Below are 57,671 nucleotides of genomic sequence, written 5' to 3'. Positions count from 1 at the left end.
TATTATCGGCGTTATTACTGAAGTCGCTAAACATTACAGTGCGATAGGCGGCTTTATTGCTGCCCTTCCACTCGTTAGTTTACTAAGCCTATTTTGGATTTCTTTTGAAGGTGGGAACAAACAAGAATTAAGTCAATTTGCGATAGGCGTATTATATGGATTTCCTGCATCCGCACTACTATTATTTATCGTCTATATTGGTCTAAAAAATTCTTTTTCACTTAGTACATCTGTCCTGTTTGGTATAGGTGTTTGGTGCACTGTTTTTGCTTGTCAAAAATTATTTCAAGCTTAGTTAGGAGGGTTTATTATTTATAAACTTGTAGAGGTATTAGGGCAAACTATAGAAGTATATATAAAAGGAAGTAGTAAACAAACGGTAGTCATTCAAACCGGAATGACTTGCTCATTTTATGATTGGCTTCCTATGATAGAAAAGCTTTCACAGCACTTTACAGTCGTTTCATACCATCGCCCAGGTTACGGAAAAAGTGAGCTAGGGAATTATTCACGTACTACGTTACAAGTAACAAAAGAACTTCATTTGTTGCTACAAAAACTGGATATTCACAAGCCAATCATTCTAATCGGTCATTCCTATGGCGGCTTATGCGCACAACATTTTGCGATGCTACATGAAGATAAGCTGGAGGCACTTATTTTAGTTGATTCTACTTCCATGAACTTACACCGACTAGATGAACTTCATTTACCAATTTCTGATCAGACTGACTCGGATGATATGTGGCTTCAAAAATATAATACGTACTCCAAAATGAATGTAGACATGCTTTATAATGAACTAAAATCTATACTCGTTAATCAATCAAGACATTACATTGAATTTTCTATCTCGCCTCTATTATATAAAGCGACAGCTTCTGAACTATGCGAGTAGAAAAATTGTACCCACTCAATAAAAGAGCTACATAAAAAATTAGAAACACCTTTAATCGTTATCGGTAGAGACCCTCAATATTCTATTACTCAGTTGACTGAAGGCGGCATGTCAAAAGAGGAAGCGACGCAACTTGAATCAATGTGGCAAGAACTGATTCATGAACAATTACAGCTCTCAATACATAGCCAATATATACTTGCCGAACATGCTGGTCACGGAATCGAAATTGATCGACCAGATATTATTATTGAGGCTGTTCAATCTCTATAAATAAAAAAAGGAAGCAACTAAAGCTGCTTCCTTACTTATCTATTCATAATCTTCTTCATCATCGATTTCTTCGTAATACGAATTCCCATTACTTACATAAATAGGACCATTCGCAACATCAATACGTAATACCCATGCCCATGGCACAGCTAAACGCTTATGTATTGCTCGCCAAAAGCTCATTGATTTTCTTTCGTACTCCTGGAACTCCTGAAGTAACTCTTTGTAGGAGGAACCGTCTAACTGAATATTTGCTTCTAGCAAACGAGAATGGGCATAGTACTGCAGCTCTAGTTCAGCAGCAATTTCCATTTCTTCTTCCGTTGCCATACCAATAATTGTTCCATCTTCTGGTACAATTTCATATACGTTGTGAACTTCAATAAGCCCTTCTTTCTCTTTCTCAAACATGTAAACAGCCTCCTTTAACACATATTTTTTATGTTACAAAGTCATACTTCTACAATAACTTCTCTCTTTCCTCTTTTTTTGATAAACTTTTACAAATTATTTATCTGATAATCTGTAGACTGTATTCTTTCAGCAAAACTGAAACAATTATTATCAAAAGTTATTTTATACACATCAGGCATATGAAGGGTTTTCCAAAACTGAAAATCATATTTCGAATCAAAATAATTCATTAGTAATACCATAATATTTCCATGGGTGCCTATTACAATATTCTTACCTTTATATTTTCTTAATATACTTTGCATACATATTACAGCACGTCTTTGTGCTACATCATTTGATTCTCCGCCTTCGTATGCATAATTCCAATCTCCCCACACTTTCTCCATAGCATCATTAAAATCCTGTACCGGCTCTGTACTTAATAACCTTTCACGTAAATCTTCTTCTATTTGTATCGATACATGATATGCATTCGCAATTCCTTGCACAGTTTGAATTGCTCTTTTATACGGGCTAGAGATCACAACATCAATATGTTTATCTTTTAACAAGCGTGTTATATTCTCTGCATCACAATGCCCTTTTTCAGATAACGGCCGTTCCCGTTCTTCTTTTGTATATGTAGAGTGGGCATGGCGAACGAAATATATTGTCGTCATTTTTCAACTTCCTTTCTTATTTTCAATCTATATTCAATAATAAGATTGGAAAATCCTGTATTAAAAAAAGAGCACTTTTCATAAGTACCCCTTTGTTTACATAATAAAATTATTTCATTATAATTTATTTCTAAACTCTTCATCTGTTATAGCCTCTTGAATAAAATAATCTATATTATTTCTCAGCTTTTGGTATGCAACTTGATCTTGTATATCGTTAAACATAATGACAGCTTCTACCTTATTCCCCTTCTTATCTGTCGTATACAAACTTTTTGTCAATACGAATGCGGTAGACCCACCTTTTTGACCAGCGTATTCTAACTTACTATTATTAACTGTTCCTTTGAAAATATTCTCGATTTCTTCTTGTATTGATTTTGGAAAATAATTCCTACCATTTATCTTCTCCATTATACTCATATAATCTTTAGCATTCGCACCCACTAATCGATCTGACCAAATTCGTTGAAATTCCATATCTACTTTTAATGGGATATCCCGCTTTTTCCATTCTGCTTCATCTTTCATCCATTCATGAATTTGTAACACATGTTTATTATACTCATCCTTTGACATGTTACGTAACATTTCTAACGATTGACTTTCTGGCTCATGAAGCTCTTTTTCTACATACCCTCTCATATATAGTGAAGCAGTATACGAAGAGAACTTGTCATGACTAGTAAGCTCTAACTCTGTTAAACTATCATTTACTCTTTCTATTCCAAGCCTATCTAACAAATATGTTGTAAAAGAAAGAGTTACTCTATTTCACATGATGTTATTTGTCCATTTAACGTAACGACTATATTTGAGTCGTCACTTTCTTTAACACCTTTGAGTCGATTGGAGTTAGGAGGACCAATTACAACTGACTCCTTAATTGGCGAAAGGTCCTTTCCTAATTTTTCTGCACTTACACCGTATGCAGCTTGAAATACTTCTGGCGGTGTTAATCTAAGTATGTCTGATCCTTCTGCTGTTTCAAACTGATCGTTATTGAAGAACAAATGTAATTGTACTTCTTCTGTTACCGCTGTGATCCAATGCCACCATCCCATTGGAATAAAGACAGTTTGCCCCGCTTTTACATGATAATTTTGTAATTGATTCGTTTCGGGATTTAAAATGGATGTAACTGCTTCTCCTGATACTACAACATCCAACTCCCACGCATTCGGATGCCAATGCGGTTCTCGCATATGCCCTTTCGTCATAAATAAATCAACAAATGCTCCACCTATCATCGCTGGTAACTGCGTTGACGTAACTTCATATGCAACGTTTTTCTCATCCCTTTTAAAAAAGATATTTTTTCTCGAATCAAAGAAAAGGTTTGGAGTTCCTGAGCTTTTCTTTAAGTTTTTATTATCTGGAACATAACCTGAACTACTCATTTTATCCCTCTTTTCCACTCCGAACATTTCTACTTTCACACTGTATCGTATGGAAAAAATGTATGAATGTGCCTAAGCATTGACATAACAAAAAAACATGCCTTCATAAGGAGAGCATGCTTTGTGATATTCTTCACATTGTTTAGTTAAAAAATAAACTTTTTACTTACCATGATGTAACATTAAATCACTCAGTTCTTCTTCAATGTGATTTAATTTCGCAACGCCTTCTTTCCATTTATGAATATAACGTGATACCCCGACAATAAATAAACCAATAATTGTAGAAAGAATAATACCATATACGATTGTTACAGTACTCATAGTTACACTTCCTTATAATTAGTAATGTTGTTATTAGTTATGTTTTTATTATAAACCTTTTTCTTTTAAAATACTTCGATTTCAACTTTTTGTAACAAAATTGATTTTTCTAACATTTTGTTCATGAAAATGGCATATTTTTCACAAATTATACAAAACTTCACCATATGTACTATTACCATATGAGTTATATTATTTAATAGAATAAAGGGGATGATATACTATGACGACTTGGTTTATTGTTATGTTAGTTGTATTTGGGGCATTTAAAATTATCGTTTCTAGTCTTCCTAACTCTGTTATTGAATCCATCATTAGCAAGTACGAAACACATCCACAACTTGAAGAAGAGAATGCGACTGTTACAATCAATGGAAATAACTTAGAAGGCGAACAGAAATCCAAAATTATTCATGATTTTAACGAAGGATTATTTTTGGATCGCTATTATGCACCACCATACAATGAGGGCACACCTTTAATTATCAATGCAAAACGTGGTAAAAAAGATTTTGTCTTTTACATTTATAGTCATGAAGAACATGTTGATGTTGTAAAGCAATATAAAAAGAAGGTAGTTGCTTATAGTTTACGCTCTAAAAACCTTCAAAATAATGCTATGTTCGTGTCAGCTGACTTAGCTTAATACTCGTATATAGGAAAAAGGAATCCATAGCATATGGATTCCTTTTTTATTATTTACTGAAAAATAAGCTCTGTCTTCAAACTATCTTTCGGTAACAACCATCCTTTTTGTTCTACACTCTTCATTAATAATTCTCTTTGTTTTGTTGCAATACTTTCCTCACTCGTTTTAAACGACACTTCTATTACAAAATCATCTTCTATATTCCCTGTATTACTTAGTGGCCAAACTTCAATATTCGTTTTTATATTTTCAAACTCCCCTGTATACCGTTTCATTAATACAGGACCGTAAATACGAGAGTTCTTGAGCATTTCTTCTCCCCAATTCGTATACAGCCATTTGTTCATTTTCCCTGGTAACTTTTCTATTAACATGTTTTGAGCGGCTCGTTCGTTTGGTAAATCAAGTACTCCATATCCTTTAGCGCTGTAACTTTTTTTATTTGAAATACTTAACGTTTTCTTCTCAAATCCCCAATCTACTTCTGCCTCATAACTATCAGTTTTACTATCAAATCCATCTTTTTTAGCTACTTCTAGTGCATCTTGAATTACACCATTTTGAATAGGGTATCTTTTTTTATATGTTAGTTCAAAATCTTTACTAAATTCTTTCTTTCGAATTCTCGCAAACCAACCTTCACTACTTAAATTTTTATTCGCTGTATCTAAAAATTGCACTTGTATTCTTTCATAATTTGTACCAGCCTGGAAATATTCTAGTACCTCTTCGTTCATCTCTTTGTTATAACCTAATACTTGTTCTGGCTTTAATAATAATTTCACTTCAAAACTAGGTTTCATCGGACTGGCGGCAAAGCCTTCCTTAACGTTATACAGGAAACAACAAAAGAAAATGCTTGCGAATACAAATACCTTTTTCATATACCGATCCCCTTTACATTTTAAATAACTTCTACACATTCCATTGCAAGTGAATACACATTTTCATACCCTGCCATGCTAAGCTTTTCCTGCAATCGATCCGTATCCTCTTTCAAAGCGTGTACTAACACCGTATGTTCTGGTAATAATGTATTTAACATCTCTTTCACATCTCTTATACTTTGGTGAACTTTATATGGAACTCGTTTCACCCTACATTCTTTACCTACACGTTCTTTCAAAACTTTTTCTGCAAAACTCCCTTTAGCAATATGTCCAGTAAAGATAATAGAATTTCGTTCTTCATGCCGGAGTTCTTCATAATATAACTGGGCCCGTTTCGTTTGCATATTCGCATCACTCATGACAACTATTCCATAACTATTTTGCGTACCGATGTCATGATCCATAACGATTATGTTTCTTTTTAAACTCTCCATAAGCCCTTCAAGTTCTTCATTATTTTTGAGCCAATCTTTATATACGAACATCTCTTGGAATCCATCCAAAATTTCTTGATCTACTATAATGGGAAGTTCCTTATATTTTTCATACAAATACAATACGATATCTTGCGCCCTACCAAGCGGTGGCAATGGTAGTAATGCTATTCCTTTATTTTGAGCAACTCGTTCAATTTCTGCACACAGTTCGTTTACTCGTTCATGTTGCGAAACATCGTCAGTATGATAAGCGGCATCTACGATTGCAACTTTTATCCCCCCACGCAATTTCTCAGGTAAATTAGCTCGTAGTATGTTAGACTCTGCTGAATAGTCGCCAGAATAAAATACATATGTATGACTCATATCCACTAAAAACCAAACAGCCCCTAATACATGCCCACTATATCCCCACTGAAAACGCAATGTAGGAGTAACCTGTATCCATTCATTCGGATTACTAATCTCATCAATACAAACATAGTTTAAATCTTTAACATTTTGGTCGTTATAAGGTACATTCCATCCTTGCGCCAAATTGTAGTTTCTCCATTTTTCATAATAAGCGGGAAGTTGCTCTTTCGTATAACGAGTCGTCCAAATTTTTTTCTTATATCCATACTTCGCTAATAAAGGTAAACCCATTGTATGATCTTCGTGAATATGTGATAAGAATACTGCATCTAAAAATGGTACAACTTCCCTCTCCATTTTTGGATAACTATCCTCATATGACCGATTAATACCACAGTCAAATACTATTTTCGTCTCTTTATTTTTTACGAAGTAGCAGGAACGACCATATTCTCCCGCTCCTCCCCATACTTCTACCCTCATCCTGCTACCCCTTTTCGCTTTTGCTCCATATGTTGCAGAAGTAATAAACATACTGTTGTAAGTCCAACTGAAACGACAGCCATCGCCATCCCAATAGATACTTCTCCTTGCTCAAATTGAGCGAAAATAAATGTTGCTGACGTTTCTACTGATGGAGGTAGTACGAGAAGCGATGCTACTAACTCTCTTATCGAGATTGTAAATGTCATCGCCCATCCAGCCAGAATGCCCGGGATAATAAGGGGTAATATTACCTTTCTAAAAATGTAAATATAATTTCCAGAAAAAATACTTCCAGCCTGTACTAGAGAATCATCAATATGTCCAAGCGATGCTTTTACATACTGCACCGTATAAGGTAAAAAAAGAACGACGTATGTTACGATAACCATGACTGGTGTATTGTAAATCGACAGGGGCATATAGGGTGAATTCCAGAACAAAATAAGCCCTACAACCATCACGATTCCTGGTACCATATTTGGTAACATACCGCACATATCAAGCCATTTTTCAGAGGACTTTTTCCCCTTTCGAATCATAAGCGCCAAAAAGACTCCAATAGTAGCAGCAATAATTGCTGTTATAAGTGAAAATAGAAAACTGTTCCATAAAGCCTCTAATCCTGGAGATCCAATTGTAAACAATGCTTCATAATGGCTCGTTGTAAAGTTGTTTACATGCAAGCCGCCACCTCTTAATTTTGATAATGAAGCAATCAGTATAGAAAAATACGGGATTCCAATTGATACGATTAATAAACCAATTACATAAACCCATGCTACAACCCGTGTAAATATAGACAATGTATACCTTTTAGATTTCACACCTTTTCCACTAACCATTGCATATGAGTACTTTCGATTCAATACATTTTGCATATACCAAATGAGCATACATGCACTAAGTAATAAAGAAGATAATGCTGTTGCGCTACTAAAATCAATTGGCCAACTTGAAATAAATTTATGAATCTCTGATGTTAACACATGAAATCCTATTCTACGTCCGAATGTAGCCGGTGTTCCAAATTCAGCAATCGTCTTTACGAAAATAAGTAAAGCACCCATTACATAACTTGATACTAATAACGGCAATATGATTTTTCGTAAACGATAGAAAAATCTTCCACCATGAACTGCTGCCGCTTCTTCTTTACTACTTCCGATTTGAAGTAAAGTATTCTTCAACATGAAGTAAAGGAATGGGAATAAATGCAGACTCATTATTAAAACCATACCTCCTAAACTAAAAAACGAAGATGAAATCGTCTTTAGCATCGGAAAAAACTGCTCGAAATAGCCGTTCGGCTGCATGAACAAAATCCAGCCCATCGATCCAATATACGGTGGAGTCATAAATGGAATCATAAAAATAATATCCAATTTACTATACTTTCCAACATCTGTTTTACTCATAATAAACGCTAGTGGAAATGCAAATATGGTCGCTCCTATTACTACGAGTACACCTAAAAGCATCGAGTTTAGAAAAATCCCAGCTAATCCACCACTCTGCATCACTTCAAAAGACTTTAAAAAATTCCAACTACTATTTTCATATACACTAGAAAATAAAATGAGGAAAAGCGGAATGACGATTAACATCGCCACAAGTAACAACGCTACCGTCATTCCAACTTGTCTTACTGACATGAATCGATTTACCATGTAATCACCATCTTATTGAAATACTTTCTTAAATTGTTTTCCTATTTCATCTTGTTCTTTCTCAACTGTTTTCCAATCAATATTTAATACCGGAATTTCTTCTACATTCGGTCTATTTTCAGCTTTTATATCTGTTCTACCTGGCAATAAATACGCTTTAGCAACTTGTTTTTGCACATCATCTGATAATAAATAATCAATAAACTCTTTTGCACCTTCTACATTTTTACTATCCTTCATAATTCCTGCTACTCGTGGGCTAATAACTGTTCCGCTTTTTGGATAAACAATATCAACCGGTTCACCTTTTGCTTTTGAACTGTACGTCATATAATCAACACCAGCAATGACCATGTCTTTCGCACCTGTTACTACTGGATCTAACGCTTCTTGATTTGCCCCCGCTACTGTAACTTCATTTTTCTTAAGCTGTTCAAATAAATTCCATCCATCTTTTCCACTCTTTTTCACATATCCTGTTACAAAGTCTAAAGCTGAACCTGAAAGTGCTGGATCTGGAAGATTCACTTTTCCTTTCCATTCCGCTTTCGTTATATCACTCCAATCTTCAGGCGCTGTCTTCACATTTTTTGTGTTATACACAATTCCTAACGCTGAAGCACTATATCCGAAATAATGTCCTTTATCGTCCGACCATTCAGAACGAAGCTTATCAGCTTGTTTCGCTTCTTTATAAGCTAACGTTTGCCCATCCTTTTTTAATCCTTCCATCGCTGGTAATGATGCAAGTACTACTACATCAACGACTGGATTTTTCTTTTCAGCTTCCATTCGTGCTAAAATCTTACCTGTTGTTCCTTGAAACATTTCTACTTTTATACCTGTTTTCTTTTCAAAGTCCTTTTGAATCTTTTCTGCTAATCCTTTCGGTCCTGCACTATATACAACAATTTTCTTTTCATTCGTAGCTTTACTCTTTGCATCTGCATTGCCTGTCTTTGAACTACACCCTGTTACTACAGCCGAAAATAATAAAGTACATACAAATAAAGACTTAAGCGAACTGAATTTCTTCATACGATTCTCCCCCTATATGATGAATACATTTTTTGGGCACATATAACGATACTGGTTTACCGATGCTTAATTTACTATCGTGATAAGCTGTCCATATTCCAAGTGCCCCCATGTTTACTTTCATTTCATACCGTTCTCCTACATATGTAACGTGCTGAATTTCACCTGTATACATTTCACTCACTTCATTTTTCGTCCAGCTTACATGTTCTGGACGAACCATTTGTTTCCCCTCTACAAGCCAATTTGCTTTGCCAACAAATTTTGCAACAAATTCATGAGATGGCTTCACATAAATGTCTTCTGGTGTTCCTTTTTGTAATACTTCTCCTTGTTTCATGACAATAATTTGGTCTGACATTGACATCGCTTCTGTTTGATCGTGGGTGACATACAATGCCGTTAATCCGATCGAATGAACGATATCCATAAGCTCTAATCGCATTTCTTCTCGCAAAATTGCATCGAGTGCACTCAGCGGTTCATCAAACAAAATAAAATGCGGTTTTGTTACAATCGCTCTTGCAAATGCGACACGTTGCTGCTGTCCACCAGAGAGTTCATGTGGATATCTTTTCTCCATCCCTTGCAGGCGAACTCTCTTTATTGCATCTTCTACTTTTTCCCGTAATTGATTCGTTTGCTTTGTAGCCCTTAAACCAAATGCAACATTTTCAAATACAGTCATATGCGGCCATAAAGCAAAGTCTTGAAATACCATCCCGATATTACGTTCATGAGGAGATGTTTTTATTTTTTTGGTTGAAGAATACATGCACGTATCTCCAAAATAGATTTCACCTTGATCTGGCTCTTCAAGTCCTGCAATCATTCTAAGTAAAGTCGTTTTTCCGCATCCAGAAGGTCCTAACAGTGTGGTGAATTCACCTTGTTTCATGACAATTTGTAACGGTTTTAACGCCTGCGTTTTTCCAAACGTCTTTTCTAATCCATGAATTTTAATATCCATCGTTTCACCTCTCTCCCCTCACTCTTAACCTGCTTTCATTCTATCTGGAAGATTTATACTGAATGTTAATGTACTGTAAAGATTAAATTAAAAAACTTCTAATAAACTATTTATTTCTATAGATTTTTTCTATAGTTAAAATAAAAAAGGCGGCAACTCATAATGAATCTCTTAAAATTAGAAATTGTAGTGCTTATTAAGAAATATAAAAAACTTACGATTGTTGCAGAAAAACTTGGTGTTAAACAACCTACTATTACATTCCATATAAAAAGCTTAGAAGAGGAACTCGGTGTGCCTTTATTTGAATTACGTTCTGGAAGATATTTCTTAACAGAGGCTGGTGAGGCATTGCATCATTATGCTTGTAAAATAGATGCACTTATGAAAGAAGCTAGGCGGGTCACGCAAGAGTTTAAAGATTTTCATAAAGGTGCTATAACAATTGGCGCTAGTTATGTACCAGCAACTTATCTTTTACCAGAAATTATTCACCAATTTCAATGCGAATTCCCAAATATAAAAATAACAATCATGGTAAAAACAGCTCCTGAAATTCGAACGATGCTACAAAATCATGAAATTGATCTCGGGGTAATTTCCGCGGCACCGTTTGATGAATCACTTTTACAAGAAACAAAAATAATACCTGATACACTTGTTCTTGCTTTTTCAAAAGAACATCATTTTTCAAAAAAAGAAAATGTATCATTACAAGATATCGAAAAAGAACGTATACTATTGCATCGTAATCCATCTACAACGAGAGATTTACTTACGCAATGGATGTTAGAACATAACATTACGTTCCAATCTGAAATTGAGTTAGATTCATTAGAAACGATGAAACAAATTTTAAAATATGGGAATGGAGTTGCTTTTATTTCTAAACTCGCTATTGAACAAGAAGTAAACCGAAATGAACTATGCTACATACCCATCCCTGGATTTGAATTTCAACGTAACATTTATACGATTCATCATGAGGACAGATGGAATTCTAAAATTATTTCTTTTTTACTACATAACATCACTTCTTATGCAGCAAAAAATTAAAAGGCTGTCGTTATACACGACAGCCTTTTAAACTATAACTCTATTTATTTTTCTTCGCTTCAATTTTTGCTTGTGCTTCTTCAGCCTTATCTAATGCTTCTGAAACTTTTTTCTCTTTTTCTTTCACGTCATCTATACTATCGACAGCTTTAATGAGTTTATCGATTCCTTCTTCTTCTACTTTTCTCCGCTTTGCTACTCTTTCATTCACTTTCTCTTCTACATCTTTTGCTTTTTGAAGCATATTCTCTGCATTTGATGTTACAGCTGTTTCAAGTGCATCGTCTTTTTTCATTTGCAACACTTCATTTGCAATGTCTTTCGCTTCTAAATACTTACCATCTTTTAATGCAGTTGCTCCGTGATCCATTTTCTCGGCCATTTCTTTATATGATTTCGCTTCATTTCCTGATTTTTCTTTTTCCGCTTTATCAAACCACATCGTTGCATCACTATATTTTTCATCTTTCAATGATTGCATACCTGTATCAATATACGTGTCATAATTACTACATCCAGCCATTACGACTACCAGAAAAAGCATAACAAAACTTAATTTTTTCATGATGTTTTCTCCTTTTCTTTGCCTGCTCACTTTACTGTAACACACATGAAAAAGAGTTTCAAAAACTAAAATACTAATTCGGTCATTTTTATTATGATAAGTCAAATTTTTATTATTTTCTTATTTTTAAGCGGACACATCCACTTGCTTTTTCGCCATATGTTGCTTTACCCCAACTAATACAACTAACAATAAACCTCCGCCTAATGTCATCATAACAATGCTAGTAGGCAACATATCTAATAATAATCCATATACAATCATACCGAGTGGTGCGATTGCAGTAGCAATTGTTTCAAGTAGGCCAAACACACGCCCTAAATAGCTCGGATCTGTCGTTTTTTGCATATGTACTTGCATCGGAATATTTACAATCATAATTGAAATACCCGTTAACATCATAAAAGCAATATAGTAAATAAAACTTGCCACTTTTGGAATCGTAACTAACAATGGGAAGACTGTACATAAACTTAAACCTGCAAACAAAAACAGTCCCGTATAAATAGAACGAAACGGATTATTCACTTCTTTACGCACTGATAAAGCAATCGCACCCATTAGCATCCCGACCGCTAACATTCCCTCTACAGTACCGAGTTGCTTTGAAGATAGATGCAATGTATGGACGATAATATATGGAAGTGCTACAGTTAGCCCACACGCAAAAAAGTTTACCCAAAGCGCTATTTTCATTAAACCATATATTTCATGCTGCCGTTTTACATATGAAAACCCTTCTTTTATACTCGTCAAGAAACGCTCTTTACTCTCAGCCACTTCTTTTTTGTATAAATCAAATACGATAAATAATTGCACAATCACTGCTAAAAAGAATGTAATGCTATTTAACAAAAAGAACGATTTAATGGAAATGAAACCAAATACAACTCCGCCAATAATCGGCCCTAATATATTTGATAAAGAAGCTGCTGTTTGATTTAAAGCACTCGCTTTTTGAATACGCCCCTCATCTACTAAATTAGGAATAGACGAAGTTAATGCAACAGAATAAAAACTGGCACAAATTGATAATAATGCTGCTGAAACATAAATAAAAAGAAGTGATGGTCCAAATATAGTAGCAAGAATAAACATAATAAGCATCGTTAAGCTACTTAATAAATCAGTGCCAATGACAAGCCATTTTCGATTCACACGGTCAGCTACAGCACCCGCAATCGGACCACAGATCATCCTTGGAAGTGATCCGCAAACGAGCGTAGTTGCAAAACCCATTCCTGAACCAGTTGTCTTTAAAACGTATAATCCCATGGCAAATGTATAAATTCCTGCCCCTAATAAAGACGTCATCTTTCCAATCATCATTAAAATAATATTTCTCGTTGCAATCTTCATTCTTGTATCATGTTGTCCTATACTTACATCTCCCATAATGACTCTCTCCCCTTGAAAGTTAAATTGTGTTAAACTTATTATATAATCGACTTTCCAATTTTTACAACAAAAAGTTAAATTGTATTTAACTTTTAACGATAAAGGAGCAATAATATGGCAACTCTCGGTGAAAAAATTAAAGCGCTACGTAAAGAAAAAAAACTTACACAAACAGAGCTGGCAGGTTCGGAACTTACAAAAAGTATGCTTAGTCAAATTGAAAATGGAAAAGCTACACCTTCCATGAAAACATTACAATATATCGCTGAAAAACTAGAATGTGAAGCGAGTTTTTTATTAGAAGATGATGATGGAGAAACTGTAGAACTCATTACAAAAATGGAGCAACTCATAAAGGAAAACAAATGTGATGAAGTGTATGAGTCCCTACTACCTATCGTTCAAAAAGAGCTCCCTTCTACTTTAAATACGGCTCATATATACAAACAATTCGTAACTGCCGCAGTGATTATAAAAGATTACAACATTGAATCTTACGTAGAAAAAGCTGTTTCTATTTTTGAAAAATATAAGTTATACCGCGACAGTACGGAAACAAAATTAAAATTATCTTTTGCAATATTCACACGTAAAAAGTATGCAGAATGTTTACAACTTATATCTAATATTAGAAATGATTATGAAGAGAAACATTTAGAAATGGATCTTATTATACATATTGATTTATGTTTATATGAAGCCATCATATTACTAGCATGTGGCGATTATGAAAAATGTGAAGAAACGATATTAGAGACACTCGCATTTTCAAAAAAACATCAAGTGTATTATAAAACAGATGTATTTTACCGGATTTTATCTTATCAAAAAGCCATTACAGTTGATAAAGAACAATATTTATATTACATAAAAAAATCTGAGCAATTTGCCATTTTTACAGAAGACACTCTATCCATTGCGATGATCGATATTTTAAAAGCTTACTACTACAACACGATTATTAATGAATATACAATAGCATTAAAACATGTAGAACAATTTCGAGAAAAACTAAAAGATCAGCCCATTTTTCAAGACGACGGATTGTATTATCTTGAAAAAGGAAAAGCTTTATACGGATTAAAACGTTACGAAGAAGCTTTACAAGCATTGCAACGTGCTATTATACCAGATTATATGAACCATCCGCTTGATCAATCGTGGCTTACAACAGCAGGTGCATATCGTGCACTTTGTTACGTCAAACTAAATGATAAAAAAAGAGCTCTTGAAGAAGCAACAAAAGCAAATGAAATGATACAATCGTATCCAGATTCTATTTTCTCTGCATTTATTAAAGAAACATTACAAATAATACAAAAACTTTAAGAATGTCTCGAAATGGTATATTATTCCTCTTTTTTAGCAAAGATAATAATGATGGGAGGAATATAAATGAATATTCAACGTGCAAAAGAGCTTTCTGTATCATCAGAACAAGCGAATGTCAGTTTTCAAGGCATGCCTGTTACCATTCAACACGTCGATGAAAACAACGAAACCGCCCGCATATATGAAGTAAAAAATCCAGGACGCGAATTAACTGTTCCAGTTAATAGCTTAGAGGAAATATAAAAAATGCCACTTCATTTTTGAAGTGGCATTTTTCTTACTTTCATATAAATTCTCTATACCTCTTGTTTTACAACAACTTAAAAAATAAGAATCTTCTACTTCTTTTCTTTTTTTAACCTGCTAAAATACAAACTATGAATGAATTATTCGCACTATATATTAAGGAGGAAAGATAATGAAATTTGATTTAGAAAAAAACAAGCATTATTATGCAGTTATATTCACTTCTCATTTATCAAATGATACGACAGATTATAGTAGCGTTGCAGACAAAATGGAGGAACTTGCAAAACAGCAACCTGGATTTTTAGGTGTAGAAAGTGCACGTGATCATGCGGGACTCGGAATTACCATTTCTTATTGGGAATCACTTGAAGCAATTGACAATTGGAAACAAAACGCCTTACATAAAGAAGCGAAAAAAAGAGGCCGTGAGCAATGGTATGAAAACTTCCACCTACGCATTTGCCGTGTTGAGAAAGAATTCAAGTTTCATAGAGGTACATTGTAACGGTGAAGAAACAATTAGCTCTCGTTGCTGTTCATGAAATATATGGTGTGAACGACCATATGCATCACGTTACCCAACACTTCACTTCATCTCATATCGATGTATTCTGTCCGAATCTTCTACAATCGCAGCATGCATTTCATTACAGTGATGAAGAAATAGCATATCATTTTTTTATGAATCATATTGGATTTGATGATGGAAAAAAGCAAATTGAAGAATTTATTACTCGTCTTTCTAGTCGTTACACACATATTGGACTTATCGGCTTTAGTGTTGGTGCTACCATCTCATGGCTATGCAGTAACAATCCGAAAATAGATTTTATTATCGGATGTTATAGTTCCCGTATACGTGACTATATTCATATGAAACCAACATGTGCTACCCTACTTATTTTCCCTGAAAAAGAAGCTAGTTTTTCAGTATCCACTTTAATTCAAACATTGCAGGAACAAAATAATCCTTTACTAGAAATACAAAAACTACACGGTGAACATGGATTTCTGAATCCGTACACTGAAAAATATAACGAGAACTCTACAAAACAGGCATACAATATAATAGATTCATTCCTTGCAAGAATAATCTTATAAAGTGAAACTTTAATCAGTGGTGGTTTTCTTCATCCCCCACTGATTATTAGCCCTCACCAATCGGACTTTTATGGGCAGTTGATCCCCCGCCTAACTTCTTTACTTTCGCTGAATTTGGAGGTGGGGGTCTTACTGCCCATTAAAGTGGGATAAAGGGGCTCTAAATGACACTTACCTTACTCTTACTTCTTTTCATATTCATTGCCTTTTTCGCAGCGCTAACTATCATTTTTATAACCGTAAAAAAAGGGGAGTTTTTTAAACGCCCCCACTTACAATCTATTATCGTTTGCATTTTATTTTTTACAAATTTGATCTTATATGTAACAACTTTTTATACGTTACTCCCGGAGAAAGTTAGCGAGTTCATATTCTTATCCATTTGGTTTTTCCTTTGTATTTTAGGTTCTATCGTTTTCTGGCGCGAATGGAGAAATAATCGTGTATTCTCAATATGTATCGGTTTTCTTTCTTTTATTAGTTTTCTATTTGGGTTATTGTTGTTAGTTCTTTCGGGGATGTAATAGAAAAGGAAGAAAAGCCAACTTTCAGCTTTTCTTCCTTCTATGTTTACCTTTAGTTTTCACTGTCACTGATTCACAAGGTGTGTAATATATTTGAGGTGTCGCCCTATCAACAAACATCATAAACGTAATAAAGCCGATAACAAAGAAAATAAACAACGTTAACAAAATTGCTCCTATCGTTAAAAGTACCATAACACCACCCCTATATCGTTCATGTTATTACACTTTTCGCTATTATATGAGCGTAATCCTTTTTAGAAAAAGAAACGTAACAAAATAATCACAATCACTCCCGTTAATACTGTACCTAATAAACTACGAGTATATATTGCAACAAGAAATGTCGGGATTGCTGCGATAAGGTAATCCCACTGCATCGTCTCATGCATAAATAAAACTTGGGCTAAAAGTGCTGCTAATATCGCAATTGGTATGTAATTTAACCATTTTAAACCCCAGTCTGGAATTTGAAGTTTGCTAAATACGAGTAGAGGTAAAATACGTGGCACGAGTGTGACAGCTCCTGCCGCTAGTAAAAGTAATAGTACTTCCAATCTCATTTCCATTTTTCAATCACAACTCCAATCGTCGCAGCTAGTAACGTTGCGATAATAACCGCTATACTATCTGGCATAAATAAGTGTGAAACGTATGCGATTATAATCGCTACAATTGCAACAGTAAGATGAATTGCTAGTTTTGGTTTACTACTTATGAGCTGAAGGACAAATAATCCGATAAACATTGCTGGTAATGCATAATCCATCCCGTACGTATGCGGATCCGGTATCCACTCACCAAATAACCCACCAATAATGGTAGCAAGAATCCAATTTAAATATGCTGTTACATTTAACCCCATCATCCATCTGTCGCCTACATATCCTTTTTGCGCTGCGTGTTGCACTGCAACGCCGAACGTTTCATCTGTAATTTGAGAACCGATCATTACGTTTTTTAATAGAGGAAGTTTCGTAAAGTATGGTGCAAGGGCCGCACTCATTAGAAGGTGGCGTAAATTAACAAAAAAGACGGTGAAAATGATTGCTGAAGCAGGAGCACCCGCTGCATACATACCAGCTAATATAAATTGAGCAGAACCTGCATAAATTAAAGTGGACATAAACGCAATTTCAATGATAGAGAAACCTGCTGTTTTTGCAATTACACCAGCTGCTATACCGATGCTCAAATAACCAAATACAGTCGGTAAACAATCTTTTACTCCTTGCTGAAATGTATCATCGCTCTGCAAAGCTACATGTGCCTGAGCTTTACCCATCCATATCATCCTCCATTCCTTTCATCATTCGTTTTCCTGTTACGACATGAACTAAATCAATATTTTCACGCCATAACGTATCTAGCTTATCAGCTCCAAATTCCTTTGTGATTTCTTCAATCATAATATCGTGCCGCACATACTCTGTAGCAACGAGAACTAGTGCTGGATCATATGTTGTAACGGCCCATGAAGTGCTATCATTTGAGAAGTTCGCAATTAATACTTCCTCTCCATCCCGAGCAATAACAGTTAAATGACCACCCATTCTCTTTTCAACAACGTGGGGCCTCATATAATTATGGTGAAACGTCGCACCTATTTTTGTATGGGGAGCGCCAAATAAGATTGAAAATATATGTACGCCTTCCTCTTCTTTTTGATGAATATATGGTTCAATTTCATGCACTTGATCTTCCCATACAGAAATCCATAACTCTTCCTTCGCCCTATTAATTATATTGCATATTTCTTTTACAACACGATCATTTGAGCGAATATGCGAAATTACATCTATTTTTCGCTCTTGTTCTAAACCATTTAATTTCTGGTCTAAAAATTCAAAGGACTTTTCAAAATCTTTTCGCATTCGATTCATTAACTCCGTAGCTGGTACTGGTACATATTTCACTGGTTCAGTAGGAACGATATGCACTGCTCCTTTATCCATTAATTTACCAAGTACTTCATAAATCATCGAACGAGGTACCCCTGTTTGCTTACTCACTTCATATCCTGTTACTGGGGAATGTTTTAGTAGTCCAATATACGCTTTACATTCATACTGGGAAAAACCTAACTTTTGTAATTCCTTTATAATCTCATCCATCGGTAACCCCTCACATTATATATAACTCTCATCTCAAAACGATACATATACATTAGTAGTTATTGGTATACCTACTAATATAAAAAAACAGACCCACAAAGTCAATTGATAATTCTGAAATTTAACCCAAAAATAAAAAGCCTTCTAATTAAAAGGCTTTTTCTACATACTATTCCACTTATTTTAGCTGCAGCGTATTTAATAGATTCTCCTCCAAATACTCCCGTAAAGTAGAACCTGCATACTCTTTCCTAAATACACCGGCCTTCACGAATAAAGGAATAACTTCACTAAAGAATAGATCTAGTGACTTTGGAGGTCCTCCTGGGATAGCAATAAATCCATCTAACGCTCCCGCCTCAAACCTATCCATAATTTGTTTCGCAACGTCTTGCGCTGTACCAACCGCAACCCAATGAGCCGAACCAACAACTTCTGGTCGTTCTAGTATTTGTTCAACAGTTGGTTCATTTTTAATAATGTAGTTCCGTAATAATTCTGCGTGTGTTTTACTGCGAACAGTTTGATCCCGACTTGGTAGCATCTCTTCCGTAATCTTACTTTCTAGCGGAATCCCTCTCGCATCTAGCCCGAGAACCATTTCGAGTAACGAGTATCTCTTCTCTTTTGTGAGATGTTGATGTGCTTGCCTATGCATTTCTAACGCTTCTTCATATGTATCATCGATAAAGAAATATAGTCCAGGCAATACGCGTATATCATCTTGGTTACGGCCATGCTGTTCTGCTCTTCTTCTTAAATCTTGACGCAGTTCCATTCCGGACTCTACATCTGGCGTTGCAGCAAAAATTGCATCTGCAACAGAAGCAGCAAAATCCCGCCCTGATTCTGAAGCACCAGCTTGAAATAATGGCATTTCCCCTGCAATATGCTGCGGAATATTAAGTGGACCTTTCACCTTAAAGTATTCGCCATTATGCTCAATAGGTTTTACCATCTCTCTAATAACATCCGGATTATCTACTTTCAAAACTTCATTGGGATGACTTCCCCAAAGTTTTCTTACTAACGCTGTACATTCTGCCGCTTTCGCGTATCGTTCCTCAGATGATGGCATTCCTTTCTCGCCAAAGTTTTCAGCACCATCAATGGAAGTAACAATATTCCACCCTACTCGCCCATTACTAATCCAGTGTAAAGATTGTAATTGCCTCGCTAATATATATGGTGGATAAAACGACGTTGAAGCAGTCGTAACGACTCCAATTTTTTCTGTTGCATACGCAATAGCAGTAAACAGTAAAGTCGGATCTAAAATGACATTCCCTTTATTACGAGCAATTAAATCCGGATGCGCCACTAAATAATCCGCTTTAAAAACAAAATCTAACTTCGATTTTTCTGCCTGTTTTGCTAACTCTACTTGCTCGTTAATTCCTGAATCAAATATACTATCTTCTTCTTTCTTTCTAGAAATTAAACATAATCCAATGCAAAGTTGTTTTTTTATAGACATACACACCATCCCCTTATTTTTAATTTACCTAGTTAAGCAATGTTGCTGTCATTATGAAATTCCATTCTTATGAAAAAAGATAAAATGATATTGATAATCATTATCATTTTATGGTGTAACCGAAATAAAAGCAATAATAAAAAAAGACTTCCGCTATGGGAAGTCAGTCTCTTATCTCAATATTTCATTCGCTTCTTTTTCATAAATTTTATCAAATGAAGTCATAACGCGTTGTGATGCTGAAATCATTTTTTGATCTGTCATAAGATCAGCCATCTCTTTCGTCAAATCTACATTTGAATTTTCTAGCATATGATTTTTCACTGCCCCTGTTCCGTTCGGTAAATCAGCAATGTTTCCTTCTGCTAGTGTAAAACTTTTGTTCTCTCTTTGCATTAGACGTGCATTTGCTTCTGCATCTACTGTTTTTGTTTGCAACTGTGCTATTACTATTCTCTTAATATCTGGGTTTTGTAAAGTTCCATCATTAACTTCTCTATAAATTTCTCCATTATTAGATACGAAGAAATTAACATTTTCCGGAATTTTAATACGTTCATTATTTACATCCATAACATAAGCACCAGATGATGTTTGCAGATCACGATCACTATTTACTGTAAAACTACCATCTCTCGTTAAAAACGTTTCATCGTTTTTAGATGTCACGAAAAATGATGATGTGCCGGCCGCACCGTCATCTAAAAAGAAGTCTGTAGCACTATTTGTCATTTGTATATTTCCTTGTACTAAGTTCACATGCGTTGCAGCTGGTACAACTGCATAATCAACTTTACCAATATTCGTGTTCATGCCATCACCACGGCGATATGTGTCTTGTACATCAAATACTTTAGAAGTCATATTTTCTGCTTTAAATCCTGTCGTTTGAGCATTTGCAACGTTATTCGAATGAACATTAATACGCTGCATGTAATTCATCATACCCATAGAACCTATATAAAGACCGTTCATACTTATTTGAATAAGGCGGTTGCCTTATCCTTCACCTCTTTTCTAGGATGTTTGCAACATTTGTTTCGCTAAATGTTCAGCTGTAGCGATATGTATATGTTGCTTCACGTCTTGTCCATCTGTCATTAATACAATTGGAGCCGATGATACTGCTGGAATTTTCAACAATTCACCACTACTAGCTGTTTCATCAAATTTCGTAAATACGATACCATCAATATGAATATCTTTAAAATTCGTAATGATTTCAATCATGTCTTTACTTTTCATCGATGCTGATAACGTTAAACAAATATAATCTGGCTCTACTTGTCCCATCGTTTCAATCATTTCTTCCACTGTTTCAGACGCACGATAATTTTTTCCAGCTGTATCAATTAAAATATAATCGACGCACGCTTCTTCTTTAAAATACGTTAGCGCCCTTGTCATTGCAGCTTCATCACGTACAGCGATTACTTCAAATCCCATTGTTTTTACGTAATCTTGCAGTTGCTGCACTGTTCCAATGCGTGAATGGTCTGTCGTAATAAAACCAACCGTTTTTTTCTTACCGTGAAACTGCCATGCCATTTTCGCAAGTGTCGTCGTTTTTCCAACTCCAGTTGGACCGATTAATGCAATTGTTTGTACTTCTTTTTCAAATACGTTTTCTGTGTTGAAATGAGATCTCATATCTTCTAATATATATCCGATCACTTCTTCTTCTGTAATCATCGTCGCATTCTCAAACTTCACTTTTAACTTTTCAGCATATGCATGAATGAAGTATTGTTCTACATCGTTTTGCTCTAGCATGCGAATTACTTTTTGAATAATAAACGGTACAGATTCTTGCTTTTCTTTTTTTACAACCACTTCTTCTTTCTTGACAGGAACGACTTTTTTCACAGTTTTTTTCTTTTTCGTTACTTTCGTTTCTTCCGTCTGTTTCACAACGACGATACCTTTTTCAAACATCTTTAATAGTTTCTCTTTCTTTCTTGTCCATTCTTCACTATTTCCTGTTTGCATCGCCGCATATGACATAGAAGTCGTCACGTTTTCTAAATTGTGCAGTACCGATTGAATTCCGTTCGCCTTCACAATTTGTTCTGAAGGATCGTTCACAACATCCATTAATTGTTCATGAAATTGAGCTGTACCTTCGTTCACGTCTTCTTGTTTATCCTCTGGAAAAGCAACTAACATTTCATAATTCTTTTTCCAAAAAAACGGGATATTTCGTTTTACACTTTCATCGACAACGTAATAATAATCTGTACCATATTGGTCAAATAACTTTCGATACAATTCATTTTTCGAAGCTGCTTTTATTCGCATTAACGCTTCTTTCTTTTCTGTATTTTCCATTACTTCACCCCCTACTATTCAATGTAAGCAATTTGATCTACAACAATTTCTGGAGCTAATTCACTAATACAAAGTACTTGCGCTTCTATTTGATAACGCTCTAGCAGTCTTACAATCGCAAACCTGAAATCTTTTCTACGCGTTAATAATACTGGTTCTCTTCCCATTAAGCGGGCTTGTTTAAATACGCGTTGTACTTGCTCAACGACTCGCGATTCTAAATCTAAATCCCAGTTTAATAAATAACCTTGATAAGAATTGTTCACAACGTCCGCATCTAACTCGATTGAATCTGAGAAGAGCGCCGCGTATATTTTACCGTCAGGATTTTTCGCATTTTCACAAATAACTTTTGAAATACATTCACGGACGAATGACGTTACACCGTCAACGTGGTTTTGATAAATTTCTTTTCCATCAATAATACCTTCAATAATGGTTGGTAAATCACGAATAGAAATGCCTTCTTTTAAAAGTTGTTTAATAACATTTTGAACGAGTGATAAGTCGATTTCTTTCTTCTTAATCTCTTCTAATAAAACACCGTTATCATTTTCAAGTGAGTTAATTAAGTCTTTTACATGTTGACGCTGAATTAACTCATGAAGATTACGTCTAACGATAACATCTAAATGCGTAATTAATATGCTAAGTGGCTCTAATACTTGATAGCCTTTCATCTGCGCATCTTGTACCATATGCTCTAAAATCCAATATCCATCTTCACCGAAAATCGGATCTTTCGCTGGTTCTGCATCTAAATCGGCCATTACATTCGGTGTTTTCAGTGCTAATAAGTACCCTGATTTTAAAACACCTTCAGCTGCCTTCGCACCTTTAATACGAATAATGTAACGTCCGCGTGGTCTAAAACTCGTATTATCTTTAAAGTTAATGCCAGGAACGTTAATACCAAGATCGGTAATAATCGACTTCCTCATTAGAACAACTTTATCACGAGCAGTTTCCCCATTAATTTTCTGCTTTACAAGTGCTGCTAAATCTAAACCGAGTTCTACTATAATTGGATATTTATCTGTAAATACTCCGAATGAATCTTCCACTTGTTGCAGTTGCTCATCTTCGCCTTGAATCATTTCTATTTCTTTTTGAAGCTCGTCTTCTTTTTCTTTCTTTATTCGGTTTTTATTGCGAACTCCTAAGAATATAATTGTTCCACCAACGAGTGCGAATGGTAGAAATGGTAGCGGAGTAAAAATACCCATTGCTATAAATAAACCACCAAGCGCATATACAACAACTTCATGCGCTAATAACTCTTTAAAGATACCTTCCGTTACTGTATCCGGTGAACCGTCAAATACACGCGTTACGATAATACCCGTTGAAATCGCAAGCATTAATGAACCAATTTGGTTTACGATTCCATCACCGACAGTTAACTGTGTATAGTGAATAGCCGCATCTGCAAAGCTCATTCCTTGCTGCATCATGCCGACAATTAAACCGAAAATAATGTTTACGAATAAAATGACAATCCCGAAAATAACGTCCCCTTTAATGAACTTCCCGGCACCATCCATCGCCCCGTAAAACTCTGTTTCCATATTTAACTTTTTTCGTTTTGCCTGTGCATCTTTTTCAGTAATAATACGCTGGTTTAAATCTGCATCGATTGACATTTGTTTCCCGGGTAAAGAATCAAGTGTAAAACGAGCCGCAACTTCAGCTGTACGAGACGCACCGTTTGCAACGATAAACTGGAATATGATTAATACTATAAAAATAACGATACCAATTAATAAGTTCCCGCCAATTACGAACTGACCGAACTCTTCAATAACATGCCCCGCATTTCCGTCTGTCAAAATCGCTCGCGTCGTCGATACGTTAATCGATACGCGGAAAATCCCGATTAATAACAACATCGTTGGAAATGACTTTAATTCATCCCACTCGTTAATACTTGTTGCTCGCATATAAATAAGCACTGACATACTTAGTAGAAAAACGATAACGATATCAAGTATAAATGGTGGCAGTGGAATTAAGAGCGCCACTACGAATGACGCTGCTAGAAAGATAGAAAAATAGGTTCTTGCAGAATCTATCTTAAACACAAGAGATCTCCTCCAACCGCGCTATTATACTTCAAGCTCATTCGTTTGAATTAAATAGCGCATAACTTCAATTACAGCTACGTATAAATCTTCTGGAATCGTCTCATCTTCCTCGACTTGATAATATAAAGAACGAGCAAGCGGACGGTTTTCCACCATTGGTATTTCTTGTTCGCGGGCAAGCGTTCGTATATATAATGCGAGCTCATCTTCCCCTTTTGCAACGACAATTGGCGCCGCATCAACCTGTTTATTGTACCGAAGTACGACCGAAATATGAGTCGGGTTGTTTACAATAAACGTTGCACCATCCATTTTCTTCGCAATTGTCCCTTGCAAGATGGCATGCATAAAGTTTTTTCGTTTCCCCTTTACTTGCGGGTCCCCTTCATTATCTTTATGCTCTCGTTTTACTTCTTCTTTTTTCATCTTAATATCTTGTTCGTATTCCCACTTTTGATATATAAAATCAATAATAGAAAGAACGATTAATATAATTAAAATAGCTAAAAAGATAAATTTAATTTGCCTAATAATTTCAGTAAGTGACGCAGTCCAGTTAAATCCAATCATACTCACGATCTTCTCTAAATTCTTTTTAAACAGAATGTAAGCGACGTAACCGATTAATCCCATATAAAATAGTGATTTCAAAATATCTACTAAACTTTTACGACTAAACAATCTCGTAAAATAGTTTTTCGGATTAATACGTGAAGCTTTCGGCTTAATGACTTTAGAAGAAAATAAGAAACCGACTTGAATCATATAATTAAATAAATGAAAAGCGTATACGAGTATTAATATCGGTGCTGATACTTTTAGTAATAAAATACCCATTAAATAAAAATACTCGGTTGAATCTGTATTTTTTCCAATTTGATCAAACAACACCGCTACAGAGTTTGCAATCTCAAACCCTAACCAATCTCCGAAAAAGTAAACGACAACTGCCAATACAAGTATGGAAAATAAATTATTTAAATCTTTACTCCGGGCAATATTCCCTTCTTCACGCGATTTCTTACGCTTCTGCGGGGTGGCCTTTTCTGTTTTATTATCCTTTGCCATGCGCGTCCCCCTACTTCGTTAAGAAAAAGTTAAATAGTTTTGTATATTCCTCAAGCAATACGTCCGTCATATTTTTAAACACATAACCAAGCATCGGTACACTCATCGCAATAAACAAAATACCACATGTAATTTTAATGACGTACGCATTCATAAAAACGTTTAATTGCGGAGCGTTTTTTGCGATTAAAATTAAAACAAAGTTAATGATGAACAAACTTCCCATAAGCGGAAGAGCAATTTCAACCGCTGATGTAATCGCAAATAATAACGTTGCGAGTAGACTATCTAGAAAACTAGTCGTCAGCAATTTTGAAATCGCCTCTGTATATTGAAACGACTTTAAAATCGTGGCAACGAAATAATTAATGCCGCCAAGTGAAATAAAAATAATGAGAAAAAATATATCAAAAATGGTTGAAAGTAAAGTAGACTGTGAACCTGCATTTACATCAAACAAACTTGCCTGTGATAAACCGATATCAAAGTCTAAAATATGCCCAGCCATTTTTGGAATATTCCACAGCATTTCTACAATTTTTGAAAGCGATAATCCAATTACAATTTGCGTACCTGCATAAGCTGCTACGTCCCAAGTTGTCTTTATGTGAGAGACATCAACTTGATCGGCAACTGTAATCGAAAGAGCAAGTCCTACTGTAACCTTCGCCATCGCTGGAATGGATCGACCTGAGAAAAACGGTAAAAAATATAAAAATGAAGTAATGCGGCAAAACGCCAAAAACGTCGCCGCCCATAATTCCATATTCATTTCAGTTCACCTATCTTAGTACGAACGCAATAGCGATGGGATTTTATCAAATAAATCTAAAATAAGTGTCGTTAACTCTTGAAACATCCACGGACCTAAAATGATAATAACGAGTACAATACTCGCCATTTTCGGTAAAAACGTCAGCGTTTGCTCTTGAATTTGCATCATCGCCATAATGACAGCGATAATAATAACGACAATCATACTTACACCGGCAACCGGCATTAAAATCATAACCCCTTTATAAAAAAAGGTTTGAAAAATATCTATAATTGGTGACGTATTCATTTATATGACTCCTATCACATAGCATCAAACGCTTCAGGCGACCGTTTTAAACATTATGTCGACGATTTTTGTATATCCACCTAAATATACGAAAACGAGTATTTTAAATGGTAGACTTAAAATCATCGGCGGTACCATCATCATCCCGAGGTACATTAAAAGTGTACTAATAATCAAATCTATAAATACAAACGCTAAATAAATGAACATCCCCGTTAACAATCCTTTTTGAATTTGCGTTAACGTAAAAGATGGCACGAGCGTAAATAAAGAAAGATCTTTCAAATCTTTCGGTAACTCTTCTCCGCGCACTTTCAGCATCATCTTTAAATCATGCTTATACGTATGTTTTGACATATACTCTTTCATAATTGGAGCTGTCGTCTCCGCAGCTTGACTTACAGTTATTTTCTCTTTCGTCATCGGATCCCACACATCGCTCTTCAGCTGCCCAAGTACAGGCTGCATCGTAAAGAGTGATAAAAATAAGGCAAGTCCAACGAGTACTTGGTTCGGTGGTAAATTCATTACCCCAAGTCCTTGACGTGTAATCCCAAGAACGATCATAAAATAAGTAAAATGTGTAAATAATAGAACGATAGAAGAAGATAATGATAAAAGGGTAACGAGCGCAAATAACTGTACACTTGAATTACTCGTAAACTCTTTTCCATTTTCGAAATTAATAAAACCGTTTTGGGCCGCATACGCTGGATTTACAAAAATAATTGAAAAAACGATAGAAAATACGAAAATAACGGCTAATAATGATAACTGTTTCTTTATTCTCATGATGGATCCTCTACTTTTTTCGTTTCACTCTTCACCGCATCTTCTAGCGCTTGTTGAAACTGATTTCCTGTTCCTGTTAATTGCACAGATTGTACACCGTTATTACTAATAACAGTGAACACTTGCTTGCCGTCTACTTCAAATAAAAAAGCGCTCGTTTGATGATTTAAATACACGCCGTCTTTCACTTGAATATGGCCATTTTCACCTTGTTTAAAAAACTGCTGCTTGCGCGTCTTTTTCGTCATATAATATGCACCGTAGCCGAGCGCACCAAACAGTAAAACGACTTGAAATAAGGTCGTCATATACGACATATGACTCCTCCTCTACTCTTTATCTAGCATTTGACTTTGCGCTTTCATAAGCGCAGCTTGCTTCTTGTCAGCTTCAATTTCAGAAATGATAATACCGAACTTCTCGTCCATTACGATTGCTTCACCTATGCCGACTTTCATATTACTTAAATACACATCTACTTTATGCCCTAAGTTTTTCTCTACTTCAAGAACATCGCCCACTTTTAACTCTTTCACATCACCGAGCGTAATAGATGATTTCCCAAGCTTTACACCAAGTTCAATCGAAATATCCGAAACAGTATCAATATGTGCTTTACCCGCTTCATTTCGCTTTCCTGCAAATTCTTCTAATCCCATTAATGACACAGGAGATACTTCATGCTTCATATGGATCCTCCTACTCTACAAAACTTTTAAATAGGAGCGCCTTACGCGTTCCATCTTTTCCAATAAAACAATTAAATTTATGCTTTCCATCTACAAAACCAAGCAATTCATCCGAAACTTTCGTATGAAGCGGAATAATATCGCCTTCTTCAATTTGTTCAATGTCACCCATTGTCATCTTCTGCTCACCAATCGCAACATGAACAGGTTTAAACACTTGATTTACTTTCACTTCCACTTCAGACGTATACTTTTTACGCTTATCCGAAGAATGTTCGACAATATTTTCAGACGTTAACTTATCCATAATTTCTTCAACAGATAAGAACGGAATACCGATACGCACCGTCGTATTCCAAAAATCCGTTTTCATATTTACGTTCAGTAATGAAATGATATCGCTCGCTGTCGTAATCTTTAATGCATTCGGATCCGTCTCAGTCGTCACAAATTTCGGTTTAATTGCCACAACACTTTCAAACGATTGCTCTAAATTTTTACATAGAAGTGCAAAAATATTATCAAGCGTTAAAAACTCAAATGCAGTTAACGGTCTACGCATCGTAAAATTACGTTTACTATCTCCGCCAAGCCAACACTCATGAATATAAATAACAAATGCTAAATCAATCTCAATAACAATTTCTCCAAGCTCTGGAAGTCCGAGGTCAATGACGCAATATAAATAATAATCTTTCGGCATTTTCTCCACATACTCACTCGTAAACGGAACTTGCTCCACTGTCGAAGGATCTAACTCAATCGGAATACGCATACGTGCAGATAACGTCTGTGATGTCTGTTTACCAAACGTAGAAGCAATCGCTTGCAAACTACGTAAATGTTCAACACCGAACTTCTCCGGTCTATTAAAATCATACTCTTGAAATTTATCTTGCTTCCCTGCTTCTTGTGCGAAAGCTGGCATTTCCTCGCCTTCATTTACCGCCTTCAGCAGGGCATCAATTTGCTCTTGGCTTAATTTATCGCCACTCATGAAAATCCCCTTCCCTACCTTTTCAATTCAACGATTTCAACGTACATCTTTCCATTTTTCGTCAAAATCTTTCCGGTTCCAATCTCTTCATTCTCAAGCATAAGACGCACCGTATTTTTCGTTGAATTTTCAAGACGATACAATGTACCTTTTGTAATATGAAGCAGATCTTCAATTTTCTTTTTCGTATTTCCGATTTCAAAATAAATTGTTAACGGAATATCATCTTGTAATTTCAAATCTAGCCAACTCCCATATCATGTTCACGAAAATTTCATGTTCTCTATTTATATAAATGAAATTTCTTATTTCGAAACGTCGATATTTAATATTTTTTTAATATATCCTTGCGTTTCTTTAAATGGAGGTACGCCTCCGTACTTTCTCACATTACCAGGACCAGCATTATAAGAAGCAAGCGCTAATACTAAATCACCGTTATTTTTCTTTAAATAACCGCTTAACTCTTTCACGCCACCTTCAATACTTTCAGCTGGTGAAAATGGATTTTTTATCCCCATCTCTTTCACATTCGCCGGCATAAGCTGCATAAGCCCCATCGCCCCTGCATGCGACACCGTTTTCGGATTGAAATTAGACTCTACTTCAATCATTTTTTGAATTAACGTTTTCGGAATTCCGTATGAACGGCTCACGCGATCAATAATATCCTCATACTTCCCTTCATTTGAAGAATGTATTTTTTGAATATTATACTTCTTCGTTAATCCCCACGTATCAACAGCCTCATTTTTCGTTTCCGGGAAACGTCGTTCAAACTCTTTTTGTGCAACTTGTACTTCATCAACTTTCTTCGTTTCTGGCTTCTCTTCCGACTTACTTACTTCCTCTACTTTACTAGAATCACCTTTATTAACAAGAGTTTCTATTTTCGTAGATTGTACCGGCTGACTCATATCCTCTACTTTTTCCGGCTGTGTAGTAGCCTTCGTTTCCTTCATAGGCTCGCTTTGCAACTTCTCTTGAAACCTACTACTAACAAACGCCTGCGGACTACTTAACTTTTGCTGAAACTGTCCTTTTTTATATGCAAGTACTTCTTTTACTATATTTCCAACTACCATAATATCACCTTTTCGGTAAACAAAGATAATCTAATATTAGAGTTTTTTCGTAAAGTTTGCAATAATCCTTTGCAATTATATTGTAATAAAAAAACGACTAAATTGTTAAACTGTTATTTTTTTATATTTATTAATTCAAATTTTCAGTTGACACCTATTATAGCAAGGCTTACAATAAATTCGAAATCGATTTTTTCGCATATTACCGTTTTTCAATTTGCAGAAAAGTCAATATAAAAAAATGGGGGTTCTTTTACATGAGAATTAATACAAACATTAATAGCATGCGTACACAAGAATACATGCGTCAAAACCAAACTAAAATGAGTAACGCTATGGATCGTTTATCAAGCGGTAAACGTATCAACAACGCTTCAGACGATGCGGCAGGTCTTGCAATCGCAACTCGTATGCGTGCACGTGAAAGCGGATTAAGTGTAGCTGCTAACAACACACAAGACGGTATGTCATTAATTCGTACAGCTGATTCAGCAATGAATTCAGTATCTAACATCTTACTTCGTATGCGTGACATCGCCAACCAATCTGCGAACGGTACGAACACTGACCAAAATAAGGTTGCATTACAAAAAGAATTTGGTGAATTACAAAAGCAAATCACTTATATTGCTGACAACACTCAATTCAATGATAAAAACCTATTAAAAGAAAACCAAACAATCAATATCCAAACGCTTGATTCAGATAGCGGTTCAAAACAAATTGGAATTGATTTAAAAGCTGTTACTCTTGATAAATTAGGAATTAAAGATCTTGCTATTGGAAACAGTTCTAATTCTTCTGTTGAACTTCAAGCGGCTAGAGATTCTTTAAATGCCCTTAATCATGACAATTTCGTTTCACCAGCAAATAGAGACGAAGCTGTTATTGCAGCTAAAGAAGCATTTGATAAAGTTAAAGATTTATACGATACAAACGGAAAAAATTCAATCAATACTGCATTTAATGATTTCGCCGCATCTAGATCAGATCAAAATGCAAAAGCAATTTACACTGCTTTAAACGCTACTGCTTTAAAAACAGTCGATGAAAATAATTTCGCTGACGCTACAAATGTATTCGATGACTTAAAGAACGCAGCTGATGCAGTTACAAATCCTGCTCCTGCTGCTGAAACTCATTCAGGAAAAGTAGCATTAGCTAAAGCTGAGTTTGATAAAATCAAAGATACTTTAAGCAAAGAGGATGTACAAAAATTAACTGATGCATTTAAAAACTACAATGACAACTCATCAGCTGCTACTGCAAAAGAAATTGGTCAAGTATTTAAAACAGTAAAAATGGTAGGAGCTGGCGCAGGTAATGTTGACTCACTAGATGCAATTAAAAAGATTGATGCAGCTCTTAAAACAGTTGCTGACAACCGTGCGACTCTAGGTGCTACATTAAACCGCTTAGACTTTAACGTAAACAACCTTAAGAGCCAATCTTCTGCTATGGCTTCAGCTGCTTCTCAAATCGAAGACGCTGACATGGCGAAAGAAATGTCTGAAATGACTAAGTTCAAAATCTTGAACGAAGCTGGTATCAGCATGCTTTCTCAAGCAAACCAAACTCCACAAATGGTTTCTAAATTATTACAATAAGCCATTCGAGTTAATTTCATGAATAAACCTCTCTGCTTGCGGAGAGGTTTATTTTTTCTATATAAATGAATTATTTGTAAAACCTTTCTTTTTTTAGATGGGAGAAAGCATCCGCAATGTGTAGAAGCGGTTAGTGCCTATACTGAATCCCCTCTTATGTCAAAATACACATAGCAAATGAGCATAAGCCTTTTTATCTTTTCATGACCATTTATTAGCTTTAAAACACTAACTATATCAATCTATAAGGAGTGTCTATTATGCGTATTGGTACGAATGTTTTAAGTATGAATGCTAGACAGTCGTTGTATGAGAATGAGAAGCGTATGAATGTTGCGATGGAGCATTTGGCGACTGGTAAGAAGTTAAATAACGCTTCTGATAATCCTGCGAATGTTGCGATTGTGACTCGTATGCATGCGAGAGCAAGTGGTATGCGTGTGGCGATTCGTAATAATGAAGATGCGCTATCCATGCTTCGTACTGCGGAAGCTGCACTTCAAACTGTGACAAATATTTTACAGCGTATGCGTGATTTAGCTGTTCAATCTGCTAACGGTACAAATTCAAATAAACACCGTGATTCACTGAATAAAGAGTTTCAATCTTTAATAGAACAAATTGGCTATATTGATGAGACGACTGAGTTTAATGATTTATCCGTATTTGATGGACAAAACCGGCCTGTTACGTTAGATGATATTGGTCATACAGTAAATGTAACGAAACATATTCCCCCTCCCCCTACACAACATGACATCAACATTTCAACAGAACAAGAAGCAAGAGCGGCGATTCGTAAAATTGAAGAAGCTTTACATAATGTATCACTTCATCGTGCTGATCTTGGGGCTATGATGAATCGTTTACAATTTAATATTGAAAATTTAAACAGCCAAAGTATGGCCCTAACAGATACTACTTCCCGAATTGAGGATGCGGATATGGCGCAGGAGATGAGTGACTTTTTAAAATTTAAATTGTTAACTGAGGTTGCACTTAGCATGGTTTCACAAGCAAATCAAATTCCGCAAATGGTATATAAATTACTACAATCATAATTGTCATTTCACTCTTTGAAACGATTCCACACAAAATAAAAGGGAAATACATATAAACTATGTACTTCCCTTTTATTTTGTACCCAATACTTCTATGGCGCTACCGTCATAACTTGTCCTCTACGGTCGATCCTTATTTTCATTTTGCCGTCTTGTGCGTTATATAAACCTAGCTTATTTAATTCTATTTTGCATTCTTGTACGAAGGTTGGTAATTTACGAATTTGATTGACATCCGAACTTTTAATGAAATTAATTAAATGTTGCGTCATGTCTCTCACATCTTGTACAAGTTCTTCTTTTTCTCGTTTTAACCTTTCATTTTCCAATCGTAGCGCTCGTAATTCACTTTCTAGACTACTTCTACTAGACTCTTCTTTAAAATGCCCTGCGGCCATGCTAGAAAGCTTATAAATACCTTCCATAAACTGATGTAATTCATCTTCTTTTCTTTCACTATGTTGACTAATTGTTTCAAAATTATCAACGATACCAGATATAACTGTTACAAGACTTTTTTCATTCTCTTTATGCTGTACTTCCTCTATTAATACGTGATTGTTTTCTTTTTTCATTTCAACAATTGTTTCTTTTACAGGTGTATACTTTCGCTTTCGTCCAGGTTTTTGCTTTTCAATATTTTCAAACGGTATTTCACGCTTTTTTAACTTGTAATACGTATTTTGTAATTGACTTTCTGTTTTCGGGAAAAGATTTAGTTCGTTTTTACTAACATATTTTGAAATATTAATAATGTTTAAACCGTGACGTTGGCAAAATTGATACACTTCATACAGTAACTCTAGCTCTGACTTTAGCCATGTAATCGCTGATTTTTCATACGCTCGCATCCCGCCATGTTTTTCTATATCTATTTGAAATAATACCATTCTATTATGTAAATCAACTAGTTCTTCATACTTTACTTGGAATTGTTTTTCTATTTTTTTAAATTCCGCTTCTAGTTGTGTATCGTTCATTTTATTATTTGACATGTTTTGTAAGAGACTTAATACATTGATTGCTGTGTGGTGATACATAATCTGTGCCACTCCCCCTCATCCTTTCACAATTCTCATCTGACTCCCATGTCTTTTCAGAAAATAGCAATTTTTACATATCCATATTATAACATTTCAAAATTGTCTGTCAAATAATAAACATACAAAAATGTATAGAAAGTATAGATATAGAAAAAAGGATTTTTTAATTAATATGTATAATTGCATATTAATTACACTTAATTATATTATATGGTATTTCGGATGTATTTTCACCGAAAAAGTTTGCGTTACCACGAAAAATTACTAAAATAATCCAAAGGTACGTTTTTTTATATTTTCAAATCAAAAATCTTCAACTAAAGATTTTTCATACATACAAGCTCAAACACTCTAAAAACGTTCCATCTTTCCACCTATATAAAGTATAAAATACTAAAAAGGAACTAACCAATACTACACATGGCTAGTTCCCTTCTCTCCACTAAAAGAATAGAGTTGTAAATAGTGTCTGCAAATCCTTACTTCTTCTACTTACCTAAAACCACTCCATATCTCTGGTCTCATATGGTACGGCGCTCCATTAGGCACTAACCGCCACCACACATAGCTAGAGCTTCTATTCCAGCTAAAAAAAGCTTTTCCAAACTCTTTTACAGCACTAACTTATCTACTAAACCAATTAACTCTTGAATATCTGGCTTACTTACTTGAGCATTTGCCCCTACAGCTTCGCCTTTATGGAATAATTCATTTGTAATTAGGGAAGAGAAAATAACGATTGGTAAACGATGCGTTACTTCACCATCTTTAATTACTTTCGTTAAATGGTGTCCATCCATTTTCGGCATTTCAATATCCGTAATGAGCAAGTGAATATGTTCAAACATTTTTTCTCCTTGCTCTTTCGCTAACTTTTCAATTTGCGCTAACGCTTCTGCACCATTGCTGAAGAAGTTCATTTTCGTATATCCAGCTGATGATAATGTTTCTTCTAATATTTGACGAAGCATTGCTGAATCTTCCGCAATATAAATAACTTTTTCAGCACGATCTGTTTTTTGCTCTAATCCTGCAAGTGATTTATTGTCATAACCAGTGTTGCTAATTTCGCAAACAATTTTTTCATAATCTAATAGTAAAATGATTTTTCCATCTAGTTTTACAATACCAGACGTCGTTTCTTCTAGTCCCATAGACAATGAAGCTGGCTCATCAATTTGTTCCCAAGAAATACGTTGAATACGATGCACTTCATCCACACGGAAAATAACTTTCATTTGGTTTAATTCTGAAATGATAAATTTCGTTTGATCAAGTGGCTTTGTCGATTTTAAATTAAGAGCTGTCGCTAAGTTAATAACAGGTAAAATTTCACCACGTACTTGAACAACACCTTCAACTGCATGATGAGATTCTGGCACCGTTGTAACAGGGAATGGATTAATGATTTCACGTACTTTCATTACGTTAATACTAAATAGGTTTTCACCAACAGTATATGTAACAATCTCTAATTCATTTGTTCCGCTTTCTAATAAAATACTTTGTGCTTGTGACATAAAGGTGTCGCTCCCCTTTCATTATTTCCGTATATCTAATTATTAAGCTTTATTAAAACGAAAAAGTCAACTATCTATATGAAAAATATAGATAGTTGCATGATTTATTTAAAAAAGCGATTATTCTTGTATAAACGAAGCAAGTGCTTCTAGTAACACTTCTTGTGCCCCTACAATTTCTGTCGGCATTGCTTCCCATTTTTTCGAAAGCTCCGTTTCTACTCTTATCCTTAACTCTGCGTTCATATGTTCTAGCACATAGTCTTTCGTTGCTATATCAACATCCAGTAGCGCAAGAGCATACAGTTCCGGATCATTTATTTTTTTAAATAATCGTTTTAATACTGCCGGTGCTATATGTTTTAATTTTTCAATGTGAATTTCTTTATCTGAAAATAGTAATTCATATTGAATAAACGTAACATTTTCTTTAATCACTTTAAAATAGCAATTATTTTTTTTATCATTTACAAAATAACCGTTTGGATCTGCAATAATACTCTCCACTTTACGAATTAAATCCGGCAAACTACTCGCCGCCATTACAGTCCGCTGCTCAACCTCACTTGGCGAAATGAATGTAACGCGATACTTATTCTGCGCCATCCTCCTCACCTCTCCTTTTATAAAAATCCATCGTCACAAACTATCCAGAAAGCACTGACCTACTATGAAATGATTATCTCATCCCCAGCCATCTCAGTACCTCTCATATCTCTTTACAACTCCATGTGGATCATAACTATTATCCACACTTCGCTTACCTCTTCTTATACTACCCTAGTAACTCTCCATATCTCTGATCTTAAACACCGGTCGAGACTCTATTAGGCACTGACCGCTACCAAACACCGCCAGGCCCTCTCTCAAAACCTAAAAAGGCTTTAAAATCTTTTTTAAGATCCTTTCAATAACTCGATGTTATTGAACCAAAACGCTATCTGCTGATCCGCAATATCCGGCAACGTAACAAAAAACTCACGACACTTCATTTCATCTTTAAACAGTTGATACTTCCAAACCTCATCGCTACCAACACTTACGAAATAAAATTCGTGAATACGGCCGATGATTGCTTGTTTTTCACCAAATGAGTACGGAGGGACTTGCTTAATTTCAAATTGATCTGGTAAATATACATGCTCTTCTCGTTCCATTTTTAACACTTGCTCGGCAAGTTCACGTTTATTTTCGAAAAAAGGCAATTGTAAAATCCGCTCTTGTCTTGTCATACGAATAAAAAATCCTTTCTACTACATTACGATTTTTCTTTATTATATATTATCGAATTAAGTTTACAACTTCATTTAATACTTCATCTGATACTTTAATTACTTTCGCATTTCCTTGGAATCCGCGTTGGTATAACATTAAATCAACAAATTCTACAGATAAATCTACGTTTGCACCTTCTTGCGCACCACCACGTACTTTACCTGCACCGTTTTGACCAGATGCACCAAGTGCTAAAATACCCGTTGTATTCGTCGCTGTATAGTTACCATTACCTGTTTTCATTAGTCCACCTTCGTTCGGGAACATCGCAACAGCTAATTGACCAGCTGACTTCATACTTCCATCAGAGTATTTTACCATTACGTATCCACCGTCAGCAATAAAGCAATCTTTAACAGTTGCTGCTGCTCTACCGTCTACATCTGTTACGGATAATGTTTTATCTGTCGGATGGTTTGTTAATTTACTAAAATCTAAATTTATCGTTCCGCCGTTAAACGGGATAGCTGCTCCTTGTTGTACCGGGTCTGGATTTCCAACGCTATTAAATTTCAAAGTACCTGTTGAACCTGCCCCTGTAACCTCTTCAAACTTTGGATCTTTTGCCGAGTCATTACGTCTTTGCACTTTATACGTATACTCGTGGTCATTCGTTTTCGTAAATTCTACACGCATCGTCCATGTATTACCGGCATCATCATAAAACGGTAAATCTTGCGTAATTTTACTTTCATTCACCGGGATATTCCCTTTAATTGTACCCTTCGTTGTTTGAATACCACCAATTGCTGTTCCCATCGGGATTTGCAATGGTCCTGGAATGCCAGATAAATCAACTTCACCTGTTGCTTGGTTTGCAGGGTATGCAAATACGTATTGACCTTCTGTATTCGTAATATAGTAATCTGAAGATATCCCAAACGTACCTTTACGAGTAAATTCCATATTCCCGCCTGTTGAATCACCTACTACGAAGAAACCATTACCTTCCATTGCCGCTTGTGTTTTACCACCAGTTAACGTAATTGTTCCGTCGCTATAGTCTGTAACCGTTCCGCTCATTTTCACACCGTTACCGATACTTTTTGGATTCGTTCCAGCATATTTATTGTCACCTTTTGAACCAATAGAATTGTTATATAGTAAATCATCAAACATAGCCTTTTGTTTTTTATAACCAACCGTTTGTGCATTGGCGATATTATTTGAAGTTACACTTAATGCATTTTGTGTTGCATTCATTCCTGTAATACTTGTATATAACGCTTTAATCATAATGTATGGACACTCCTTATGAATTTATAGTTTTTACTTCTTCAGTACCTTTTTGCTCGTCTTTTTTCGCATCTTCTGGATTTGTTTCTCCAATTGGTTTGTCAGACACTCTCTCAACGAAACGAAGAGATACAACTTTATTATCAATAACGAGCTGTACCTCATTATTTTCTGCGAGGCGAACTGTCTCTACTTGGCCAGTGACTTTTTTGCCATCACCGTCAATACCTCTTACATACTTCCCTAAAAACTTCATTCCGCCATCAAGTGCTGTTGAATACATTGTCGTTTTTAAAGAGTCTACTGCTTTCGTCATATTCTGCACTTGTTCCATAAGAGATAATTGCGCTGTTTGGTTCATCATTTGATTCATATCCATCGCATTAAATGGATCTTGATGTTGAAAACTCGCTAAAAACAATTTTAGAAAATCATCTTTCCCCATTACACCAGGAGTCTTTTGTTCTCCTGCTGAAACTCCATTTGCTTGCCCTACTGCCGGTTGTGCACCATTAACAGATGCGTTCCTATTCTGCGCTCCTGCTTGCAATGGAATATGATTTGTACTCGTTGCATTTAATCCAACTGTTGGCACGCTTTATTCCTCCAATAATCCCGCAAATTCTTTTGATTCTTGTTTCTCATGTTTCGTATTTGCTAATTGTTGTTTTTGCCTTTGTTCTTGCTCTCGCTGCTCTTTACGATTTTCATCTTTATCTGAATAGCTAATTTGAATATTGATTTCTTTTTCTTTTAACTTCAATCTCAATTCATCAAAAATGATTTCAACACGCTTTTTCGCATCGTGTTTTTCCATTTCTATGTGAACATCAATTTGATCTCCATGTTTTTTCATAAACACTGTTAAAGTACCAAGTTTTTCTGGATTTAACTGAAATAAAACACGTTCTTGTTTCACTACAAACTTTTGCAGTGCTTCTACTTGTGCTTCCATTTTCTTTCCTAAGTCAGGCAATGAAACTTTCTCAGCGCCACTATTGGATTTTCCTATATGATCAGTACTCGTCGCTTTATTTAATAACTCCGCACCCGCAGAATTTGAATCGTTGAATACATCACCTTCTGGCAACTCTATCTTTACATCCTCGCTCTCAGCTTTCGGAAGATCTACATCTAAGTCTTTGAACTCTTCTTGTTTCTTGGCAATATTACAAGTCTCTGTTTCTACCGCTTTCAATACTTGCATCATTTGCTCAGGCATCTTCACTTTATCTAATATCATTTGCATTGTATCTTCTAAACATATAGCATTTTTGATATTCATATTGGAAAGGAGTTCTTGTAATTGTTGTAATTCACCTGCGGGTAATTCGTTAAGTTTTATATTTCCATATTCTTTATACAGCTCTTGTATTTTTTGTATGTATTGATATAACAATTCTGGCTGCACACGTAATTGCTCAATTGCAACCATTTGCTCAGATACAGCTAATAATAACTGTTCTGTCTCTTTTTTTTCTTCTTTCTTTACATTAGGCTCTTCTTTCGTTGCCGATTTTTTAGAAAGAATGTTTTCTTTTCTATCTTCTGGTGCATCTTCTCGCTTTGTTTTCTCCGTTTTCGGCTGCTGTTTATTTTCCATCCTCATCGCACGATCGAATGAAGAATCTTCACTTTTGGATTGTACTTCTAGCCCTTTTTCTTTTTGCGGAGGTAAACTTTGTTGCACCGGTAATACAGACTGTATCACTATATTCACCTCATCCATTCATACACATTTTCAAATCAAGAAGCATTTTTTCTTCCTGCTTTTCTCGTACTTTTGCAAGCTTTCTACAATCTTCTTGATACATCTCATCAATGACACGTTCTTTTTCTTTTACTTGTTCTAAAAGGCTTTCATTTTTTCGAATAAAATCTTCTGTTTTTTTAATTTTCCGATTCCATTCTTCTATTCTTTCAGGTGAAAACGTATGTGAGGATAGCATCCCAGCCATAATACGTTGCCCAGTTTGTACAACTTTACTACGCGATTTCACAACATATAAATCATATTCTTTTTTTTGTTCTATTTTTCTTTTTTCAGCCGTTAATTCATACACTTCTTTCAAAATCTGTTCTTTTTCTTGATTTATTTGCAATTTTATCGTGTCGTACTGCTGCTTATCCACCTGTTTTCATAGCCCCTTCCTATTATAACGCTCTCTTTTTCTATTATATAGTTTTTTTACAAAAAAATCTGTGAAATATTAAAAAACAAAAAAATAAGACCTGCAGGTGCGAGGTCTTATACTATATGGTGCACTTCTTGAACGATATCATCAAATTGGAAACGATCTGATCGACCTTGTTTTAAAAATGAATTTATACCTTCTACTTTATTTTTACATTCAAAAACATAAGCATTTTCTTCATTTTCTTGAATCGTTCCTAATTTGAAATATAATTCATTTTCTTTATAAATAGATAAAATTTTTCTCATTTCATTTGCTAGTTGCCAATGGGTTGGCGAAACAATTTCTTCCATAATCCTACTTACCGAGTCTAACACTGAAATAGCAGGATAATGACTGAGTGTTGCAAGTTCACGTTTTAATACAATATGTCCATCTAAAATACCACGTGCTAAATCTGGGACAGGACCGTTTAAATCGTCTCCATCAACGAGTACAGTATAAATACCTGTTATAGACCCCTTTTGTGTTTTCCCAGAGCGCTCTAACAGCTTCTTCATATAACTTTCCATTAAGAGTGTTTTACCACCGATCGGTAACTCTTTAACGGCAATATCAACACTTCTACGTGCATCAGCAAAACGAGTAACAGAGTCCATCATAAGTAATACGTTATTGCCTTGGTCTCGGAAGTATTCAGCGATAGATGTTGCAAGCTTAGCTGCGCGAAGTTGCATAAGGTGACTTTCATCTGACGTCGCTACAACAACGACGCTTTTCTTCATACCTTCCTCACCTAATTCTTTTCGAATAAAGTCTTTTACTTCCCGGCCACGTTCTCCTACTAAACTAATAACGTTTATATCAGCTTTTGCATTTTTCGCAATCATTCCGAGTAAAGTAGATTTACCAACACCTGATCCAGCGAAAATACCAATCTTTTGACCGATGCCAATTGTTAGCATAGAATCAATGGATTTAATTCCAGTTTCAAATACATCGGTAATCTCTTCCCGTTCAAATGCATGAATAGGCGGAGCATCTAACTTTATTTTTTGCACTGGTATGTTTTCAGTGTTCTCATTTAACACTTCGCCATTTGCACTTAATACTTTTCCGAGTAAATGATTACCACGGGGTATAACAACATCTTCAGCAATTAATGTAACGGAATCTCCGTAACATACTTTTTCTGTCTGTTCAAATGGGAGTAACATATTGTTTTCTTTTTCAATCGCAATTACTTCACATAAGACGCTATGTTCTCCAACGAGACAAACATCACCTATTTTCGCCTTTGGCCCTTTCGCTACGAAAAACTGCTCTTGTACACTATGAACTTTACCGACTTTCGTATAAAACGGCGTTTCAATAAATGTATTCCATTTTTGGTTTTCATTCATTAACAGTCGATTCATACGTTTTGCTCCTCAAACAACTTCTCTTCTTCCCATTTCTGGCGAAGCTTCGCGAATATAGGTGCAAATTTAAATTCAAAAAACTCTTTCTCTTCTTCTAGAACAAATTCACCGAACTGTAAGGAGAAATCGTATTTCCATTCTACTAATTGTAGTAACCAATACTCTTTCGTATTTTCCTTCTCTTCTTGAATACGTTCAAATGTTTCTGGATGTACGGTAATGACTAATTTTTCAAAAGAGGTAGGCAATGTTTGAACGATGCCCGTTAATATAGGTAACACATCAAGTAATCTAGCATCTACAGCTTGATTCACAATTTTTTCTGCTAGTTGAAAAGATTGATCCCATAACAATTCCATCCATTCGTATGCTGTTTCTTGTTGATCTTTTTGAAACTGCATATGTGCTGAATCTATCTCTTGCATCTGTTGCTGAACATGCATTCGAAATTGTTCTTGATCCTGTAATAACTGTTGACGTTCTCGCTCTAACATTTGTTGTTCTTGCCTTAGCTGATTGAGTTCAACATGTAATGATTGTTGCTGTGCAAGAAGTTCTTCATGATCTACTTGGATTTCTTCTTCTACGTGAGCTAGTATTGGTTTTGGAAATTGTAATTCATACGTTTCTTCAGAAAAAGAAACAGAATTCTTCGGAATTCTGTTTTTAAATAAGGACATCATCTTCACCTCTTTGAACGATAATTCTTCCTTCTTTCTCTAGCTTTTTCACCGTACCTGTAATTGTTTGCTGCGCTTTCTCAGCATCCGTCATCTTAAGCGGTCCTAAGCCATCTAATTCTTCTAGAATCATCTCTTTACGGTTTGAAGACATACATGTAAATAGTTTCTCTTTAATTTCTTCTTTTGCAATTTTAAGTGCTTTTGCAATGACACCGTTATCTGTAATTTCTTCTAGTACACGGCGAAGCGCAAGATCTTCAAGACCAAGTAAGTCTTCAAAGACAAACATATTTTCTTTAATTTTCTCAGATAAAGCATAATCAACTTCATCCAGCTTTTGAAAGACTGTTTTTTCAACGCCTCGTGAAACGTTATTTAAAATGTTCACGATTGTTTTTAAGCCATCTGTTTTATTAATTGCACTAAATGCCATATTATTTAATTTCGCTTTTAATAACTCACCAATTTGATTAATGAGTTCACCGTCAACTTGTTCTAGTTTCGCAATACCCATTACCGTTTCTACTCGCTTATGATCTGGTAATCTCTCAATTAACTGCGAAGCAAGCTGCGGTTTAATGTAAGAAGCGATAATTGCAATTGTTTGTGGCGATTCATCATTCAGCACTGTAAGAAGTGGCTCTAAATCTGTAAGTGAATTTAAGAATTCAAATGGATTATCTTTGTTATACCAAAGGTCTTCCAATAATTTTTCCAGCTCATCTTCTGGCATATTTTTAAATATGCGACGAATGTACTCTTTATCCGGAGTGACTAAGTTCAATTCTTTTACATTTAGTTCATATAAAAATTCCCCTAGTACATTCTCTAACGTTTCTGGTTTATATACACGAAACTTCGCGATTTCACGAAGTAACACTTCTTTTTCCTCAGCCGTCATATATTCAATGACTTTCGCTGCCACCTCTTCATTTAATGTACGAATGAGGATGGCAGCTTTTTCTTTGGAGGAGATTTCATCTAACATCGTTGTTCCTCCCTTACTGTCCGTTTAACCATTTTTTAATTACTTTTGCAGTACCTTCTACATGTTCTTTCGTAGCATCCTGCACTTGTTCATCTAACGTCGGTTCTTTCGGTTCTTCTGGTTCAAGTTTTACTTTTGGCTCTGGTACTATTTTCTCTTCAGGAATTTCCATAATACTTTCACTACTTGCAGCAACTTCCTCTTCTGCTAAGTATTCTTCATATTCCTCTTCTTCTTTCTTTCTCTTACGTCTTGCTAAGAAGAACCATAATAGACCAACGAGCGCTAACACGCCTCCTGTAATTCCACCGATTAACCACCAGTTCATACCACTTGCTTCTGGCTCTTTCTTCTTCTCTTCTTTCGGTTGATCAAACTGAACTGTTACCACATTAACTTGACCATTTGTAAAGTTTCCATTTGGATCAGCTTGAAGTCCAGCTGCTGTACCAATTGCTTCTTTGAAAGTTGTCATATCAATTCTTCGTTTTACTAACGTATCATTATCTACCCATACAACAACATTTGTTTTCGTTAATTCTGGATGTTTCTTAATCGTTTCAACTGTTTTATCTATTTCATAGTTTTCGATTTTGTTACCATTTTTATTATCGTAGACGATTTTGCCATTTTGATTATTGTTCGTACCGTAGTTTGGCACTTCACCGTTTGCTGTAATACCAGCACCTTGCTTCGCATCTGCACCTTCTTGCGCAGTAGAGCTTTCCTCTTGCTCTTGTTTACTACGAAGTACACCTTTATCACCATATTTTTCAGACTGACGTGTAACTTCGTCGTAGTTCACAGATACTTTCGTATTCACTTTATATTCATTCGGCTTAAACATCGTCATTAACGTTGCATCGATATCTTGCTTTAATTTACCTTCAATTTGGTGTTGCATCTCTACTTCTTTCTCATAAGAAGAAGAACTACTAGAATGTGCTTCATCTGCCCCTTTTGAGATAACACCTTTTTTGCTATCTATAACACTCACTTCTTCGGCTTTTACACCAGGAACTGCCGCACTAATCATTTGCTGTACACCCGCAACTTGATCAGCCGTTAATAGTTGACCACGTTTCACACCAACTGTAATCGCCGCTGTACCCTTTGCTTTTTCTTCATCAAAAATTGTCTCTTTTTCAGGTAATGTAATTTGAACATTTGCCGTTTCTATCGCCGCAAAGTTTCTAACAATATCTTGCTCTAATTGCTTTTTCGTACCGACAATTTGCTTCATTTTTTTATCTTGCTCACTTGAACCGAGCGAGCTTTCTAATAAAATTTCCTCACCGCTTTTTGAATTAAACGGTAATCCCATTCCATTCATTTCTTTTCGAACCCATGGAGCATCATTCTTTTGCACACGAATCGAACCATCGGCTGCTAATTGGTAATCGACACCTAGCTTCGATAATTCTGCTGTAATCTCTTGCTTGTCTGCATCATTTAAATTTTGATATACAACAACATATTTATCTGGCAAGGTGAAGTATAAAAGTGCTCCTGTTACAATTGCTAAAAGCGCAGCACCAATGACTAACTTATGCCACGTCTTTAACGATTGGAAAACATTTTTTAACTTTTCCATTTAAACACACCCGTCCATTTTCCTAAATTTGCATATTAATTAGTGACTTATAATTTTCAATAAGATTATCACGTACAAGAGCAGCCGTTTTCATTTGAGACTCAGCTTTCTTTTGCTGAATTAAAACGTCATGTGTTTCTCCTACCCCTTTTGTTAATAAATCATATACCGCTGTTTGCGCATTGTTTTGCGTTTGATTCATATCTTCCAATAAACCGATAAACTTTTTCCCCTCGACTACAGGTGTTTCTGAAGTTTTCGGTGCACCAATTGACTGAATCGCGCCAAATGGCTGTGTATGTAACATTGGTTGGATTTTCATCTTCCCCTATTCCCCCTTTATCCTCGGCCGATTTCTAAATCTTTATCAAGCATTTTTTTATTCGCATTTAATACACTTGTATTTGCTTCGTACATTTTTTGAGCAACCATTACATTCGTCATTTCAGCAGTCACATCTACATTCGGATAACGTACATATCCTTCTTCATTAGCATGCGGATGCGTCGGATCATACACTAAGTTTTCAGTTTTGTCCGCTTCAATACTTTTTATTTTCACTCCGTTAGTAGGTGTACTGTCTAACATATTTGCAAAGCTATTATTTGATTCAAGTACTACACTACGGCGCTCATACAAATCTGCCCCCGGAGCTGCCGTTGTATTTGCATTTACAATATTATTTGAAGTAACTTCCATCCATTTTCTCGCTGTTGTCAGCCCTGATCCACTTGCATTAATTGCCTGAAACATCGTTGTCTCTCCTTCTACTATTAACGTCCACGCGCTGCTTGGTTAATTGCGTATTGTGTATTAATCGCGTTAATTGAAACACCATATAATTGGTTTGCTTTCATTAAATCTAGCATTTCCGTCGTTACATCCACACTATTTCCATCTTTATTCGTTTGCATTGATTTCGTTTGAATCTTTGCATACGTATTTTTCGCATTTACTGTCGGTAAGTGCATTTTATTCGTTTGATATAAATCTGGATTGCTGTTTAAATCTGCAGCATTACGCTTATATAATGCACTACTTTTATTCATTTGCTCAGCAAATGTAACGTCTTGTGCTTTATAGCCAGGTGTATTCGCATTTGCAATATTACTAGAAACGGTATTTCGTTTCGTCACTAAATAATTCATATAATGGCTTACATCACTCACTAAATCTGGCATACTCCACACCCTTCCTTTTTAACTTATCATTTTGAACATAATGATCCACTGATGGAAGTTTCACTTCATTATTTAATTTCCTATATGTATTTATTAAAATATTTACTATTATGTACCCTTACATATTTTATTCCATTTTTACATTGTTGTCTTTAGAAAAATACAAAAATATAAAAAGAATATAAAAAAACTGTATACGCGTAGGAATCTATATAACATTTCAATATATTTACGACGAACTGAACCCTATTTTTATATTATTTAGATTACTTCTATTTTTTACAGCCATAAAATGAAACCTCAACCAGCGGAATTCTTTATTTACATGAAGGAATGGACCCCCTTTCAAAAAGAGGAATCCGTTCCCGCACATTATTATTAATATTTACCGTAAAATGAATTTGCTTTCATTCGCCCATCATTTGTCATAATCATTTCTTCCAAAATCTTTTGCTTATCACGAATATGCTGTGCTGCCTTAATGATGAATGGGCTTACTTCTGCCGCAACTTTCGAGCGCGTTTCTTCATCCAATGTCATCATCCAACGATTTAACATCGCGCTCTTCTCAGCAAACTCTCCATCTGACACTTGCAATTCACCGATTTCATTAAAACAGCCGACAAATGCTCGATAAATATCATTGTTCATTTTCAAGCGCTCCGCGGTAACCGTCTATTAAATCTTGTAACACTTTCACAATCGCATCAATATCTTTCGCCTCACGTGTTACTTTCATCGTTTGAATTTGAACGCTAATCCAGTCATATAAACCATAAAGACTATCATATAAATCTTTCGTAATCTCAGGATTTAATTGAAGCTTTAATTCTTCAAAAATACGTTCTAGCTTTTCAAGAAGTGCATCTCCTTCTTGTAGTTTAAAAGTATGTAAAAGCTCTTCTAAATTACGAAACTCTACAATGCATCTTTCATAAATAAAAATTGTATTTTTAATCGGATTACTCGTCATAATATCATTTTGCATATAACGTTGCCATGCTTGCATACGATCACTTCCTCAACTTTCATTAATCATCACTTTTTTGTTTTGTCATTGCTTTAATTGTTTTTAATTGGCTATCTAACGCCGCTAATGTACTTTCTAACTTTTGATACTTCTTCACGATTTCATCTTGCTTTTGTAAGTTTTGTGACTCAATGTCTTTTATCTTCTTATCTAAATCACTTACACGTGAATCAATGTTTTTTACACGTTCGCCAACTATACCTTTATCACCGAATAATTTATCAAGTGGTTCTTCCATCATTTTTCCTAAACCGTTAGAACTAAAGAAAAATTGCTTCGCTGCATCTGGCTTTTCTTTTAACGCTTTCGTTAATGCTTCATCATTAACTTCCATCGTTCCATCTTGTTTTAATTGAATACCAAATGAGAATAAATAATTACCATCTTGAGAAAATGTTACGACATTATTCATCGCTTGGCGTACACTTTGCATAATCGTTTGCCCTTGGAAAGCTCCGCCTTTTCCAGCAAAGATATCTATTGTAGAAACAGCTTTATTATAATCCGCAACCATCTTTTTAATAATATTTGATGCATCGGTTACGTTTGAGTCACTTACTGTAAATTTCAGTTCTATCCCTTTTGCTTTCGCCTCTGTTGTCTTTGGATCAACCTCTGTCTTTTCACCATCTGGTTTTTCTTCTACTTTTTGCTCAGTTACTTTTAACAATTCAATTTTCACACCAGGAAGGGCTTCAACTGTATTGGTAGAACTATTACCTTTAATACCATTAATCGTATATTCAGCATTTTGCGCTTCATTAATTACATTAACCGCTACGCCACTCTCATTAGCTAACCCTATATCTTGAAACAATGTAGATGTGTTGTCCTTAAAATTAATTTCTCCTTCTTTACCTTCTTTTTTTGAGGACATAAAAATTTTATTTCCAAGTGTATACGCTGATACGCCGTAATCCCCGTCATTAATTTTATTAATTAAATCTTTGTATGTCATATCAGATGTTACTTTTAATTCTTTACCGCCTAGTTTTAATGTTTCATTTCTATTAAGCTTCGCATCTATATCATCAATTTCTTTAGAAGCTATTTGATGACGCTGTGCAAGTTGAGTAATTGTCATATTAAAAGTTCCAGCAATCGCACCGCCATCAGCTTTTACATTAATATAACCGTCTTGTGATGTTGTTACCTTTTTCTCATTTCCTTTAAAAGCCGCTAAGTTTTTAAAGGTTTGCGTGAAAGAACTAAATTCTGATTTTAAACTTGTATATAAAAGTTTATCTTGTGAAAGGCTATTTTTTTCATTTGTATACGGCGTTTTTCTCATATCTAACGCATTCATTTCTAATTCAACGAAATTAGAAGTATCGATCATGTTATTTCCGAGGTTCCAAATCTGTTGTCTACCGCCAATACCGGTTAACGTTCCTGCCATATTTCTCACTCCTTATTGTTTACATGTAGTCTAAAATACTCGTTTTACTCATCGTGCTAACCGCTTTAAGTGTCGCTTCATACGTCGCATTAATATACGCTAAGTCTGAAATTGCTACCGCTAAATCAACATCTTCAATTTCTTTACGATTTTCTTGAAGTGCTAAATTTTGCTCGCTTAAAATGGTCTTAAACGTATCTACAGTATTCATCGTTGCTCCTACTTCTGTTGTACGATTAATAACACTATCCAAGTTTTGTTTATTTTCCGCTAATAACGGTTGTAACGCTTTTTGATCACCGTTTTGCATTGCGTCTTTCATCTTTACTAACGTTTGAATCACAGGAGTTAGTAAGTCCTCACCTTTACGAAACGCTTTAATTTCATAACCATCATTTAGCTTCCACATTACATCTTTTTCGCCGCCTTGGTATGTCCCATCATCCGCAAATGGAGGCTGCTCTGCACTATCTCCACCAAACAGATAGCGACCTTGCTCTTTCGTATTCGCTAAATATACAACTTGTTTTAAAATTTGATCGATTTCGGCACCGATTGCCTTTAATTCTTTTTCACCATTTGGTCCATTTAATGCTTGTACCGTTAATTGATCCGTTCTCGTTAAAGATTTCACAATACCTGACAATGTATTTTCTGTCTGACTTAGCACATTTTTAGAATCTGCTATATCTTTTTGCATTTGTTCAATATTCGCCAACGAATGTTGAATCGCGAATGATTTACTTGCTGCAAGTGGGTCTTCACTCATAAGAAGGTTTTTCTTCCCTGAAGTTACTTGATTTCGATGATATTGCTGTTGCACATTCAAATCCATTAGCTGATTCTTTGCCCAATTTGCATTTTGAAATGTAGATACTCTCATTTCTATCTCCTCCTTACTTATTTTCAATCAATTTCTATTCCCTATCGGATAATCGAAAACAGACTATCAAACACTTCATTCATCGTAGAAATAGCTTTAGAGTTTGCTACGAAGTATTTTTGGAAGGCCATTAAATTTACCATTTCCTCTTCCATATTCACGCCTTCGACACTCATTTTTTCTTGCTGAATACCTTCTAATAAATCCCCATGAATTTTTTGATAACCATTCACTTCACTTTTATCAGATGCTACCTTAACGATAAATTGGTCCAGTGCTTTTTTATATGAAAGACCTTCTTTATAATTGTCATCTGTAATTCCTGCCAGTTTATTTGCAGTCTCAGCAGATATTTTCATTTTCGAAAAATCATTTACGAATTCTGGATTTAGCTTCAACTCTTTCGCATAATCCCCAACGAAGAATTCTTTTCCCATCACTGTATTTACTTCATTTTTCATTGAACTCATTAAGTCTTCAAGATTTTTCTTATAACTAGCAATCTGCCCTTTCATATCAACCGCTGATTTTATTGCACCACTAGTTAAAGGGATTTCCGAACCATATATTTCAACTGACATTGGCTCTTTCGTTTTATTTAATTGGAGCGGATATGTATCTTGTCCATTTACTGTTAAAACACCATTCATTCTAACACTTGCGATATTAGGATTCATAGATTCATAAGATACTTCTATATTCGCGTACTTTGACATTTCTGTAACGATGCGGTCACGTTCGTCTAAAAGTTGATTCGGTACTTGTGTACCAGCCTGCCCAATTTTTTTATTCGCTTCTGCTAAACTAGCAGCAAGACGATTAAATTCATTAACATGTGCTTCAATATCTTCTGTCGTCTGCGCTTCTACTGAATCTAAATTTTTCGCTAGTTTATTTACCTGACTTGTAAACTTCCCAGTTTCAGAAATTAGTGTATCGTAATAGTTTGATTGATCTGGATTTTTTGCAACTTCCCGAAAAGCATTAAAGAATCCATCCATTAAACTAGATAGTGAATTTTTCCCTGTCGTTCCTACCATAGACTCTACTCTTGATAAAACAGAATTTTTATAATTATAGTAAGCAAGCTGAGATAATTGATCGTTAAATTGTTTCGTCTTCACTTCATCTGTAATACGATCAACACCTAACGTTTGTACACCATAACCAATTCTCTGTTCCGGCATATGCCCATTACTTGCTCCAACAGAACCGAAATTCACCGCTTGACGCACATAGCCCGGTGTATGAATGTTAGACAAGTTTTGTTTCGTCGTTTGTAATCCCATTTGTGCCGCTAACATGCCTGATAACGGGGTATTATAATCAGATAATCTCACAATGCTTCACTTCCCCTTTACAATAGTTCGTTCATAAAGATTTGCGAATTATTGTTTCGTTCTAAGTTATATTCAGAAACGGAATCCACAATACTTTCTGTAGTTTTTAATAGTACGTTTAAGTAATATTGATTTTTCAAAAGAATCATTTTTACATTCTCTTCTAATTCAGTTAAGTTTTTTTGTAATTTTTCCATTTTTTCAATTTCTTCATGAGAAAAATACGAAAATAACGCACTTACGCGAAATGATTCAACTCCCTGTTCTTTACAAAACTGAACAACCATTTCTTCAAATGAATTTGATAACTTTTTTAAACCATCAATGTACTGCAATTGCTCTACTTGCAGTTTTTGAACCGCATTTACATTTTTATGTTTTAAATTCTCATATATTTGTTCCCCAAGCGCTTGAATGTTTTCATATGCTTTTTGAATAATAACGAGCTTTTCATATAATTGTATATACATATAGCTTCCTTCCCTTTTACAAGACTAAATTTACAATTAAACCGTGGATTTCTCCAATTTGATTTAACATTTCTAAATGTCCCGTTTTTGTATTAATTAAATTCATAACATCTTCTAATTCATTTAATCCCATTTCTGCCTGCTTCACAATCGTCATTTTTTGTGAATATCCATAACGCGGATGCCGAGACATGACATCTTTATATTGCAATACATTATCAACGTAAAAATTCAAAAATGATTTTACTGTATTTTTGTATTCCATTACGTTATCAAGTGTTAATTCCATTTCAATTTTCTCTTTAATTTCTCCAATATTATCAACAAACGCTTCCATTTGTTCTAACAATTTATCTTTTTTCGGATCTGCATGCAAATTATCCGAAAATGCAAGTCCTGTTCTGACATTTGCTTCTTTCGGCATTTGAGTAGCAGGCGGTATATGCGATAAGATTGGATTATGCGAGATAGAACGCAGCATATATATCACCTATTTATTTTTTTATTTCTTCCTAAAGTTAATCGTAAAATCTAGTTATTTATAATTATACTCTGAACACTAATATTTTGCAGTTATTTTTTATAGAAGATATGTTACAATTTAGCATGAGGTGGCACAATTCTATGAATATTTTTCTTTGTGGTTCAAATCAATTAACAGCATTAGATCAAGAAGAAATTAAAAAATTTTTAACTGACTATGCTCACAAGCATAAAATTTATATATCATGTTATAAATCTATTGAAAATGAGGTACTTCGTTTTTTCGTCGAAAACGAAAGACTCGCTCAAAATTTATGCCTTTACACGCTACAACCGTTACAAGCAGTAACAGATGAATTTCAAGAAATCGTTGATTATTTAAAAAAACACGGAGCCGATTATGTTGCTTTTGATCATCCTTCCGACTCTATTTACCGATCAGATTATATGTTTTTTGTTAAACAAATTATTGAAGATACCGATTTAGTTCTCTGTTTTTATAATGGAGACAAACATACATCTGTCATTCCCGTTGATATTGCAAAAGAAGCTGGGATTGATGCTGTTATTTATGATTTACCAGGTTTACATGAAAAGCAAATGAAAAAAAGCTTTGAACAAAAAATTCGTATGATGTAAAGGGGGCGGCACAATATCATTATTGTGCCCAGTGTAAATATGATAATTGAACAAGATTATGATCATTTTATCGCGAGTTTTAAACAACAATTCAATATGGATATCGCTTCGTATAAACAAGATAGAATGCGCCGTAGAATCGATGCTTTTATTTCAAGAAAAGGCTTTGAAAACTACACTACTTTCTTAAGTACTTTACGTGCTGATCAAAGCTTATTTTTAAGTTTTATTGACTATATTACAATAAACGTTTCAGAGTTTTTTAGAAATAAAGAACGTTGGCAAACGTTAGAATCGAAAGCACTACCAAAATTACTCGAACAAAATAACGGAAAATTAAAAGTATGGAGTGCCGCTTGCGCTGCCGGTGAAGAGCCATATACACTCTCTTTAATTTTATCGAAACATCTATCTCCATTTCGCTATGAAATACTAGCAACGGATCTTGATTTTCATATTTTAGAGACTGCAAAACGTGGTCAATATACGGAACGTTCTTTAAAAGAATTACCTAGCGATTTGAAAGAGCGTCATTTCACAAAAGAGGATGATATATATTCATTGCATCAAAACATGAAGCAAAACGTCACGTTCAAACAACATGACCTGTTAATGCAGTCGTTCGATACAAATTACGATTTGATTATTTGTCGTAATGTAATGATTTACTTCACAGAAGAAGCAAGAGTCAAACTGTATGAAAAGTTTAGTCGTTCTTTACGAAAAGGCGGTGTGCTATTTGTTGGTAGCACAGAACAAATTTTAACACCCGAACGATTCAATCTTCAGCGCTTTGACACATTCTTTTACGAAAAAATATAGAAAAAACAGGGCGAATTCACCCTGTTTTTTTGTGTTTTTTCACCAAAATCATAACGAGGAATTGCGGGATTACATTCAAAAGACTAACTAATAGTAATAATTGATAAGGCGTAAACGGTTTAAAATAACCCCGATGCCAGCTTACCCCTAACTCACTCTCCATCTTGTATAAAAAATAATATGAAATAATTATAGATAGTATATTACCTATAATAAAAGGAATTGTATTGCTAAAAAGTTTAGAGAAAAAAGCAAGAATCGAAGTCCCTATCACCATAATTACATACCCAATCATAGATCCGTTAGCAAAGTCTTGATACATCGAAAAATAGACAAAAGGAAAGCAGTATAAACAAACTATTAGAATAATAACGATTAACTTTCTCACAGTTTCGCCCCCTTTTTTGATTACATTCCTTCAACGGTGTAATTTTACACCGTTGAAGGAAAAATTTGCAAATACCTTTCTCTTGTTGACTCTCTTATAAACATACAAAACCCCGAATCATGTGACTTTTTTCATGTCCACAATTCAGGGGGCCATTCATTTTCTTATATAACTCGAATTAAAATAATACAAACAATCCATATAAAGAGAAACAGAAACGTCATGGACCATTTATGTTCTTGCATCGTTCGTTTCAACGCCTGTGATAATTGTGTCATATTCATTTCTGCAAGTGCTCTCCATACACTTGCATCCCGCTCTTTAACTGTGCGATCCGTGACACTAATTAAAATGGTTTCATTAGATAATTTCGTTATATACGCAGTAATAACCGTTACCATTAAATTTATATTTCCTTCTGACGAATCACTCTCCACGTTAGAAAGAAGTGCACTTACATCTAGTAACGGAATATGTACCTTTCTACCAAATGATAGTTGTACTTCAGCGAAATCATACGTTCCATCTAACAAAGGCAGTTCTTTTATATGCGCCTGTTTCACAAGCCCTTGCAAGCTTCTCATTATTTGTTCATATATTTTTTCGGTTTGCTTTCCTTCTCCAGATAGCGTGTGTAACTTTTTAAAAAGTTGTAACACTGTATCCATCTCTTTAGAAAGCATTTCCTTCACAATCTTTCCGTCACCTAAGCTAGCAAGTAAAATCCCGATTTCATTATTTTTCATAATGATTTTGGAATGCCCAGTAAACACTAGGTTACTACCTTTTCGTTCTTTTTGAATCTCATGTTCTGAAATAGCTGCAGGCTGTTTTAATGGTTGTAGCGTCTTATTTTCAATTGTCGTACGTTTAATTTCCATTTAAGCGCCTCCACTACGGTGAAATAATTAGCCCCATTCTTTATTACTCTTTAAAACTAAAAACAATACGAATAACCCTGACATAATCGCAAACACATTAGAAGCTTGTACTCCTTGTTCGCCATTGTCTTCCTTTTTCTTTTGTGGTTCTTCTATTTGTTCTTTCTTTTTCGAAACAACTCCATTGTCATTTCTACTTTTTTTCTCTTTGTGGGCCTTTCCATCACTTACCACCTTATGATCCTTCAATGGCTCTTTTATAAAGTAAGTAATATCTTCGTTCTCTTTCAGCGGCTCTTTTATAAAATCGTTTATTTTCTCTTCTTGCTTCGGAATTTGGACAACTGGCGGGTTTTCTTCCTGTAGCGGAACCTCTTCTTTCGAGTCTTCCTGCTTCTCAGGTTCTTTCTTATCTTCTAATTTATCTTCTTTCTCTCGTTCTTCTACCTTGTTATCCTCTTCTGTTTTTTTCTCCAAAACAGAAACGATATACTCACTTGCCTCAACCAATTTATTGCCGGCCGCATCCACTATTTCTACAAGTAGTTCGTATGTGCCGATTGGCAACGCATCCGTTATTTCAAATACTTTTTGCCATTCCATATCGTGCTTATTGTAATCTAATAAAATTGTAATCTCTTTATTATCTTTCCCTTTTAATGTAACTCGAACTTCTTTCACAACCGATTCTGCGTCTGCCGCCTTCACTCGTACATGCATAGGATCGCCTTGTTTTCGTTCAATTACGTTACCCTTCGCCTCGTCAACAGTAACTTTATGCAACTTCGGCAACTCTTTATCTATTGTTGGTGTTTCATTATTTATACGAATAAGAGGAACTTTCACTTCATTTTCTATAAGCTCTTCTTTCTCATTTTCTTTATAACTTTGAACAAGCTGCAGGTTCCAATCACCTTGCAAATCAAAAATCCCGACCTTATAGTTAGCAACCCATCGCTTCGTTTCTTCTTCATAGTTAAAAGATAGCATTCTTTCTTGCTCATACAGATCGCTGTTTTTTGGCAACTGCAACATACCTTTTATACTTTGAATATTTGTCTCTTTTGGCTCTACAATAATCCGAACTTCTTCGCCAATCTGTAATTCTGGCTTATTTACTGTAATAACCCCTTGATCCGTCTCTATCTTTTTTTCGGTTTCTTGTTCATTTTTTGCTTCTTGTTGTTCCTCTTTATCTTGCTTCATTTCCACTTGCTCTGGCTGTTCTTGAACTTCCTTGTTTTCTTCTTGCACATTCACTTCATTTATATTTTGATCTGGCATATTTTGCTCTTCTGCCTGACTTTGCAATGGGAAGAGCAAGCACACATGTATGCATAGCCAGCAAATTAGAAAAAACTTTACGTTTTTCATCCGCCTGTTCAAACTCCTATTTCAACGCCTTATAGTGATTTCGTCACTTTCACTCCGAAAAATCCATCTACATTTACAAGTTCACCATATGCCACCAATACATCATTTACATAAATTCGAATTGGTTCATCAATATCTTCATCTAAAACAACGGCTTCATTTTCTTGTAAACTTAATATATCTTGAATTGTTTTCACTGTACTTCCAAATACAAATTTAACGTTCATTTCTACATTTTGTAGAATGGATGTATCCATATACACTGGCTCAATTTGTTTCACTTCTTTAAATTCAATCGGTTGTACAACAGGTTCTACAACCTCTTCTTCTATTTCTTCCTCAGCAATCTCTTCTTCTTCTGCTTCCACCATTGGATATAGCAGTCGTCTTACCATTTCTTTCGCTTCTGAAATTGGTAAAATTTGATACATTTTTGATTGAAGTAGGTCGCCGATTTCAAGATTAAACGTAATTTGGACAAGCTCATCCACTTCCATTGCTTCTCCCAAATATTCCATCTCTTCTTTTAATGTGACAAATTTAACGTCTGGCGGCGTCATATCCATTTTTTCTTTAAACATTTCTGACATCGCTGTTGCAGCATGCCCCATCATTTGGTTCATGATTTCTTTAATACCGCTCAGTTCTAATTCACTAAGCTCTTTCTCTGGATCAATCTCTCCCGTTCCCATCATCATTAAATCTACCATTGTCAAAGCAACATCTTTCGTAAATACGAATACGTTCTCATTTTTCAGGCCTTCAACAAAATCAACATTTAAAATAACAAAAGGAACTGGTACTCCGTCATAATGACGCACATTAATCGCTTCTACATTTGGTGTACTAATCGTAACCGGTTGATTTAATAGCGTTGACAATACCGTTGAGGCTGAACCGATTGAAATATTTGCAATCTCCCCAAGTACATCTTTCTCTTCTTGCGTTAACTGCTCTTTTTCAACATGTTCTTCTACAATCTCAGCTTCCACTACTTCTACCGGCTCATCTTGCTCTTCCGCCTCACCAGACAATTGTAGTAATTTATTTATCATCTGTTTCGTATGTTCAACTGGAACAATTTGTACAAGTTTAGAGTTTACAAGATTATCTATTTTAAGGTCAAATGACACTTTAACAACCGTGTTATTTCCAGTTATTCCAGAGATTTTCTCCATCTCTTCTGATAGCTTTACAACTTTAATTGTCGGCGGAGACATGTCTACTGTATCTTGGAAGAATTCCGACATAGACGTCGCTGCGAATCCCATCATTTGGTTCATCGCTTCTTGTACAGCACTGAGCTCTAATTCGCCAAGCTCTTTCCCTTCTTCCACTTCACCTGTCCCCATCATCATTAAATCAGCAATCGATAAAGCAACATCTTGCTGAAGGACAAGTAAGTTCTCCATATCTAACCCTTTTGTAAAATGAATGTTTAATACAACATGAGGAACCTCAACATCACTTGTATCATATAAGTCCACTAACTCTACATGAGGAGCAGTTATACTTACTTGCCTATTTAAAATTGTTGATAATACTGTCGAAGCTGAGCCAAATGATATATTTGCGATTTCGCCAAGAATATCACATTCTTGAGGCGTTAAAAGCTCCTTTTCTTTATCTAGCACAATTGTGCTCGTATCCCCTTTTGTGTGTTGCTCAGGCATTTTTCCTGCCTCCTCATTTTTGTTTTTCTATTAAATGAATACACTTTAACTCATTCTATTTTAACAAACTTCCTACACTAATTATGAATATGTATTTATTTCCATTTATATATTAATTTTCTTATATTTGCATAGTTCACAAAAAGCTCCCCAATTGTTTA

66 protein-coding genes and 3 pseudogenes (1 of these 69 running past the window's edge) are annotated in these 57,671 nt (G+C 35.1%); 13 read left to right on the top strand and 56 right to left on the bottom strand.

Going from position 1 to position 57,671, the window contains the following annotated elements; all coding sequences use genetic code 11:
• Both PDL00_RS15545 and PDL00_RS15540 read left to right on the top strand, forming a co-directional pair.
• Positions 1 to 295, top strand: the 3' portion of a protein-coding gene (locus tag PDL00_RS15545) for a DUF3147 family protein (RefSeq protein WP_242242996.1). Its footprint begins 35 nt before the window's first position; the window shows 295 of its 330 coding nt (coding positions 36-330); the start codon falls outside the window, past its left edge; it ends in the stop codon at positions 293 to 295.
• Positions 296 to 355: 60 nt separating this feature from the next.
• Positions 356 to 1,171 (top strand): annotated as a pseudogene (locus PDL00_RS15540) (alpha/beta fold hydrolase).
• A 39-nt stretch (positions 1,172 to 1,210) separates the two neighbouring features.
• Here PDL00_RS15540 and PDL00_RS15535 read toward each other — a convergent pair.
• The 6 genes and pseudogenes from PDL00_RS15535 to PDL00_RS15510 all read right to left on the bottom strand — a co-directional run bounded on the left by PDL00_RS15535 (position 1,211) and on the right by PDL00_RS15510 (position 4,153).
• Positions 1,211 to 1,582 carry a hypothetical protein gene (locus tag PDL00_RS15535; RefSeq protein WP_242250841.1) on the bottom strand — a complete coding sequence of 124 codons (372 nt, stop codon included), beginning with the start codon at positions 1,580 to 1,582 and terminating at the stop codon, positions 1,211 to 1,213.
• A gap of 89 nt (positions 1,583 to 1,671) precedes the next feature.
• Positions 1,672 to 2,247, bottom strand: a complete 576-nt coding sequence (locus PDL00_RS15530) for a histidine phosphatase family protein (RefSeq protein ID WP_270729931.1) — start codon at positions 2,245 to 2,247, stop codon at positions 1,672 to 1,674.
• Positions 2,248 to 2,364: 117 nt separating this feature from the next.
• Positions 2,365 to 3,000 (bottom strand): annotated as a pseudogene (locus tag PDL00_RS15525) (serine hydrolase); the annotation flags it as partial.
• 11 nt (positions 3,001 to 3,011) lie between these two features.
• Complete coding sequence (locus PDL00_RS15520) at positions 3,012 to 3,647, bottom strand: cupin domain-containing protein (protein WP_061680581.1); 636 nt, start codon at positions 3,645 to 3,647, stop codon at positions 3,012 to 3,014.
• Between the two features lie 162 nt (positions 3,648 to 3,809).
• A complete protein-coding gene (locus PDL00_RS15515; protein ID WP_061680580.1) occupies positions 3,810 to 3,971 on the bottom strand; it encodes a hypothetical protein in 162 nt (53 codons plus the stop codon).
• A 65-nt stretch (positions 3,972 to 4,036) separates the two neighbouring features.
• On the bottom strand, positions 4,037 to 4,153 hold the full coding sequence (locus PDL00_RS15510) for a multidrug transporter MatE (protein WP_080685354.1): 117 nt from the start codon (positions 4,151 to 4,153) through the stop codon (positions 4,037 to 4,039).
• Positions 4,154 to 4,194: 41 nt separating this feature from the next.
• On the opposite strand from PDL00_RS15510, the gene PDL00_RS15505 reads away from it, so the two are divergent.
• Positions 4,195 to 4,617, top strand: coding sequence for a YfmQ family protein (locus tag PDL00_RS15505; protein ID WP_061680579.1), 423 nt, complete (start codon positions 4,195 to 4,197; stop codon positions 4,615 to 4,617).
• A 53-nt stretch (positions 4,618 to 4,670) separates the two neighbouring features.
• On the opposite strand, the gene PDL00_RS15500 is transcribed toward PDL00_RS15505, so the two are convergent.
• The 5 genes from PDL00_RS15500 to PDL00_RS15480 are packed head-to-tail and all read right to left on the bottom strand — an operon-like array spanning position 4,671 to position 10,462.
• Positions 4,671 to 5,504 (bottom strand): hypothetical protein, encoded by an 834-nt coding sequence (locus PDL00_RS15500; protein ID WP_270729927.1) that lies wholly within the window; start codon positions 5,502 to 5,504, stop codon positions 4,671 to 4,673.
• A 20-nt stretch (positions 5,505 to 5,524) separates the two neighbouring features.
• Complete coding sequence (locus PDL00_RS15495) at positions 5,525 to 6,835, bottom strand: MBL fold metallo-hydrolase (protein WP_270729925.1); 1,311 nt, start codon at positions 6,833 to 6,835, stop codon at positions 5,525 to 5,527.
• Entirely contained in the window at positions 6,781 to 8,454 is a 1,674-nt protein-coding gene (locus PDL00_RS15490; protein ID WP_270729923.1) for an ABC transporter permease, read from the bottom strand. Before PDL00_RS15490 ends, PDL00_RS15495 begins: the two co-directional genes overlap by 55 nt.
• A 12-nt stretch (positions 8,455 to 8,466) precedes the next feature.
• Complete coding sequence (locus PDL00_RS15485) at positions 8,467 to 9,492, bottom strand: ABC transporter substrate-binding protein (RefSeq protein ID WP_270729920.1); 1,026 nt, start codon at positions 9,490 to 9,492, stop codon at positions 8,467 to 8,469.
• A complete protein-coding gene (locus tag PDL00_RS15480) occupies positions 9,470 to 10,462 on the bottom strand; it encodes an ABC transporter ATP-binding protein (protein ID WP_270729918.1) in 993 nt (330 codons plus the stop codon). The genes PDL00_RS15485 and PDL00_RS15480 overlap by 23 nt, the downstream gene beginning before the upstream one ends.
• Before the next feature lie 162 nt (positions 10,463 to 10,624).
• Between PDL00_RS15480 and PDL00_RS15475 the strand changes: the two genes are divergently transcribed.
• Entirely contained in the window at positions 10,625 to 11,518 is an 894-nt protein-coding gene (locus PDL00_RS15475; RefSeq protein ID WP_242250833.1) for a LysR family transcriptional regulator, read from the top strand.
• Between the two features lie 40 nt (positions 11,519 to 11,558).
• On the opposite strand, the gene PDL00_RS15470 is transcribed toward PDL00_RS15475, so the two are convergent.
• Together PDL00_RS15470 and PDL00_RS15465 are read right to left on the bottom strand one after the other, a co-directional pair.
• A complete protein-coding gene (locus PDL00_RS15470) occupies positions 11,559 to 12,083 on the bottom strand; it encodes a hypothetical protein (RefSeq protein WP_242250832.1) in 525 nt (174 codons plus the stop codon).
• A 126-nt stretch (positions 12,084 to 12,209) separates the two neighbouring features.
• Positions 12,210 to 13,478: an MFS transporter gene (locus tag PDL00_RS15465; RefSeq protein ID WP_270729915.1), complete on the bottom strand. Its 1,269-nt coding sequence runs from the start codon at positions 13,476 to 13,478 to the stop codon at positions 12,210 to 12,212.
• A gap of 117 nt (positions 13,479 to 13,595) precedes the next feature.
• Between PDL00_RS15465 and PDL00_RS15460 the strand changes: the two genes are divergently transcribed.
• The 5 genes from PDL00_RS15460 to PDL00_RS15440 all read left to right on the top strand — a co-directional run bounded on the left by PDL00_RS15460 (position 13,596) and on the right by PDL00_RS15440 (position 16,687).
• Positions 13,596 to 14,810 (top strand): helix-turn-helix domain-containing protein, encoded by a 1,215-nt coding sequence (locus tag PDL00_RS15460; protein WP_242250830.1) that lies wholly within the window; start codon positions 13,596 to 13,598, stop codon positions 14,808 to 14,810.
• Between the two features lie 66 nt (positions 14,811 to 14,876).
• Positions 14,877 to 15,056, top strand: coding sequence for an H-type small acid-soluble spore protein (locus tag PDL00_RS15455; protein WP_016088502.1), 180 nt, complete (start codon positions 14,877 to 14,879; stop codon positions 15,054 to 15,056).
• Positions 15,057 to 15,231: 175 nt separating this feature from the next.
• The gene (locus tag PDL00_RS15450; protein ID WP_242250829.1) at positions 15,232 to 15,567 is read left to right on the top strand and encodes an antibiotic biosynthesis monooxygenase family protein; all 336 of its coding nucleotides are present in this window, start codon (positions 15,232 to 15,234) and stop codon (positions 15,565 to 15,567) included.
• A 2-nt stretch (positions 15,568 to 15,569) separates the two neighbouring features.
• Positions 15,570 to 16,163 carry a dienelactone hydrolase family protein gene (locus tag PDL00_RS15445; RefSeq protein WP_270729913.1) on the top strand — a complete coding sequence of 198 codons (594 nt, stop codon included), beginning with the start codon at positions 15,570 to 15,572 and terminating at the stop codon, positions 16,161 to 16,163.
• A 164-nt stretch (positions 16,164 to 16,327) separates the two neighbouring features.
• Complete coding sequence (locus tag PDL00_RS15440) at positions 16,328 to 16,687, top strand: hypothetical protein (RefSeq protein ID WP_270729911.1); 360 nt, start codon at positions 16,328 to 16,330, stop codon at positions 16,685 to 16,687.
• Between the two features lie 24 nt (positions 16,688 to 16,711).
• Here PDL00_RS15440 and PDL00_RS15435 read toward each other — a convergent pair whose 3' ends face one another.
• From PDL00_RS15435 to PDL00_RS15355, 17 genes are all read right to left on the bottom strand, one after another.
• The gene (locus tag PDL00_RS15435; RefSeq protein ID WP_242250826.1) at positions 16,712 to 16,882 is read right to left on the bottom strand and encodes a DUF3951 domain-containing protein; all 171 of its coding nucleotides are present in this window, start codon (positions 16,880 to 16,882) and stop codon (positions 16,712 to 16,714) included.
• A 62-nt stretch (positions 16,883 to 16,944) separates the two neighbouring features.
• Positions 16,945 to 17,256: an AzlD domain-containing protein gene (locus PDL00_RS15430; RefSeq protein WP_149178305.1), complete on the bottom strand. Its 312-nt coding sequence runs from the start codon at positions 17,254 to 17,256 to the stop codon at positions 16,945 to 16,947.
• A complete protein-coding gene (locus PDL00_RS15425) occupies positions 17,247 to 17,972 on the bottom strand; it encodes an AzlC family ABC transporter permease (protein WP_270729906.1) in 726 nt (241 codons plus the stop codon). Before PDL00_RS15425 ends, PDL00_RS15430 begins: the two co-directional genes overlap by 10 nt.
• On the bottom strand, positions 17,965 to 18,801 hold the full coding sequence (locus PDL00_RS15420) for a TrmB family transcriptional regulator (protein ID WP_270729904.1): 837 nt from the start codon (positions 18,799 to 18,801) through the stop codon (positions 17,965 to 17,967). Before PDL00_RS15420 ends, PDL00_RS15425 begins: the two co-directional genes overlap by 8 nt.
• A gap of 178 nt (positions 18,802 to 18,979) precedes the next feature.
• Complete coding sequence (locus PDL00_RS15415; RefSeq protein WP_270729901.1) at positions 18,980 to 20,278, bottom strand: NtaA/DmoA family FMN-dependent monooxygenase; 1,299 nt, start codon at positions 20,276 to 20,278, stop codon at positions 18,980 to 18,982.
• 171 nt (positions 20,279 to 20,449) lie between these two features.
• Entirely contained in the window at positions 20,450 to 21,253 is an 804-nt protein-coding gene (locus PDL00_RS15410) for a flagellar hook-basal body complex protein (RefSeq protein WP_270729898.1), read from the bottom strand.
• Positions 21,254 to 21,295: 42 nt separating this feature from the next.
• Positions 21,296 to 22,606 (bottom strand): flagellar biosynthesis protein FlhF, encoded by a 1,311-nt coding sequence (flhF, locus tag PDL00_RS15405; protein WP_270729895.1) that lies wholly within the window; start codon positions 22,604 to 22,606, stop codon positions 21,296 to 21,298.
• Between the two features lie 14 nt (positions 22,607 to 22,620).
• Positions 22,621 to 24,687: a flagellar biosynthesis protein FlhA gene (flhA, locus tag PDL00_RS15400; RefSeq protein WP_242250821.1), complete on the bottom strand. Its 2,067-nt coding sequence runs from the start codon at positions 24,685 to 24,687 to the stop codon at positions 22,621 to 22,623.
• A 24-nt stretch (positions 24,688 to 24,711) separates the two neighbouring features.
• Positions 24,712 to 25,758, bottom strand: a complete 1,047-nt coding sequence (flhB, locus tag PDL00_RS15395; protein WP_270729893.1) for a flagellar type III secretion system protein FlhB — start codon at positions 25,756 to 25,758, stop codon at positions 24,712 to 24,714.
• 10 nt (positions 25,759 to 25,768) lie between these two features.
• Positions 25,769 to 26,530, bottom strand: coding sequence for a flagellar biosynthetic protein FliR (locus tag PDL00_RS15390; protein ID WP_270729890.1), 762 nt, complete (start codon positions 26,528 to 26,530; stop codon positions 25,769 to 25,771).
• Positions 26,531 to 26,545: 15 nt separating this feature from the next.
• A complete protein-coding gene (locus tag PDL00_RS15385; RefSeq protein WP_001098085.1) occupies positions 26,546 to 26,821 on the bottom strand; it encodes a flagellar biosynthetic protein FliQ in 276 nt (91 codons plus the stop codon).
• Between the two features lie 33 nt (positions 26,822 to 26,854).
• A complete protein-coding gene (locus PDL00_RS15380) occupies positions 26,855 to 27,613 on the bottom strand; it encodes a flagellar type III secretion system pore protein FliP (RefSeq protein ID WP_001220586.1) in 759 nt (252 codons plus the stop codon).
• On the bottom strand, positions 27,610 to 27,930 hold the full coding sequence (locus PDL00_RS15375) for a hypothetical protein (RefSeq protein ID WP_000121176.1): 321 nt from the start codon (positions 27,928 to 27,930) through the stop codon (positions 27,610 to 27,612). Before PDL00_RS15375 ends, PDL00_RS15380 begins: the two co-directional genes overlap by 4 nt.
• 12 nt (positions 27,931 to 27,942) lie before the next feature.
• The gene (fliN, locus tag PDL00_RS15370) at positions 27,943 to 28,302 is read right to left on the bottom strand and encodes a flagellar motor switch protein FliN (RefSeq protein WP_000680019.1); all 360 of its coding nucleotides are present in this window, start codon (positions 28,300 to 28,302) and stop codon (positions 27,943 to 27,945) included.
• 10 nt (positions 28,303 to 28,312) lie between these two features.
• Entirely contained in the window at positions 28,313 to 29,299 is a 987-nt protein-coding gene (gene fliM / locus PDL00_RS15365; RefSeq protein WP_063263673.1) for a flagellar motor switch protein FliM, read from the bottom strand.
• Between the two features lie 14 nt (positions 29,300 to 29,313).
• The gene (locus tag PDL00_RS15360; protein ID WP_000775712.1) at positions 29,314 to 29,538 is read right to left on the bottom strand and encodes a flagellar motor switch protein FliN; all 225 of its coding nucleotides are present in this window, start codon (positions 29,536 to 29,538) and stop codon (positions 29,314 to 29,316) included.
• A gap of 66 nt (positions 29,539 to 29,604) precedes the next feature.
• Complete coding sequence (locus tag PDL00_RS15355) at positions 29,605 to 30,384, bottom strand: lytic transglycosylase domain-containing protein (RefSeq protein WP_270729887.1); 780 nt, start codon at positions 30,382 to 30,384, stop codon at positions 29,605 to 29,607.
• Between the two features lie 257 nt (positions 30,385 to 30,641).
• Here PDL00_RS15355 and PDL00_RS15350 point away from each other — a divergent pair, with 257 nt between their 5' ends.
• Together PDL00_RS15350 and PDL00_RS15345 are read left to right on the top strand one after the other, a co-directional pair.
• On the top strand, positions 30,642 to 31,991 hold the full coding sequence (locus tag PDL00_RS15350) for a flagellin N-terminal helical domain-containing protein (RefSeq protein WP_270729885.1): 1,350 nt from the start codon (positions 30,642 to 30,644) through the stop codon (positions 31,989 to 31,991).
• A 260-nt stretch (positions 31,992 to 32,251) separates the two neighbouring features.
• The gene (locus PDL00_RS15345; protein WP_270729883.1) at positions 32,252 to 33,052 is read left to right on the top strand and encodes a flagellin N-terminal helical domain-containing protein; all 801 of its coding nucleotides are present in this window, start codon (positions 32,252 to 32,254) and stop codon (positions 33,050 to 33,052) included.
• Positions 33,053 to 33,144: 92 nt separating this feature from the next.
• Here PDL00_RS15345 and PDL00_RS15340 read toward each other — a convergent pair whose 3' ends face one another.
• The 22 genes and pseudogenes from PDL00_RS15340 to PDL00_RS15235 form a co-directional block, all read right to left on the bottom strand.
• A complete protein-coding gene (locus PDL00_RS15340) occupies positions 33,145 to 34,092 on the bottom strand; it encodes a DNA-binding domain-containing protein (protein WP_270729981.1) in 948 nt (315 codons plus the stop codon).
• A 614-nt stretch (positions 34,093 to 34,706) separates the two neighbouring features.
• Positions 34,707 to 35,615, bottom strand: a complete 909-nt coding sequence (locus PDL00_RS15335) for a chemotaxis protein (protein ID WP_071721905.1) — start codon at positions 35,613 to 35,615, stop codon at positions 34,707 to 34,709.
• Between the two features lie 120 nt (positions 35,616 to 35,735).
• A complete protein-coding gene (locus tag PDL00_RS15330) occupies positions 35,736 to 36,221 on the bottom strand; it encodes a LysR family transcriptional regulator (protein ID WP_242250816.1) in 486 nt (161 codons plus the stop codon).
• A 290-nt stretch (positions 36,222 to 36,511) separates the two neighbouring features.
• Entirely contained in the window at positions 36,512 to 36,847 is a 336-nt protein-coding gene (locus PDL00_RS15325; RefSeq protein WP_097843309.1) for a DUF3964 family protein, read from the bottom strand.
• A 49-nt stretch (positions 36,848 to 36,896) separates the two neighbouring features.
• Positions 36,897 to 38,126, bottom strand: a complete 1,230-nt coding sequence (locus PDL00_RS15320; RefSeq protein WP_242250815.1) for a flagellar hook protein FlgE — start codon at positions 38,124 to 38,126, stop codon at positions 36,897 to 36,899.
• Positions 38,127 to 38,142: 16 nt separating this feature from the next.
• Positions 38,143 to 38,721 (bottom strand): flagellar hook assembly protein FlgD, encoded by a 579-nt coding sequence (locus PDL00_RS15315; protein WP_270729878.1) that lies wholly within the window; start codon positions 38,719 to 38,721, stop codon positions 38,143 to 38,145.
• 3 nt (positions 38,722 to 38,724) lie between these two features.
• Positions 38,725 to 39,837: a flagellar hook-length control protein FliK gene (locus PDL00_RS15310; RefSeq protein WP_270729874.1), complete on the bottom strand. Its 1,113-nt coding sequence runs from the start codon at positions 39,835 to 39,837 to the stop codon at positions 38,725 to 38,727.
• Between the two features lie 10 nt (positions 39,838 to 39,847).
• Positions 39,848 to 40,258 (bottom strand): hypothetical protein, encoded by a 411-nt coding sequence (locus tag PDL00_RS15305; RefSeq protein WP_000360875.1) that lies wholly within the window; start codon positions 40,256 to 40,258, stop codon positions 39,848 to 39,850.
• 116 nt (positions 40,259 to 40,374) lie between these two features.
• The gene (locus tag PDL00_RS15300) at positions 40,375 to 41,679 is read right to left on the bottom strand and encodes a flagellar protein export ATPase FliI (protein ID WP_242250812.1); all 1,305 of its coding nucleotides are present in this window, start codon (positions 41,677 to 41,679) and stop codon (positions 40,375 to 40,377) included.
• On the bottom strand, positions 41,676 to 42,362 hold the full coding sequence (locus PDL00_RS15295) for a FliH/SctL family protein (protein ID WP_242250811.1): 687 nt from the start codon (positions 42,360 to 42,362) through the stop codon (positions 41,676 to 41,678). Before PDL00_RS15295 ends, PDL00_RS15300 begins: the two co-directional genes overlap by 4 nt.
• Positions 42,349 to 43,353: a flagellar motor switch protein FliG gene (gene fliG, locus PDL00_RS15290; RefSeq protein WP_000883369.1), complete on the bottom strand. Its 1,005-nt coding sequence runs from the start codon at positions 43,351 to 43,353 to the stop codon at positions 42,349 to 42,351. The genes PDL00_RS15295 and fliG overlap by 14 nt, the downstream gene beginning before the upstream one ends.
• 13 nt (positions 43,354 to 43,366) lie before the next feature.
• On the bottom strand, positions 43,367 to 44,947 hold the full coding sequence (gene fliF / locus PDL00_RS15285) for a flagellar basal-body MS-ring/collar protein FliF (protein ID WP_270729872.1): 1,581 nt from the start codon (positions 44,945 to 44,947) through the stop codon (positions 43,367 to 43,369).
• Between the two features lie 22 nt (positions 44,948 to 44,969).
• Positions 44,970 to 45,269: a flagellar hook-basal body complex protein FliE gene (gene fliE / locus PDL00_RS15280; protein ID WP_270729870.1), complete on the bottom strand. Its 300-nt coding sequence runs from the start codon at positions 45,267 to 45,269 to the stop codon at positions 44,970 to 44,972.
• Between the two features lie 17 nt (positions 45,270 to 45,286).
• A complete protein-coding gene (flgC, locus tag PDL00_RS15275; RefSeq protein WP_087985613.1) occupies positions 45,287 to 45,700 on the bottom strand; it encodes a flagellar basal body rod protein FlgC in 414 nt (137 codons plus the stop codon).
• Positions 45,701 to 45,720: 20 nt separating this feature from the next.
• Positions 45,721 to 46,192, bottom strand: a pseudogene (gene flgB, locus PDL00_RS15270) (flagellar basal body rod protein FlgB).
• 314 nt (positions 46,193 to 46,506) lie between these two features.
• Positions 46,507 to 46,779 carry a flagellar biosynthesis protein FlgG gene (locus PDL00_RS15265; protein WP_071721916.1) on the bottom strand — a complete coding sequence of 91 codons (273 nt, stop codon included), beginning with the start codon at positions 46,777 to 46,779 and terminating at the stop codon, positions 46,507 to 46,509.
• The gene (locus PDL00_RS15260) at positions 46,769 to 47,137 is read right to left on the bottom strand and encodes a flagellar export chaperone FliS (protein ID WP_001149522.1); all 369 of its coding nucleotides are present in this window, start codon (positions 47,135 to 47,137) and stop codon (positions 46,769 to 46,771) included. Before PDL00_RS15260 ends, PDL00_RS15265 begins: the two co-directional genes overlap by 11 nt.
• A gap of 22 nt (positions 47,138 to 47,159) precedes the next feature.
• A complete protein-coding gene (locus PDL00_RS15255; RefSeq protein ID WP_270729862.1) occupies positions 47,160 to 48,557 on the bottom strand; it encodes a flagellar hook-associated protein 2 in 1,398 nt (465 codons plus the stop codon).
• 19 nt (positions 48,558 to 48,576) lie between these two features.
• A complete protein-coding gene (locus PDL00_RS15250) occupies positions 48,577 to 49,440 on the bottom strand; it encodes a flagellar hook-associated protein 3 (RefSeq protein ID WP_242250808.1) in 864 nt (287 codons plus the stop codon).
• Between the two features lie 41 nt (positions 49,441 to 49,481).
• Positions 49,482 to 50,780 (bottom strand): flagellar hook-associated protein FlgK, encoded by a 1,299-nt coding sequence (gene flgK / locus PDL00_RS15245; protein WP_270729860.1) that lies wholly within the window; start codon positions 50,778 to 50,780, stop codon positions 49,482 to 49,484.
• A 17-nt stretch (positions 50,781 to 50,797) separates the two neighbouring features.
• Positions 50,798 to 51,250 carry a hypothetical protein gene (locus PDL00_RS15240; protein ID WP_270729858.1) on the bottom strand — a complete coding sequence of 151 codons (453 nt, stop codon included), beginning with the start codon at positions 51,248 to 51,250 and terminating at the stop codon, positions 50,798 to 50,800.
• 16 nt (positions 51,251 to 51,266) lie between these two features.
• A complete protein-coding gene (locus PDL00_RS15235) occupies positions 51,267 to 51,731 on the bottom strand; it encodes a YaaR family protein (RefSeq protein WP_000946323.1) in 465 nt (154 codons plus the stop codon).
• 143 nt (positions 51,732 to 51,874) lie between these two features.
• On the opposite strand from PDL00_RS15235, the gene PDL00_RS15230 reads away from it, so the two are divergent.
• Positions 51,875 to 52,372 carry a flagellar motor switch protein FliG gene (locus PDL00_RS15230; RefSeq protein WP_270729855.1) on the top strand — a complete coding sequence of 166 codons (498 nt, stop codon included), beginning with the start codon at positions 51,875 to 51,877 and terminating at the stop codon, positions 52,370 to 52,372.
• Positions 52,373 to 52,411: 39 nt separating this feature from the next.
• A complete protein-coding gene (locus PDL00_RS15225; protein WP_242250804.1) occupies positions 52,412 to 53,194 on the top strand; it encodes a CheR family methyltransferase in 783 nt (260 codons plus the stop codon).
• 16 nt (positions 53,195 to 53,210) lie between these two features.
• Here the strand turns inward: PDL00_RS15225 and PDL00_RS15220 are convergent, their stop codons facing one another.
• From PDL00_RS15220 to PDL00_RS15205, 4 genes are all read right to left on the bottom strand, one after another.
• On the bottom strand, positions 53,211 to 53,582 hold the full coding sequence (locus PDL00_RS15220) for a hypothetical protein (protein WP_242250803.1): 372 nt from the start codon (positions 53,580 to 53,582) through the stop codon (positions 53,211 to 53,213).
• A 164-nt stretch (positions 53,583 to 53,746) separates the two neighbouring features.
• Complete coding sequence (locus PDL00_RS15215; protein WP_242250802.1) at positions 53,747 to 54,463, bottom strand: hypothetical protein; 717 nt, start codon at positions 54,461 to 54,463, stop codon at positions 53,747 to 53,749.
• Between the two features lie 27 nt (positions 54,464 to 54,490).
• Entirely contained in the window at positions 54,491 to 55,837 is a 1,347-nt protein-coding gene (locus tag PDL00_RS15210) for a transglycosylase (protein ID WP_270729851.1), read from the bottom strand.
• A gap of 29 nt (positions 55,838 to 55,866) precedes the next feature.
• Positions 55,867 to 57,510, bottom strand: coding sequence for a flagellar motor switch protein (locus PDL00_RS15205; RefSeq protein ID WP_242250800.1), 1,644 nt, complete (start codon positions 57,508 to 57,510; stop codon positions 55,867 to 55,869).
• Positions 57,511 to 57,671: the final 161 nt, after the last annotated feature.

This window comes from Bacillus cereus group sp. TH152-1LC (assembly GCF_027710505.1).
Classification (GTDB): Bacteria; Bacillota; Bacilli; order Bacillales; family Bacillaceae_G; genus Bacillus_A; species Bacillus_A mobilis.
Note: the sequence above shows the minus strand (reverse complement) of the source record. Positions and strands in the feature narration are given on the sequence as shown.

Coding starts and splice junctions, on each gene's coding strand:
- flhF (WP_270729895.1), bottom strand. CDS start 22,606: ATGGAAAATACAGAAAAGAAAGAAGCGTTAATGCGAATAAAAGCAGCT.
- PDL00_RS15515 (WP_061680580.1), bottom strand. CDS start 3,971: ATGAGTACTGTAACAATCGTATATGGTATTATTCTTTCTACAATTATT.
- PDL00_RS15335 (WP_071721905.1), bottom strand. CDS start 35,615: ATGTCACAAGCACAAAGTATTTTATTAGAAAGCGGAACAAATGAATTA.
- PDL00_RS15465 (WP_270729915.1), bottom strand. CDS start 13,478: ATGGGAGATGTAAGTATAGGACAACATGATACAAGAATGAAGATTGCA.
- PDL00_RS15375 (WP_000121176.1), bottom strand. CDS start 27,930: ATGTCGTATATGACGACCTTATTTCAAGTCGTTTTACTGTTTGGTGCG.
- PDL00_RS15355 (WP_270729887.1), bottom strand. CDS start 30,384: ATGGTAGTTGGAAATATAGTAAAAGAAGTACTTGCATATAAAAAAGGA.
- PDL00_RS15295 (WP_242250811.1), bottom strand. CDS start 42,362: ATGTCCTTATTTAAAAACAGAATTCCGAAGAATTCTGTTTCTTTTTCT.
- PDL00_RS15240 (WP_270729858.1), bottom strand. CDS start 51,250: ATGTATATACAATTATATGAAAAGCTCGTTATTATTCAAAAAGCATAT.
- PDL00_RS15475 (WP_242250833.1), top strand. CDS start 10,625: ATGAATCTCTTAAAATTAGAAATTGTAGTGCTTATTAAGAAATATAAA.
- PDL00_RS15455 (WP_016088502.1), top strand. CDS start 14,877: ATGAATATTCAACGTGCAAAAGAGCTTTCTGTATCATCAGAACAAGCG.
- PDL00_RS15420 (WP_270729904.1), bottom strand. CDS start 18,801: ATGGATGAGATTATAAAGGAATTACAAAAGTTAGGTTTTTCCCAGTAT.
- fliF (WP_270729872.1), bottom strand. CDS start 44,947: ATGGAAAAGTTAAAAAATGTTTTCCAATCGTTAAAGACGTGGCATAAG.
- PDL00_RS15205 (WP_242250800.1), bottom strand. CDS start 57,510: ATGCCTGAGCAACACACAAAAGGGGATACGAGCACAATTGTGCTAGAT.
- PDL00_RS15425 (WP_270729906.1), bottom strand. CDS start 17,972: ATGGGTAAAGCTCAGGCACATGTAGCTTTGCAGAGCGATGATACATTT.
- PDL00_RS15300 (WP_242250812.1), bottom strand. CDS start 41,679: ATGAATCGACTGTTAATGAATGAAAACCAAAAATGGAATACATTTATT.
- PDL00_RS15230 (WP_270729855.1), top strand. CDS start 51,875: ATGAATATTTTTCTTTGTGGTTCAAATCAATTAACAGCATTAGATCAA.
- PDL00_RS15345 (WP_270729883.1), top strand. CDS start 32,252: ATGCGTATTGGTACGAATGTTTTAAGTATGAATGCTAGACAGTCGTTG.
- PDL00_RS15385 (WP_001098085.1), bottom strand. CDS start 26,821: ATGAATACGTCACCAATTATAGATATTTTTCAAACCTTTTTTTATAAA.
- PDL00_RS15450 (WP_242250829.1), top strand. CDS start 15,232: ATGAAATTTGATTTAGAAAAAAACAAGCATTATTATGCAGTTATATTC.
- PDL00_RS15490 (WP_270729923.1), bottom strand. CDS start 8,454: ATGGTAAATCGATTCATGTCAGTAAGACAAGTTGGAATGACGGTAGCG.
- PDL00_RS15215 (WP_242250802.1), bottom strand. CDS start 54,463: ATGGAAATTAAACGTACGACAATTGAAAATAAGACGCTACAACCATTA.
- fliG (WP_000883369.1), bottom strand. CDS start 43,353: ATGTTAGATGAAATCTCCTCCAAAGAAAAAGCTGCCATCCTCATTCGT.
- PDL00_RS15500 (WP_270729927.1), bottom strand. CDS start 5,504: ATGAAAAAGGTATTTGTATTCGCAAGCATTTTCTTTTGTTGTTTCCTG.
- PDL00_RS15320 (WP_242250815.1), bottom strand. CDS start 38,126: ATGATTAAAGCGTTATATACAAGTATTACAGGAATGAATGCAACACAA.
- PDL00_RS15330 (WP_242250816.1), bottom strand. CDS start 36,221: ATGGCGCAGAATAAGTATCGCGTTACATTCATTTCGCCAAGTGAGGTT.
- fliE (WP_270729870.1), bottom strand. CDS start 45,269: ATGAAAATCCAACCAATGTTACATACACAGCCATTTGGCGCGATTCAG.
- PDL00_RS15210 (WP_270729851.1), bottom strand. CDS start 55,837: ATGAAAAACGTAAAGTTTTTTCTAATTTGCTGGCTATGCATACATGTG.
- PDL00_RS15485 (WP_270729920.1), bottom strand. CDS start 9,492: ATGAAGAAATTCAGTTCGCTTAAGTCTTTATTTGTATGTACTTTATTA.
- PDL00_RS15530 (WP_270729931.1), bottom strand. CDS start 2,247: ATGACGACAATATATTTCGTTCGCCATGCCCACTCTACATATACAAAA.
- fliN (WP_000680019.1), bottom strand. CDS start 28,302: ATGAAGCATGAAGTATCTCCTGTGTCATTAATGGGATTAGAAGAATTT.
- PDL00_RS15380 (WP_001220586.1), bottom strand. CDS start 27,613: ATGAGAATAAAGAAACAGTTATCATTATTAGCCGTTATTTTCGTATTT.
- PDL00_RS15505 (WP_061680579.1), top strand. CDS start 4,195: ATGACGACTTGGTTTATTGTTATGTTAGTTGTATTTGGGGCATTTAAA.
- flgC (WP_087985613.1), bottom strand. CDS start 45,700: ATGTTTCAGGCAATTAATGCAAGTGGATCAGGGCTGACAACAGCGAGA.
- PDL00_RS15520 (WP_061680581.1), bottom strand. CDS start 3,647: ATGAGTAGTTCAGGTTATGTTCCAGATAATAAAAACTTAAAGAAAAGC.
- PDL00_RS15390 (WP_270729890.1), bottom strand. CDS start 26,530: ATGAATATGGAATTATGGGCGGCGACGTTTTTGGCGTTTTGCCGCATT.
- PDL00_RS15415 (WP_270729901.1), bottom strand. CDS start 20,278: ATGTCTATAAAAAAACAACTTTGCATTGGATTATGTTTAATTTCTAGA.
- PDL00_RS15510 (WP_080685354.1), bottom strand. CDS start 4,153: ATGGTAATAGTACATATGGTGAAGTTTTGTATAATTTGTGAAAAATAT.
- PDL00_RS15495 (WP_270729925.1), bottom strand. CDS start 6,835: ATGTTTATTACTTCTGCAACATATGGAGCAAAAGCGAAAAGGGGTAGC.
- PDL00_RS15225 (WP_242250804.1), top strand. CDS start 52,412: ATGATAATTGAACAAGATTATGATCATTTTATCGCGAGTTTTAAACAA.
- PDL00_RS15260 (WP_001149522.1), bottom strand. CDS start 47,137: ATGCAAGCATGGCAACGTTATATGCAAAATGATATTATGACGAGTAAT.
- PDL00_RS15265 (WP_071721916.1), bottom strand. CDS start 46,779: ATGAACAATGATATTTATCGAGCATTTGTCGGCTGTTTTAATGAAATC.
- flhB (WP_270729893.1), bottom strand. CDS start 25,758: ATGGCAAAGGATAATAAAACAGAAAAGGCCACCCCGCAGAAGCGTAAG.
- PDL00_RS15535 (WP_242250841.1), bottom strand. CDS start 1,582: ATGTTTGAGAAAGAGAAAGAAGGGCTTATTGAAGTTCACAACGTATAT.
- PDL00_RS15325 (WP_097843309.1), bottom strand. CDS start 36,847: ATGACAAGACAAGAGCGGATTTTACAATTGCCTTTTTTCGAAAATAAA.
- fliM (WP_063263673.1), bottom strand. CDS start 29,299: ATGAGTGGCGATAAATTAAGCCAAGAGCAAATTGATGCCCTGCTGAAG.
- PDL00_RS15470 (WP_242250832.1), bottom strand. CDS start 12,083: ATGAAAAAATTAAGTTTTGTTATGCTTTTTCTGGTAGTCGTAATGGCT.
- PDL00_RS15460 (WP_242250830.1), top strand. CDS start 13,596: ATGGCAACTCTCGGTGAAAAAATTAAAGCGCTACGTAAAGAAAAAAAA.
- PDL00_RS15410 (WP_270729898.1), bottom strand. CDS start 21,253: ATGAACGGTCTTTATATAGGTTCTATGGGTATGATGAATTACATGCAG.
- PDL00_RS15440 (WP_270729911.1), top strand. CDS start 16,328: ATGACACTTACCTTACTCTTACTTCTTTTCATATTCATTGCCTTTTTC.
- PDL00_RS15235 (WP_000946323.1), bottom strand. CDS start 51,731: ATGCTGCGTTCTATCTCGCATAATCCAATCTTATCGCATATACCGCCT.
- PDL00_RS15435 (WP_242250826.1), bottom strand. CDS start 16,882: ATGGTACTTTTAACGATAGGAGCAATTTTGTTAACGTTGTTTATTTTC.
- PDL00_RS15350 (WP_270729885.1), top strand. CDS start 30,642: ATGAGAATTAATACAAACATTAATAGCATGCGTACACAAGAATACATG.
- PDL00_RS15480 (WP_270729918.1), bottom strand. CDS start 10,462: ATGGATATTAAAATTCATGGATTAGAAAAGACGTTTGGAAAAACGCAG.
- PDL00_RS15340 (WP_270729981.1), bottom strand. CDS start 34,092: ATGTATCACCACACAGCAATCAATGTATTAAGTCTCTTACAAAACATG.
- PDL00_RS15250 (WP_242250808.1), bottom strand. CDS start 49,440: ATGAGAGTATCTACATTTCAAAATGCAAATTGGGCAAAGAATCAGCTA.
- PDL00_RS15430 (WP_149178305.1), bottom strand. CDS start 17,256: ATGGAAATGAGATTGGAAGTACTATTACTTTTACTAGCGGCAGGAGCT.
- PDL00_RS15255 (WP_270729862.1), bottom strand. CDS start 48,557: ATGGCAGGAACGTTAACCGGTATTGGCGGTAGACAACAGATTTGGAAC.